The sequence below is a fragment of the Aestuariivita sp. genome (assembly GCF_021404545.1).
Taxonomy (GTDB): Bacteria; Pseudomonadota; Alphaproteobacteria; order Rhodobacterales; family Rhodobacteraceae; genus Aestuariivita.
In genome coordinates, this window is the sequence record NZ_JAAWWD010000002.1 from 168508 (window position 1) to 223232 (window position 54725).

The window sequence follows — 54725 nt, forward strand, 5'->3', positions numbered from 1 at the left end:
GATGAAGCGCCATCCTTCATAGCTGCCGCACTGGATGATGCGTGATCTTTCAGCGGTGGGCCATTGTCCGCATCATCGCGCGACCACGACGGACCATCATTGCGTGCAGGCGCATAGGAGGTCGGCGCCACATAGGGACGGCCTTGACGTTCACGCGTGCGGCGAAAATCGTTCTCAACTTCGCTGTAGCGGTCATCATCACGATGATCCGAAATGGGTGTTTGCGCTGACTGTTTCTGAGCACCGTTACCAAACATCATCCACGCAAGGCCAATACCGGTAAGCGCCAGCGGAATGGGGTTTGCCTTGACCTGATTCGAGATGGAGCGGCCCATATCGCCACCATGCTCACGGAACTGGTCCCCAATCTGACGCACAACTGTGTCGATTGAGAATTTGTCCTGAAGGTCCTCAAGATTCGAAGTCAGGTCAGACCGCTGTTCTTCGATTTCGCGTTCGATCTCTTTCGGGCTGCGTGTCTCATTTGTCATCGTAAGCTTCCTTTACGGCTGCGGCATCGCGCTGGACATTTTTCACGGTCCGCGTCGGTGCAAGGCTGGAGAGTTTGAGGTCGTTCACGCCCTTGTTGATCAAGACGAATGCAATAACGGCGAGACCAGCGCCAACGATCAGCGCGGACCAGCCAGCATCAAGCCCTGCCTCGGTCAGGGCCGCGACCAAGGCGGCCGCTAAGACATTCAAAGCGACCAGCGCAATGACGGCGGCACCTGCGATCAGACCGACCGCCACGCCGGCCTTGGTCACGTTCTCGCTGATTTCCGCACGGGCAAGATCGACTTCGTTGCGGACAAGACCGCTGACATTGGCCATGGCCTCCGTCAGCAGATCGCCGGCGCTCTTCTGCGTGTTGTTATCGCTCATGAGAAGTCTCCATGCCGCTCAGTGCCGGGGCTGCCGAGCACGATTTGCGAGTCTTGCGTGCCAGACGCTTTCGCGAACCGAGTGGCAGCAAACCCAATCAGGGCTGCACCACCAAGGAACACCAGCGGATTTTTGCGGGCGAAGGCGCTGACGTCCTGAACCATTTCACTCAGATCCTTGTTGCGCATTGCTTCAGACGCATCAGCGAGCCCTTCGGCGATCTGACCAAATGTGCGTTCCTGCGGTGAACCGCTGCGCATTTCCTCTGCAGCTGTGCGCAGTGCTGAGGCTACGCCGGACATCTCGTCAGCGACTGATGATTTTGCGGTCTCCGCCTGATCCTTTGCCGCGGACGCAGCATTTTGCGCGACATCACGGGCGGCGGTTTTCGCCTGCTCGGTCACGTCGCTGGCCTTTTGTTTGGCCTCAGCCGCGACTCGCGGGGTGGACTTCGGGTCGGGTGTATTTGCGTTCGACATGTCTCTCTCCACTTTAAATTCAGAATACGAAACTGATGACGGCCAAAACGACGACAATCAGTCCGATAAGATAAAAAACGTTATGCATTAGGGACTCCTCCTGAGGGACGTGACCGTTTCCAGCCCCGCTCCGATCAGCTTAGGTGGTTGTTAGTCTCCTCGTAGCCCGCAGACGCTAATCTGGTTTAGCATTTGCCCAATCGGACGCTCTTCCAGACACGCCGGCCCTGTTGTGAAAGTCAGTTCCGGATAGCGTGGAGGCTCACCTCGAAAGGATCGAACATGAGCATCGACACATTGGAAGACCTCTACCTCGAGCAACTCAAGGACATTTACAGCGCCAATAAACAGGCTTTGGACATAACGAAGGAAATGGCCGAGGTCGCAAGTGACACCGACCTTGCTGACGCTCTTCGCGCGGGTGCCGATGGGATTCAGGACGGCATCACCGCAATTGAAAAAATTTCAGAGAGCCACGACGAAAGCCCATCCGGCGAGCACTGCAAAGGCATGGAAGGCCTGGTCCAGGAAGCCCGCGCCCACGCCATTGAAGAGTCCTTCGGAGAAGACGCCACGAGGGATGCGATGATCATCACGCAATACCAACGGCTCACGCATTACGCGATTGCAGGATATGGCTGCCTTGCTGCCTTTGCGGACCGCCTGGAGCTCGACAATGACCTGTCTGCGCTGAAAACCTGTCTTGAAGCATCCTATGATGGCGACCGCACGATGACGGCGCTGGCGACGGGTGGGATCAACAAAAGCGCAGTGGCCTGACCGTTAGGCAGATCTGGCAAGATCTGCCGCGCCAGTGGTTTCCGCTCCGATCGCGGGCGGAAACCACGATGTATCCATATCGACAAAGGCGTTGACGAACTCACAGTGCTTTTCCCATTCGTCCCGCTTAAGTAGGCGCACATAGGGCCGCTTGATTTCCATGTCGCCGCTTTCGACAAAGCGGCGGAGCAGTTTGTTGACATAGATCGACGTAAGACCAACGGCCTGCCCGATCTCGACCTGGCTGAAGGGCACCTGAAACCGGTTGCCAAGACCAATGTTTGCGACCTCCAGCCGGGACCGAAGCTGCAACAGCCAGAACTTGAGTTTGCCAGCTGCATCCATCGATCCGAGGCTGCTGGCATGGTGGCGCAAAGCGATCTGATCCAGGCTGCCGATAGCCGTCAGCAACGCTCCCAATCGCGGATAGTCGGTGTAAAGCGGCGCCAGACCGACGCGTGGGAAAGGGCAGATCACCCCGTCGGTCTGCATCATCACGCGATGACTTGCATGGGATGATCCAATTTCTGCCAGACCCATTACCTCTCCTGGCAAGTACACGCGCAAAATCTGACTGCGCCCATCCGCACTGTCCGCCCGGACGACGGCCCACCCCGACTTCAGGACCATGATGCCCTCAGTCCGATCGCCAACACTCACAACCGGTCGCCCCTTTTTGCGCGGATGTTCGTCCTTTTCCATTTCTGCAATAAAGGCGCACTCGTGATCGGTAAGAGACACGAAACGGGAGAGGCGGCTGACAAGGCAGCTTTTGTATTCTTCTGACATAGGAGAAATTAGCACAGTTTAGGACGCTGCGTCTCGCTTAACTCGCGGCGATCTGCGATACGCTGCAACACGCCCCCATCACCTTCCAGAAAAGAGCGCCCATGGACCTTATTCGCATTATCCTATCCGTCATCATTCCGCCGCTTGGCGTGTTTCTGCAAGTGGGGTTGGGCAAGCATTTCTGGATCAATATCCTGCTGACGTTGCTTGGTTACATTCCCGGTCTCGTTCATGCGGTGTATATCGTTGCCCGCAAGTGAATGAAGAACGGGCCAGCGAGGTCGAAAAACTCGACCACCTCTCAACGTTGCTCGACAGCCGGTTCCGCATACCGGGCACGCCGATACGGTTTGGATGGGATTCACTTCTTGGGCTCATCCCCGGCGCAGGAGACCTCGCTTCGCTCGGGCCGTTGGCCTATCTCATCTACAAGGGCTATCGGCTCGGTGCGCGCAAGCGCACGATCCTACGCATGACAACAAATACCGGACTGGATTTCGTCGTGGGCGCAGTGCCCGTTCTTGGCGACGTCTTCGACCTCGTCTTCAAAGCGAACAACCGCAACTTCGCGCTGCTGCGCAAGGATCTGGCAGACGGAGTTTTAGAGAAGGAAGACATCGGATGATTGTCGATATCGACGTACGGCTCGGATATGATATCAGCCAATCCGTTGACCTAATCCTCCAGATCCGCGCACCGAGTTTTGCGGACCAGGACGTCCTATCCGAAGCGTTTGACGTTGGCTCACCGGAGCAGCTTGCAGATACGGCGGCCGAGGCGGGTTTCGGCAACCGGACGTTGCTTCGAACATCCGAAAACTTTGCATGTTCCTATGCTGCCAAGGTGGAGATCGACCGACCCACTTTGAATGTCTCGGCATTGAACAAGGTCCCGCCTCACCTGCTTCCCGGCGATGTTGTTCGCTACCTGATGCCGTCGCGCTACTGTCCGTCTGATGAACTCCAGAGTTTTGTTGCTGCGGAGTTTGGTCATTTGGACGCGGGCCAGCGGGTGGCTGCTATGCGCGACTGGATTTTCGAGCGCTTTGCCTATGTGCCAGGATCAAGCACTGCGCAGACGACAGCCATCGATACATTCGTCCAACGGCAAGGCGTCTGCCGGGATTTTGCCCATGTCCTCATCACACTCGCACGCGCCTCCGCTATCCCAGCCCGGTTTGCCAGCGTCTTCGCCCCGCATGTCACGCCGCAGGATTTTCATGCGGTCGCTGAGGTCTATCTCGACGGCACCTGGCATCTGATCGACGCCACCGGTATGGCTGAGGCATCACAGATCGTCCGGATCGGCGTCGGAATAGATGCCGCAGAGGTTGCATTCCTATCAAGCTTCGGTCCGATTTCTCTGATTGAGAAATCGGTCAATGTGTCGATTTCCGAAGCATAGGATTTGCTATGCGGCCTCGGGTTTCGAGACCATAGTGTCAGGAAGATACGCGCTGATCTCCTGGCCACGCCCTGCCGCATAGTCCATTGCGAGGCGCGGCCAATCGATCATGGCGGCCTGCGACCAGTCAACTCCGCTCTCAGCTCCCATCGGCATGCTGATAGTCGCGTTGCTACCGCTTGCACGTGAATAGTCTGCCGTGTGCTGCCCTTCCAGAAATCCATCAATGGTTTGGTGCCATCGCTTTCCGTTCATCGACAGCAAAAGCGATCGCAACTTCGGATCATACTCCGCCGTAAACAGTGTTCCGAAGCCCTCGCCGTAGCGATCCTGGCGCAATGGTTCTTTGAGAAAGTGCCGACCAAGATCGCGTGGGCCGGCTAGCAAGCCCTTCAGATGAGCCAGCCGCTCTACGGTCCGCGTGAAGCCAGGTCGGTCTGCGACCGTACCCTTGCTTTGGTGGTTGGTCGCGATGGCCCGGGGCATGATCATAGCGCCGCCTCCCGGAGCGAGTTCCACGCTTGCCGTTCGGCCTGCAGCATCCGCAAGGACCACGTTGTAGGCCATGTGGGAAGGTATGCGCTTCAATGCTGCAACAGCTTCTTCGACCGTTTCAGACGTTTCCAAGACATAGCGCAGGATCGTGGTGATGCCGAACCCCATGCCCGTCTCGGATCTGCCGCCGTAGGCCAGCGCCACGCTGAGCCCTGCATCGTTGATGCCATCCGAAAGGCCCCAGAGAAATTCAACCATGCCCATGACCGCGCGACCCGTCCATTCTGTGCGGAGCAACAGCCCTTCGTTCAACTCGGGCGAGAGGTCGTAGTTGCGCACCAGCCGAACGTCATGCCGGTCCGCGACGGCTGCGAGGGAACACCCACCCAAATAGGACGGCGGGCACCATGTGGAGAGGAACCGCGCGGCTCGGTTGGAGCCACCCGCAATCGTGACAAGCTTGTCATAGGTCGTGATCAACTCGGGCATGTGGTGCTTCAGCGCAGCTCGACAGTCGGCACGGGACGGACCGGCATCGCCGCCGCGTGCGACAAACCATGCCTCATAGACAGGCCAGGACCGTGCCCAACGGGCGGCCCATTTCGGGCCAGGCGTAGCCTCGGTCACCGCATCAAACGTCAGTTTCATATTGGTCATCTCAAGTATCCTTGTCTGTTCTACCGAAAAAGAAGCGGATCATTTCTGCGCTGGCATCGGGCCCGTTTGGATCGGTGTAGGACCCACCTGGCTGACCGCCTGACCACGCATGGCCCTGTCCCTCGACGGTCCAATGTTCGACCAACGCCGTGCCGTCCTCGTCGCTAGACATGTCTCTCGTGTAGGTCCGACCCGTTGCATTTCCGGTCGTCGATGTCTCGACGCTCTGGCCAGGACCCGCACTGCGCGCACGCCGCGCGATATTATGACCGTTCGAAGGATGGACGGTATGGTCGGCTGACCCGTGAAACAGAATAGTACGCACGCGCTGATCAGCTTGCACGGGTTCGGTTGCCTCAAGTGCATTGCCCGCCATTGCGGCGAACGCGGAAGGCACGTCCTTGGCAGATCCTGCTGGAAGGCCTGAGTGTGCGCCGACTGCAGCGAAGACATCTGGATAGGTCTCCCCAAGGATGACCGCCATGGCGGCGCCTGCCGAAAGGCCGGCAACGAACGTGTCGTCGCGCGTGACACCGTAATCGGCACAGATCTTCTGTGCCAAACCAGCGAGGATCGCAGGTTCCCCCCTGCCCCGACGTTGATCGCCCCGGCTGAACCAGTTCCAGCAGGATTGCGCGTTATCGCCCCGTGATTGCGCAGGATAGACCACCACAAACCCGTGACGGTCGGCCAAGGTGTTCATTCCTGTTCCATTGGCGAAGTCTTCAGGTGTCTGCGTGCAGCCATGCAGCATCATGACGACACCCGTCGCGCCCTCGGATGTGGAGGCGGGTACATAGAGGCGATAGCGGCGGCTGCCGGATGCGCATGCGAAGATATCGTCTGTAAAGATCGCACCGTCCGGAACGCTTGTCTCAGGCGAGGCAGAACGCATGGGTTGTCCGGACAACTTCGCCAACATGCTGTTGATCGAAGGCGGGTTTACTCCCCCTATTTGTGCGCTCTGCTCCACCGGGGAGGCGAGGCCATGCTGCGCAAGTGTACGTTGTACAAGATCATTGGCTGCCGACGCCCAAGCGGTATCGGCCGCCGGGCGCGTCGCGCCGGCGCTGAAGAGTTTCATGGTACTTCCTTTGCTATATGTGAGACGACCTACTTGATGCGGTCGCCAAGTGCCTTCTTGATCTCTGCGCTGGCTTGCAGAGCGCCAAGCACGGTGATCGACCCGATAGTTTGAAGCGCGAGTTCCGGCGTGACGCCGGGATCGATCCGCGCCAAACCCACAACCTTTACGTGAAGCATCTCGCCTGCATCCCGCAGTCCCTCCAGATCGGCAGCCGTGTAGTCGCGCAGCCCGAGCTCCATGGTATGGCGTTCAAGCGATTTGCTGACGACTGCACCGTGACTTTCCAACTGATTGCGGATCGCTGTGCGGATCAGATCGCTCCGATTGGAATAGAAGCCCTCCTGCACCAACAGGTCGATCCGACCCAAATCGACAAAGCCCAGGTTAATCGTGATTTTCTCGTTTTCCGGCTGTTTGGCGCGGAGCTGGGAAACATTGCTCATAATAATTCTCCATCTGCATGGATGGTATATGGATGTTTCTCTAGGTATTACAACTGAAACTTTGGGTGTCGCAGGGTAAGCGCAACGCAAAATCGGGCGTCAACCGCTTCAAAACGCTACGCCATTCAAGAATTCTTAAGCGACTACCTTGTGGCTTTCATCAAAAGAAAAAGCGCCTAAGGGCCTGCTAGCCTGCATCGCGGCGTATGTGAGATAGCCGGAAAAAGTCTATACATGCCGCCATGCTGAAACAATCACAGGATCAGCGGTTTTCGCGCAGTCGATGCGCCTACCCGTCAGAAAGCTGTGCATAGGAATAGGCCCGGCGTACATAGGCTCCAACCTCGTTATCCGGGTAATTTGTCGGATCCTGATAGATTGGAACACGAATACTTACTTCAGGTTCATTGGGGGCCTCTTCCGTCCCGCCCAGTTCGAGCAGAAGTTGGCGCATGGCCGCGTTTTCGCTGTCGACCAGTGCCAGAAACTCACTGATCCCGTTGGCGCAGGCCATCTTTGCAAGAACCCCTAGCAACAGCGTGCCGATCCCTCGGTTATGAAAGGCGTCTACGACCGTAACCGCGATCTCGGCCGAGTGGCTCTCTGCACTTGTGCGCACATAGCGTGCAATACCGACAGGCTGCGGCATGTCATCGCGCATACAGAGCGCCCCGACGGCTGCATGATCGACTGTGTTGAGGGCTGAGAAGAGGTCGACCTCAGCGTCTGACAGTCGACTTTTTGAAGCCATGAACCGGAAGAAGCGCGACCTCTTTGAAAGTCGGTCAAACCCCAGTTCGATGAGGTCACCATCATCGGGAACAACATCGCGCACGGTGACCTGAAGGCCTTCCTTGACCTTAGTGTCGAATGGTCGAAATGATCTGTAAGTCATTCGATCCCTCACAGCCAAAGGCCTAACAGTATTATGCACACTATCCGTGTATTAAATCCGTGATCTACGCATCGTATTTGAGAGGGCTCTATCATCACTGCGTGCAAGAAAACAGCCGTGTCTGTGATGCTGACTTTACCAGCCACCCTATTAAGGCAAAAAGAGAAATAGCTGAAAGTTGGTGATGGCCCCTGAGGGGCGGCATATCATGGCGTTGTTCACGCGCCGCAATTCTCATCAGAGAAAAGGATATGCCACATGAGAGAAGATACCATCACCACCTTGCCTGATCCAAACGGATTTTCCGCTGACCCGCTGACGGATTTGATCCGCTCAGGTGCTCGTAAGTTGATTGAGCAAGCGCTTGAAGCAGAACTGGGCGCGCTGCTCGCGCAGTTTTCCAACGAGACAACCGATGAAGGACACGCACGGATCGTTCGACACGGCCACCTGCCTGAACGCGAGGTCATGACCGGCGTTGGTCCCGTTGCCGTGAAGGTTCCACGCGTGCGGGATCGCGGGCAGCAGGCCGAGAAAGTGCGGTTCACCTCGTCGATCTTGCCGCCATACTTACGCAAGGCCAAATCCGTCGAGGAATTGTTGCCCTGGCTCTATTTGAAAGGCATTTCAACAGGTGACTTCCAAGAAGCGCTGGCCGCGCTGCTTGGGCCGAATGCGGCAGGCCTGTCATCCACCACCATCTCGCGGCTCAAAGCGGACTGGTGGGCGGATTATGAGCGCTGGCAGAAGCGTGATCTCGGCGCCCGGCGCATCGTGTATGTCTGGGCGGACGGTGTGTATTTCCAGCCGAGAATGGAAGAAAAACAATGCGTTCTGGTGCTGATCGGCGCGGATGAGTGGGGCCGCAAGGAAATCCTCGGCCTGAGCGATGGCTACCGCGAAAGCACTCAAAGCTGGCGTGAGTTACTCCTCGATCTTAAACGGCACGGTCTAAACCATCCGCCAGATCTGGCCGTTGGCGATGGTGCGCTTGGCTTCTGGGCAGCCCTGCGCGAAGTGTTTGGCGACACCTGTGAACAGCACTGCTGGTTCCATAAGACGGGCAATGTGTTGAATGCGATGCCAAAGTCGATCCAGGCCAAAGCCAAGGGTCACCTACACGACATTTGGCAGGCTGAGACGAAGGCCGATGCCAACGCCGCCTTCGACTTCTTCGTCGAGACCTACGGCGTGAAATACGAGAAGGCGGTGGCCAAGCTGGTCAAGGATCGAGACGTACTGCTGGCGTTCTATGACTTCCCGGCAGAACACTGGAAGCACATCCGGACCACCAACCCCATCGAAAGCACCTTCGCCACGGTCCGCCATCGAACCGGCAAAACCAAAGGCTGCCTGAGCCGCAAAACCGGCCTCGCCATGGCGTTCAAACTGATGATGTCGGCGCAGGGAAAATGGCGAAAGCTCGATGGCTCAAACCGTATGCCAGAAATCATTCAGGGCATTGCCTTCATCGACGGGATCAAGCAACTTCAACCAGCCGCCTGATCTCGCCATCACCAAGTTTCGGGCATAGCTCAGGCAAAAATCCTTTACGATGCTGCGGCCTTAGACGCCATTCTTCCGATGTTGTTGATGCTATCGACATGACACGACGACAGTTCTTCAAAAAGCAGTTTGAAATCCATCGTCTCACTGAGGGTGACAGCTCAAAACCCAACAATTCTTGTCCGAGTTTAAGATATGAGCTGAGATGACGATACCCCCAACGGGCAACATGTGCGACAATCAGAGGAATCCGCCGATTATCCACCCATCTGGCGATCGCGTTTCAACTATTCGCGACGAACTCTTGAAGTTCATCGCTTTGCCTAGGAGAAAGTTTAATGAGCCGCCTTATTTACATTATTGGTCTTGTTGTCGTTGTGATCGCCGTGCTGTCGTTCTTTGGGTTGCGGTAGAGCATTGCGCTCTTGGTCAAAGGTCACGGCTCTCAGCTGTGTTTGGGCGTTGGTCTATACACCGGTTATTGCGGATCAAGTCGGGAACGTTGACGTCGACTGGCTCGGAAATGACATCGTCATCGAGGCCTTCGCTGACCCCAAAGTTGATGGTGTGACATGCCACGTTGCCTATTTTGAGCGTGGTCTCATCGATAGGTTGCAAAAGGGCGACTGGTTTGAAGACCCCTCAAATTCGTCAATCGCGTGCCGTCAAACTGGAGCCATTTCCATTGGTGACATCGACCGTAGCGATGAAGGAGAAAACGTTTTCTCAGAAAGCCGTTCCATTGTCTGGAAGTCAGTACAGGTCAAGCGGATTTTCGATGAGGCGAACCAGACCTTGATTTACATATCTCATGCCCGAGATGTGCAGAATGGATCAGCCAAGATGTCAATTTCCACAGTACCGCTCTTTCAAGGGAACTGATCATTCCTAGCAATGAGCACCGACAGAAGATGATATTCTTCAGGTCCAAGAGGAACTATGGATGTCCTCTCAGTCAAAAAAGAGAAGCATGCCGCATCGGTTTTGGCCGATCTGAACCCGAATGGCGAGAAAGTTTCCGACCACCAGAACGACAGGGCGGGCAATTCAGTCCTTTCTGAAATTAACGAGGATCAAAGTGTTAAAAAGACGGGCTCCGATTAGGCCGTCGCAGCCTCATCGCTCGATAACTTCATCGTTAAGTTTGCATCGCACCGAAAAGGGCCATGCACCACCAGCATCGCGCAAATTGCCGGTCGACATGGGTGACGCACGCATTCTGTATTCGAGCGCGAGAGGGCCCAAAGCATGCCTGTCGCCCACAATTTATCAACTATGGAGTTCAACTGTGACCACCTCATAATGCCCACCGAAAGCCTTGACCGTCATTGCATCTGGGGCGGAGGCAACAATCTTTGTCAACGTTGGGACGCCACGCGATATCAAGCTCAATCACGACGGAGGTCAATCTCCGCGGAACCTTGAGGATGACGGGCCTTCTGGAAACCGGCCAACCGGATCGTCTGACCAAGAGACGGATGAAGCTTCCTTCGCCAAGCTACTCGCGCGATCTCTTTACGCAAAGGCTTACAAGGGAAAGTTCGACCATCTCGTTATTGTTGCAGATCCCGACACACTCGGCGACATTCGACCCGTCCTCCATCAAGAGGTCACTCTGAAGATCACTTTTGAGTTTGCGAAAGCTCTGATCAATTCCACCACAGATGACATCGCACGCAGCCTTTCAGCGGGTTGAACTCTCAACAAAACCCAACTTGCTGCCGCTCATTTCTGAGCGGCAGCAGCACCTTTACCAAACCCTAATTGTAACAGAGGACGGTATTAGCCTTGATAGGCCGGTTGGGCCTCCAGGGCTTCCTGCGTGCTATCGATATACACACGCACGTCACCGTCTTTCTGCATGATCGTCAGTTCTTCCATGGTCACAGCGACTTCTTTTTCGCCAAGACCCAAGAAACCACCAACATCAATAACAGCACGATCGATTTTGCCAGCATCCGTCAGAAGCAGGCTGCCGATTTCACCAATATCTTCGTCGTTGCTGCCATAGACACGGGCGCCAGTAAGGGTCTCAGATGTCAGTTGCTCCGTTTCAACACGCTCATAGCCTTCACGTTCGATTACCGGCGCCGCCAGCATCTGACGATCGGAGTGCGCCATCGCATCGACGTTCGACACATAGTCTGGCGCATCTTTAACGCCAGCGGCACTGGCTTTGACGACGATGAAATACTCGTCTGCTTCTTCGCCATCAGAAACAAAGGTCAGTTCTGACAAATCAACCGCGACGGACTTTTCACCCAATCCCAGGAAGCCGCCAACGCCGACGATTACAGATGTAATCTCTCCAGAGCGCGACAAGACGATTTCATTGATCTCGCCGATATCGTCCCATTCCTTTTCTCCGTCAGCAGCCAGAGGCTCACTTGCGATTTCAGCTTCGGACGCATAGACACGCGCGCCGATCAGCTCAGATGCGTTCAGGTTCTGAGTGGCGTCGAACTTGAAATCCATGAATGCAGCCGTGTGACCATCGGCGTATGCTGATGTTGCCAGCAACAAAGCCGTTGCAGCAGAGGCGAGAAGCCCTGTTGTGAAGCGTGTGTTTTGAGTTCTCGATGTGAGAGACATATTTGATTTCCTTATATTTTTGCAATGCTACGGATACAAACAATCCTCACGCACGCCTGCGCGATGTCGCACGGGGCGCGTTTTGATCATCCGCCGGTCAGTAACGACAGTTAGGCAGATATCGGTCTGCAAAAACCTCATCGACCTGTAGCAAAGATATCAGTCTAAATCGGGAAGGTGCGGCGGCAATCACTAATCTCGAACAAGTTCTGGGGCATTGGCAAGCGGGTATCGGCACATTTTGCCGTACTGGTGCGGTAAGCGTTCCGATCCAGACATTTGTTGGAGTTCACGAGATGGACGCAGCGGTCAGACCGTCGAGCCAACTGTCCAATTTGGCAAAGAACAAAACAAAGTCAGCATCAACTTCATCCACCGCAACAATCCTCGCCCACATGCTCCAGTTCGTACGGAACGCCGGCACATCAGTAGAGGCGAGATCGGTACGATGGGCGAAGCCCAACAGGTTGATCCGCGTTCGCATGAAGCGATGCCTTAAACTCGATTAGTCTTTCAAGGAATTACGCGCAGCGTGATGCCTGCCGCCGGCACATCAATTTTCTTCGGTTTGCGCAATCGGGAGAGGTTCCTTGAATGTCAGAGTCCGGTATGGGAACGGGATTTCGATATTTGCATCATCAAGCGCCCGTTTCACTGTGGCGACAACCTCATCCCGCGAAGCGCGGACCTCCACCGGTTTGGAACCACACCACCACGTCACCTCGAAGTTAATGGACGAGGACGCGAATTCCTGAGCAAATATCTGGATCGGTTTGTCGCCTTGCAGAACACTTTCACAGGTTGCAACGGCCTCGCTGATCACCTCCCGGGCCTCATCCACATCGACGTCGTAGGCAACGCCACAGATGACAGTCATGCGTCGGGATGACTGATGGGTGCGGATGGTGACCGGATTCTTGAAAAGGATTGAATTTGGTACGATGACCAACTGCCCGTCAGTTTGTTGAATGTGGCTTTCGCGAATGGCAATGTGCTCAACCTCGCCTTCGATACCTTCACATTCAATGAAGTCACCAATACGCATTTCTCTGCGAAACAGGATGATGATGCCAGCAAGGAAGTTCTCAAAAACGTCTTTGAAGGCAAATCCAATCGCGACTGACCCAATCCCAAGACCCGCGAGTATGCTCGACGGAGTGAGACCCGGAAAGACGATGACTGCAGCGATCATCAACCCGAGAATCCAGACGAGCATTGATGACAAAAGCGAAAATAACTCCTTGAGGCTTGGCCGGAGCTTGGTGCGCGCAAGCACGCGGTCAACCAAAAAGCCGATCAACTTGTTCAGACCTATCGTGAAAAGCAAAACGAACAGGGCAACCGCGATCTGCGGTAGCAATTCGATCGAGCCGCGCGCGATCTCACGCAGCTGCGTCATCAAAATCTTGATTGGTTCCACCGGATCTTTCCTTTACCTGATGACTAAGCGCGTCAACGAGCTAAGACCTGATACTTTCAGAGAACAAATCCTCAGGTACTGACGCGGCGCTAATCCCGGCAACACGTAACGCAGCGTTCCCACGTTCCGTCATGTCGGTGATGAATGCGAACTGGTTTCGTGGCTCAAACGGATAGGCCTTGAGCTTGTAGACCGTGCAAAAGGCCGTGTTTTCCGCCACCACAATCACATCGCGATCCAGATTCAGATAAGGACTCGTTTTACCGACAGTCTCCAAGAGCACCACCACGTCACCTACGTCCTGATTGTGCGCGATATTGAACGTTGCCACACACATCAACGTGCCAAAACCATCATTGGCGTTCAGGACATTCTCCGTCCAAATTCGATCATGAGAAATCGTCACGACGTTGTCGTCGGGCGTCCGGATTTGCACTGCGCGCATCCCGATTGTGATGACTTCACCATAGTCGTTCCCGATCTTGATCCAGTCCCCTAGCCGATAGGGCTTTTCAAACAAGGCGACAAAGCCCGCGATGACACTGCTCGCAAGGTCTTTGACAGCAAAGCCTACCGCCACACTCAAAGCTCCGGCGATGAAGACAAAGTTCTGCAAGGTGATGTTAAAGATCAGTGGTACGATCCAAACAAAAAGAAACAGCAGTGCAAGAACCCGCAAGACTGGCACAGAGTTCAACGTGAGATGCCGCAGTTTGGCCGGTAAAAATTCACTGACCCAGGGCAAGAGCTTTTGCGTCGCTTTGATGAAAGCCCAGACCAACAATATGCTTACCGCAATCTCAGCAATCACCCAACCATTGATGTCATTGAATAAATTCGAAATTCTCTGTGCGCGCTCTTCCATAGGACTCGCTATAGCCGATCCAAATTGAAGCCGGCCGCACCCAGTTCACTTCGGATTTCTGGATAATTCCTGATGGCACAAGAAACGCTGCCGTCGTGTATATCAACGAACCCGTTTTGCTGCAGCGCCGACCAAACGCCTTTCACTGTTGGACTGGGGAGCAGCTTATCAAACTCTTCAATCTTTCGGGGTCCGTGGATCAATAGCGACTGGAGGGCAAACAAATGAGCATCGTTGGCGGGGGTGGGCAGCGAACAAGCTGCGGGAAACTGGACCCAAAGTTGGCTTTCAGATGTCTTTTCGTCCGCATCTGCGGCTTCGGCGATGCCTTGCAGAAACATTTCGACAGCGACCCAAGGGTGACCGAGACTCACTTCCGCGAGTTTCTTCAAGAATGGGTCAACTAGATTGCCGTCGTCATCGCGCTTGAGGATTGGTGCTCCCGTTGCAACTGATTTGACGACCGCATTGCTCTCGAGCGCCCTTTCGAAAACAGATGCCAGCGCATCGGCATCGAATGCCGGGAAGGTTTCGCCCTCACCTAACATGAACTGCAGCTCATCGAACTGCCAAAGGAACCGCCGCGCCCAACTACTGCAACCTACAAGGACACGGCCTTGATACGCGGACAATGCTTCGAAGAAGTCAAAGAGCGGTGTCAGTTGATCGACATGGCGCCCAAAAAACACTTCGATGCTCGGAACAACAAAACATGCTACGTCGAACTTCTCTCGCAGTTGCTTCAACTCTGACAGAACCGGAAAGTCATGCCGTTTAGCCCAATCTGAGAGGATGTCAGTCCCCATCGGCGGATGAACCAGAAGGCGCTTTGTCCGGCTGTTCGTACCCTTCGTGGCCCATCCTAGATATGTGGCGCTGAGTGCATCAAGCAAAACTGTTTCCAAGACAGTCCTGAGCGCCCTTTCCAACATTTCATCTGATCTTTTTTTCAACTCACCAGTGTCAATTGCGGCGGCGTTCTTTGCGGTACCGAACCCCATCTTGAACTTTTCGAGGAGGTGCCCGATGGTTTGCTCTGCTTCACTACGCGGCCACTTATAGTCCCCAAGCGGAATGAGTGACCTGACATGCTCAGGCATTTCGATTGGGTTCGATGAGGTCATGGCACCAAGGAATCCGCCGTTTGCTTTTTCATCCCGAAACAGTGCACGAGAACCCACCTACATGCTAGCGTGATCGGCACCTGTGGACGGGGTGCCCCTTGGTTATGTCAATCGAAGTAGTCTGCTTCGGTGTCTGATCTCAGCAAGAACAACATAAAAAGGAATGCCCGTCTGCCTGACACAAACCTTTCAAAGAACCCAAGCTCGAATGAATTGGCAGACACACGCACGGCCTGAGCCGAAGATCGCACAATGCTTGCAAATGAGCGGACATTTGCAGGTTGGTGCGGACAGGCATGGCCTGCATCTCCCTCGCCTTGGGTCTAACAGCCGCCTTCAAAGACACAAACTACCCCATTGTCGCTAAGTGGATCGCCGAGGCGTTTATCGAAGTTGCCATCCTGATTTTTTGGTCGACTGTTACCGAGTGCAGGAAACCCACAAACGTATGACAGATCCTGACGTGGAGGCTCAATCGCATCAGCGCATGACGACACTGGCAAGCACCCTGACACTCGAAGCAGTCGCGACCCGGGTGATCCTTTGTCTGCTTTAGGCACTAAGTCTTTTCTGCATCTACCAACTCATGGCGGACTTGCCCCCAAGCCATGAGGGTAAAGATCACGGTACCACCAACGACGTTGCCTGCCAGAACCGGTAAGAAGAAGCCAAAGACTGCGTCATAGAAACCAAGATCTCCACGAACGGCCAAAAAGGCCATTTCGACAGAACCCGCGACAATATGGGTGAAGTCGCCTGCCGCTATCAGCCATGTGAAAATCAATATTACAAAGAACGACGCGTTCTCGGCTTGCGGCAACATCCAAACAATCGCGGCAATGAGTATTCCGGCTGGGATCGCTCGCATAAAGCTTTCTCCTACTGACATCCCAACAGCGTGTTCAGACAGGGAAACTAAAGCGGGTATTAGTTCTGCCGGTATGGCTGACGTGTGGGCGAAGACGGTTGCGATCGCGAATGCGCCGACGACATTTGCAGACAGGACAACGAACCAAAGCTGACATACATCGCCTAACAGTCTTCGTGATGGTGCCACCATTAGTGGAAGCACAGTCGTTATGGTATTTTCTGTGAACAGTTGCATTCGGCCAAGTATGACAAGCAGAAACCCAAGACTATAGCCAAGGTTTTCGATGAGATAGCTGCTTGGAGCGTCAGGAAGATGTGTTCGAAAAATTGCTTCTCCCAAAACGGAAAAACTGATCATAATGCCAGCAGCTATACCGGACCAAACTAGTGATCGAAGGGGGCGTTCAAGTTCCTCTTCACCATCACGCCGGATGACTTCGTAGATCAGACGCGGTGACAGTTTGGTTGCATCTTGCAACGATTGCTCATCCAAAGCTGCCTGCTCGGCCTCATCAATAATACTGTTTGTTTTGGTCATCTTGCTGCAGGCTTTCTAAGAACAAGACCACACCATGAAGTGCAAAACGCCATCTCTAGATTTGGAATTCGGTCAGGTGCTCTGGGTTAAACTCGGACATTTCAATCAGAGCCTTGATATCATTCAATCGCACATAGTCTTTGCTGACGGAAACAAGGCCAGCATCTCGCAGCGACTTCAGCGAACGGTTTGTGTGTACTAAGCTCATTCCAAGGGTATCCGCAAGGTCTTGCTGGGTCATTGGAATTTCAACCCAGTTCCCGTTGTCATTCTCGATAAGCGCAAAGCGATGCCAGAGCTCCAGAAAGAGATGGGCCAATCGTTGACGCGCCGAAAGCCGCCCCAGCCGGATCGCCTGATCACCGAGGATCGCAAACTCGCGCGCAGTACACCAACTCAGGCCCGCAGCAATTATGGGAAACTTTTGAGAGATTTCAATCACGCGGCGCGGATCCACTGCAGCTAGTTTCAGCGGGGTCAGTGCAGACGCACTGTAAGTAGCTGTTGCGCGGAAATTTACATGCAGCCCAAGGATATCCCCTGGCAAAGCGTAGCTGAGAATTTGACGCCTGCCATTCGACAACAAACTATAGCGAACAGCCCAGCCCTCTATCACGATGAATGTTGTTCTGAGATCTGCATCTTCAACGATGAAGTCTTGGCCTCTATCAGCGTTTACAGTGTTGTTTTGAAGGCCCTCAAGAAAATCTATTTCCTCCTCCGACAACAAACACAAGGCCCCAAGCTTCCGCACAAGCGGGCTTGAAGAAGTTGCAGGCTTCAAATCCGTCGATATTCCAATGCTCAATCTCGGTGTTCCCCTTATGTACTCAAGCGAGACGCCTAAAGTTAACATATGTTATACTGATCGCCGGGTTCGTACATGGATTTTATTGGCTGTTAGATGTGCGAAACCTGAGAAAAGTTGAGGCTTTTCGGAAATGACCGACCGTCTGACTAAGTCAGTTAACATAGTTAACAGAACGGCTTGTCTTTGTGTGGTTCACACAAACCATGAAAAATTCGCAGAATCTTGATCTGGGGCGACCTGGATACTCCCCTTTTGAGCAGTACCACTCCTCAGGTTGGCTGTTTGGCCAAGCCTTATGATCGGTAGCAATGCTCCTGCAACCCGCTTGCAAAGATTCGTCCAGCTCGAGGAGTGCGAAAAGCATTTATTGGACTCCTTTGATCGATCCAGTGTGCGGCGCCCAAAAGGGTATCAACTTGCTCGCGTTGGCGATCTGGCAGACAAGGTCTGGGTTCTTCAGTCGGGATGGGCAGCTCTACGATCCAACTGCAAACAACATGGCAATCAGATACTACGTCTGTTTCTACCAGGCGACTTTATCGGCCTCGCGGAGTTTGGGACGAAACACGCCCCTCATCAGATCATGATGTTGACAGATGGCACGTTGACCGAGATTCCACGCAAAGCGTTCCATCGCGAAATCGTCCAACTTCCCCGTCTATCTTTGCTTCTGTTTGCGCTGAGCAGCTTAAGCCTGACCGCCTTTCACTATCAGGTGACGCGCTTGAACACGATGAGTGCGCAAGACAATCTCAAGTTTTTTCTGCTTCAATTGATATCGAGACTACAGTCCGGGCAAAGCGATCTTGGAAATCGCTTCGAGGTTCCAATGACCCAAGTTGAGATCGGACAGGCAATAGGCCTCACATCGATCTATGTAAACAAGCTGCTACGGAGATTCATAGACGAGGGTCAGCTTGAGATTGAGAGACCATACTTTCGGCTCAAAACCCGCGAAAGATGGGAATGCGAGACGGCCTTTGTTGATGCCTTCGCCGAAATCGACACATCGTGGTTTGCTACCGAGTTCTCCAGACCGATACAACAGAACGCGTCGCCGAGGGCAAACGGCCGCGTTTACAATCGGACCGATCCATCAACATGTCAGCCCGAAGGCGCCGCCAGAGCTATTCTGGTTTAGTATTTGGGCATTTGGTCGTGCACTCGGTCTGGCTTTGAGAAGGCATGCGGCCCACTGTGACCGTGCCAACCTGCGAGCCGGAACTTTAGGAAGCACAGCGCCTCACCATAGACGTAGTGTCTGCCTTGTTTACCTCGGCTAGGACCTGGCCTTGCAGTCTGAAAATGAGTTTCAGACGCTACAAACCGAAAGGAAATGCGATGAATTGGGATCAAGTCGAAGGCAAATGGAAAGAGATGACTGGCAACGTCAAAGCCAAATGGGGCGAGTTGACAGACGACGAAATCGCTGAGGTCAACGGCGACCGTGAAGCGCTTGAAGGTAAGATCCAGGCTAAGTACGGAAAGACCAAGGAAGAGGCCAAAGAGGAAGTAGATGACTTCCTGAGCTCAAACTAAGCCCATCTGCACCATCCCAAATCCCCTTGTCGAGTTGGGATGGTGCTCAAAACCATCTTTTCAAAATACGGACCATCAAGGGCATCAAAAATGAACAGCACAGATACTTCGCGGGACCAAGGCATCGACATGGATCAAGACAAACCAATCGATCTCAAGGGGTCTAAACAGCACCACAGGCTGAAGAACAAAAGAGGCGAACACGGCGATCGCGAGCACACTGACGGTGATGCCATCCAATCTGCAGAAATTAAGGATGCGGTTGCTGATGGTGATGGCGACACAGCAATCGGCGCGGCGCTGAAGTCCGTTTCAAAGAAGTAGCCCTGGGCAGCCTCAAAGTAGAAGTGTCCAAGATTCCGCCTCGAAAGCGGCCTCGCAATCGAACGAAATGAACGGCGCAATATGATCGATCCAAACCCTGCCCTCGCCATTATTGGTCTCGGTCCGCGCGGACACTATGCTTTGGAATGCTATATTCTAGAACGCGAAAAGTCCGGGCCCGACCAAAACCTGAACATCCTTCTCTTTGAAGAGACCGACCAATTGGGGAATGGACCAGTCTGGGATACTTCACAGCCAGAAAGTAACTGGAGCAACGTCAACGGTCGCATCCTTGAGCTGCCAAAACGTCCCAAGATCAATGTTGGCAGTGCCGTGATCGAGGGCTTTCCCAGCTATCACGACTGGGCAAAAAACAACCCGGCCACGCACTCAGCGGATATTGCTGACTACTATCCCCCACGCAGCTTGGTCGGTGTCTATCTTTACGAAAGGTTTGCTGCCCTTCTTCGTCCCCTCGTTGAGTCCGATATTGCGAAACTGGTCCAAGAACGCGCCGACGCGGTAGCGCTTACTGAGACAGGGGCCTGTGTAACAACCCGTTCTGGAGTACAGTTCTTTGCCGATCAGGTCCTCTTGGCGGTCGGGCATCAACCTACGCGCCAGGACCCGCAGATCGAGGGTTGGCAGGCCGAGATCGAAACGAGAGATGCGCTTTGCCTGTTTGACGAACCCTATCCGGTTGGTCCGATCGTCGATGCGGCCGAAACGAGTACGGAGACTGCCGTCGCCATCAGAGGATACGGGCTTGCCGCGATCGATGTCGTCCGTGCGATTGCCGATGCACATGGTTCGTTCTCACTGCGAGACGAAAAGTTGCGCGAGCTGAAGTTCACGCCAACGAAAGAGGTTGCCCCGACCATCATTCCGTTCTCCCTTGATGGTCTGCCTATGGGTCCGAAACCCATTAGCGAACAGCTGGACCGGCAATTCGCGCCGTCAGAAAAAGTCTTGGAGGCCCTTGGCCGCGAACTGAGTGATCCAGAATTACAGGCGCGTGCAAAAGGAAAAGCGTTTCTACTAGATGCGATCACACCCGTCATCATCGGCGTCTTTCGAGGACTTGAATATAAGCGAGACGACACGCCGTCGGACAACGACGCCCTGCATCATCTAGTTAAAGCCTGGATCGAGGATCCGGCGCAGGGCCATAAGTGTTTTCTGGACACTGGTCAGCCACCGATCGATTTGTTGAAAAATCTCGTCCAGATGGCCAACGGAAGCGCGCCGGTCAGTTTAGACTATTGCATCGGTCAGGTCTGGCGGCACTGTCACCCTACCATCTACAGGTCGCTTTCTCATAGCGCGCTCAGCGACGAAGTCCTGGCGGATATCATTTCTACGGACGAAAGCATGAAGCGCTATGCGTTCGGACCGCCGATGGAGAGCCTCCAGCACCTTATTGCCCTCTACGAAGCAGGCATGCTGGATCTGGAGTATCTCGCCGACCCGGGCATCACTGTCACCGACCGCGGGTGGGTGTTGACCAGCGGCGAAGACCACACCACGGCGCAGGTCATGGTCAACGCGGTTCTGGACGCGCCAAAAATTGCCGATGTCCGATCTCCACTGATCGAAGGTCTGTTGCAGGATGGTCTTGTCGCGCCTGTCCACGATGAACTTGGCGTGGCAACGACAGCAGATGGTTACGTCATCTCACAGAATGAAAGTGTTCTGCCCATTGCGGTGCTGGGCCGGTTAGCAAAAGGCACCATCATAGGTGTGGACGCCATTCTCGAATGCTTTGGTGATAGGCCTCGTGCCTGGGCAAGTAGCGCTGCGAAACGCGCGGCCATAAATCCAATAGAGGCTCTGTGATTTCGGTAATGTCGTTTTGAGGACGTGCGACGTCAGTCTAGGTCGGGTCGGTCATCGGCACCGCGATGCTCCATCACACGGCTGACGGCGAGCAAGCCTGCTGCCAACGCCGCACAGATAATTGAAAACAGACCGTATCCCATGCCCGCTGCCAGTCCAATCGCGCCCGCGACCCAGAGACTTGCAGCAGTCACCATTCCGCCGACGCGCTTGTCGCCCTGAATAATTGCACCGGCACCCAGAAAACCGAGGCCCCCAATCAATCCTTGAATGACACGCGTCGGGTCCGCAGATAGCCCAGCGGCCGTCATGTCTTGCGCCATCTCGACGGAGACAATCGTGAATATCGCCGCGCCTAGCGATACCATCATGTACGTCCGTATGCCAATGCGGCGGTGTCGCACTTCACGGTCTATACCAAGAATTGCGCCGGCAACGAGCGCAAACACCAGTCGCATGAACCAGTCCGCCTGCTCGAATTGAAATCCGATATTGCTTAACCATTCTGGCATTATTCACCCGCTCTCTCGTATTCCCGGCCGCGTTAGGTCGCAACCTTCCAACCGTTGTATCGTATTCCGCGGGCAAAGCTCGCCACGTTCAAGAAAGCGCCAGTGCATTCGCTGAACAACTATGCGGTCTTGCAAGGGCTTTGCAAAGCTAAGAGGTGAACATCAAAATTGTTCTTGTCGCGCGCGGTGCACCCAACGCCTGGCAACCTTTGGCCATACCTGACCAACGACATCGGACGCACTTGCGACTCACCTTTATGTTCCCGTATTGTTCTTGTCTTGTCAGGAGTCCAAAATGCACGATCACTCACGAGGAAAGGCGAACGGTGTAGAGCGGCTCTACCTCGACTTCGACAGCTTCTTCGCGACGGCCGAGCAGCATTTTAACCCAGCCCTGCGAGGCCGCTCGGTTGGTGTGGTGCCCTTGGATTCCCCGAACACAGGGTGCATCGCGATCAGTAAAGAGGCCAAGGCACTTGGTCTGAAGTCAAACGTCTCAATCAGGGACGCGAGAGTGGCAATACCCGATATGATATTCGTCGTCGCCCGACACGACGTTTACGTCCGATTGCACGACCGCATTCAACATGTGATCAACAGCTGCTTACCCGTCTCATATGTTCGGTCTATTGATGAGTTGGTGTGCGCCCTGCTGCCAAGTGAGGCGACACAGGGTGTTCATCTGGCCAACCGTATCAAGAGGGAGCTGAGCCGCAACTTTAGCGAGGTCTTGACCTGCTCCATTGGCATGGCTCCGACCGAGCTATTGGCGAAAATCGGCGCTGAGATGAACAAGCCCGATGGTTTCTGCCTGATCACAGCGGCCGAGTTACCGGCGAAGCTGAACCATCTACCCCTGCAGAAACTTCCGGGGATATCGACAGGTATTCAGCAGCGGTTGGAAAACTGCGGCATCAGGGACTTTGAGGCGTTATGGCGCATTGCGCCGAAACAAGCCCGGGCAATCTGGGGGAATGTGGAAGGAGAGCGGTTCTGGAACGGGTTGCATGGGTACCACAGTGAGCGACCAGCGACGAAAAAAAGGATGTTCGGACACAGTCGAATGTTGCCACCGGACTTGCGCAACAAAGAGAAAATAGCCCTTTGCGCCCGACAGCTTTGCTTCAGTGCCGCCCGCCGCCTTCGACGCACGGAATTTGTCGCAACGAAACTGACGCTTGGGTTTCGCGGAGGTGGATATCGCAGTGCGTCCGGCTCACGCACGGACGATCTGCGCTGGCATCAGGAACTATGCGTCGCACCCTCCCGAGATGACCGAACATTCCAGAAGGCACTGGCCGAAGGTTTGATGAATGCCACACGTCAGAGAACATTCAAGCCGCGATCCGTCAGCGTCGTGTTGCACGGGCTACTGGATCCAGAAGAGATGACAGGCGATCTCTTCGATCTTGAAGCATCCAATGCTGGCCCTCCCAAATCAACATGCGACCGCAGACGCTGGGAACAGGTGAGCGACGTATTGGACCGGTTGCGTTCGGAATTTGGCCCCGACGCCATTTCACTGGGACCAAAAGCGACTGTCCCGGGCGGGTATCTTGGCGCGAAGATCGCGTTTGGGCGCATACCGGAGCGTGCAGACTTCAATAGCGCCCCAGTCCCGGACGAAGCCACACATTTCTGTTCGTTTTAAATGCCGTCTGGCGAGCTTAGTTTACACCAATAGGCTTCGAGTTAACGCGTACCGGCCGCATAGACTAAGACGTGAGCTGGCTAGGACGGTTGCAAAGATCGCTAAGGTCGCACTCATGGAACGCAAGTGAATTCAAAACGTTCTATTGGGGATTTCTCTCTGAAAGTTGGCAATGTGACACTCGACACCCGCGGTGATACGCAACCATTTGACGACAAGACCCTGACAGTGGTCTGGTTTAAGCGTGATCTTCGAATGAATGATCACGCTGCATTGGCTAATGCTGCGCAAAATGGACGCGTTCTCCCTGTCTACGTCGCCGAACCGGAGCATTGGGCCCTTCCCGACACGAGCTATCGCCAATGGGAATTCATACGGGGCGCAGTTGAGAGCCTGAAGAAAGACATTGCCGAGCACGGCGGCAGGCTTTGCGTTATGTTGGGGTCGGTTCAAGAGGCGTTGGACAGCATTCTAGCGACGCACGGCAGGTTTCGGCTTGTCGCTCACACGGAAACTGGGAACGCTTGGACGTTTGAGCGCGACAAGGCCGTCAGAGGCTGGTGCCGCGACCACGGCATCGTCTTTGACGAGTTTCAACAATATGGCGTCTGGCGCGGACGGTCGCTGGATCGAAACAAATGGGCAAAGAGCTGGGACAAGATGATGTCCGAACCGCTCTTGCCTGTGCCATCGCAAATCTCATGGATAGCCCAGGGCAGCGATCAGGTACCAACAGCCGCCGATCTTGGATTGGACCGTGACGGCATAGTTGATCTACAGGCACCGGGCCGTCCCGCTGCGCTGCAGACGTTGAACTCATTTCTATATGATCGCGGCGAGCCCTATCAAAAGGCGATGTCGAGCCCGGAGACAGGGGAGACTGTCTGTTCGAGACTGTCGGCTCACCTTGTCGCAGGAAGCCTCTCTATGCGCGAGGTCTACCGGGCAACGCTGGCACGGCAGGAAGAAGTCGCCAGCCTTCCGAAGTCAGAACGCGGAACCTGGCCAAGTGCGATGAAATCCTTCATCGGGCGGCTGCACTGGCACTGCCATTTCATGCAAAAGCTGGAAGCGGAGCCGGAGATTGAATGGCTTCCCATGGCACGTCTCTACGAGGGCCTACGCCCCATACCAAATGACGATGCGTTGTTGAATGCCTTCGCAACTGGGCAGACCGGCTACCCTTTCGTTGATGCTTGCATGCGCTATCTCAAAGCCACGGGCTGGATCAATTTCCGTATGCGCGCAATGCTCATGTCATTTGCATCGTACAACCTCTGGCTTCCTTGGCAGCAGTCCGGAGAAGTCCTCGCCCGGTTGTTTACCGATTATGAGCCCGGCATTCATTGGCCGCAGAGCCAGATGCAGGCAGGCGAAACGGGTATCAACGCCGTGCGTGTCTATTCACCGGTCAAGCAAGGGTATGATCAGGACCCAACCGGCGATTTCACGCGCCATTGGGTGCCCGAGCTTGCGAGCCTTGAGGGCAAGGCGCTGCAGGAACCCTGGACGCTGGACCAGCCACCTGCCGCTTATCCAAAGCCCGTCGTGGATCATCAGGAAACAGCGCGTGAAGCAAAAAAGCGGATCTATGCGCTCCGTCGAACCGATGAAGCTCGGCAGGAATCCGAAGCGGTGTTTAAGAAGCACGGAAGCCGCAAACCGCGTGAGCTTCGACAACCGCGCAAGAAAGCGAAGGCTGCCAAAAATGCATAAATGGTCACCCGACATCGCCGATCGCATCCGCCCGCTCAATGCCGCGCCGCTCCAGAAGTCAGACGAAACCGCCTATGTGCTCTGTTGGCTGCAACAGACGCTGCGTGCGTGGGACAATCCGGCACTGGATGCTGCGATCGAGCTTGGCAACGCGCTAAGCCTCCCTGTGCTCGTCTATCACGGGGTCCGCGAAGACTACCCCTACGCGTCCGACCGGCTTCATGCGTTCTTGCTTAGTGCCAGTCGCGATCTGCAGCAGGGGTGTGAGCTGCGCGGATTGCGGTGCGTCAACTACGTTGAGCGGAAAGGGCGGCGTGAGAAGGGTCTGGTTTACCGTCTGGCTGAACGTGCTGCCGCGGTTCTGACCGACGACCACCCTGTCTTTGTCGCACGTGAACAGGCCGATCGTTTTGCGAAGCGCTCGAAAGTTCCAGTGGTCGCTGTTGATACCGCGCGGCTCGTCCCAACTCGTGACTTGCCCGATGGACTAACGACCACGCCGGCGTTCCGCAAAGCGAGTGGCACTTTACGTACCAGATACGAGGAGCATGCGCGAGATTTTGAACCGTCGGTTCCGCGGTTCGATGGCCACCTTAGTTTCGAAGATGAAGCCTTGGGAAGCAAGTCTGATGCCGAATTGTCGGAGATCATCGCGAGTTGTGCGATTGACCACTCGTTACCCCCCTGCCCCGAATTTCCGCCAACGGCCGCGGCCGCAGATGCGACGCTAAACGAATTTGTCGATACCGCGCTGAAGTCTTATCCCTATCGACGCAATATGCTCTGTCTGCATACCGACTATGGTTTGCACTCCCGCTGCATCGACCACACTTGAAGAGTGCGGCACTGAAACCGCGCAACCGAAAGAAAATTTATGAACTCCCACATGACCTTCGCAACTGCGAGACAGGTTGATGCTGAACGTTATATTCTTATGGCCCGAGAGATGCGCAGCAAATGCATCGCTCAGATACTAAGCGGCGGCGCGCAGAAGCTTCGCGCCATGTTCTCTCCGAGAATTGCGGCCCAAACGTCCGCCTCTTAAAAGCTGGCTGGATATACCGGTGGCACGAGCGGCTATCGACTATCCCGGAGCAACCAATCCCTAAGACCTTGTCCTGTGGAGTTGCACCTCCACACAGCCGAAAAGGCTAAAAACATGACGTTCCAGAACTTAACACTTTCACACCCATCGCACCGCATTTTGGAGGCATTCCGGCAATTTCGCGCAGAACTTGCGGGACATCGTCGAAACCGCGCTGTGTACAATCGTACTTTCACTGAGCTTTCAGCCATGTCCGACCGAGAATTGGTCGATATAGGTTTAAGCCGCGGGGATATTGAACAAATTGCTCAAGAAGCTGCCACTATGAGTTAGTACCGACACTTCGATTGTGACGCTTCGATTCCCGGGCTTGCTTTGCCAGTCAATGGCAGAAGGACAGTACACTGATGAAAAATATCAAGAACGGTGCCAATCATACTAAGAAGCGGCGCAAAGCTAAGACGGAACGCAAGCGCATCAACCTCGCCCTGCAGGGCGGTGGAGCCCACGGTGCCTTCACATGGGGGGTGCTAGATCGCATTCTGGACGATGGACGGCTGGAAATTGATGCGATTTCCGGCACTTCAGCTGGCGCGATGAATGCCGTGGTATTGGCAGATGGCTTTACGAGCAGCGGTGCCGACGGTGCACGCGCAAAGCTCGAGGGTTTTTGGCGCTCAATGTCCGATGCCGCAAAGAACAGTCCAGTAAAACGCGCGCCAATCGACGTATTGATGGGAAACTGGAGCCTTGAGCGATCCTTGGGTTACCATGCGATGGATGCTATGACGCGGCTGTTTTCGCCCTATCAGCTCAACCCTCTTAATATGAATCCTTTGCGGGATGTGTTGGAAGACTGCGTCGATTTCTCCTGCGTACACAACTGCAACAGTATCAAGCTCTACGTGTCTGCAACCAACGTCGAAACCGGCAAGGTTAAGGTCTTTGATAGCCGTCATCTGACCTCTGACATGGTGATGGCTTCAGCTTGTCTGCCGAACGCCTTTCAGGCAGTGGTGATTGACGGTGTGCCTTACTGGGATGGCGGATACATGGGCAATCCCGCGCTTTTCCCTTTCCATTCCGGTAGCGACTGCGGCGATATCGCGGTCATCCAGATCAACCCCGTGGAGCGTAAGGGTGTGCCCCGCACACCGCAGGAGATCCAGAACAGGCTCAACGAGATCGCATTCAACTCAAGCCTCCTAAAGGAACTCCGGGCGATTGATTTCGTCGCGCGTCTGATCGACGAGGGCAAGCTGGATGAGACGCAGTATCGCCGCGAGCGAATCCATATAATCGAAAACCAGAATGCCCTTATCCCGCTCGGAGCGTCATCCAAGATGAACACGGAGTGGGAATTTCTGATCCACCTGCGCGATCTGGGGCGCGAGACGGCGACCCGGTGGATGGAGCTGCATTTCGATGATGTCGGCGAGCGTTCCACGGTCGATTTGCGCGCTATGTTCATGGATATTGGTTCGCAACACCAGGGGTGACCCGAAACTAGGCACGGGACAGTTTGGCTCTTAAGTTTCCAACGGTTCTCTCGCGGGCAGATTGTCCGGCCTGACGGACCGCATTAGGCTGCGGTTCACTCCCTAGTGTACCTTACGTTGCGCTAGGAAGGATTTCGTTGGAGACGAAGTATTAGGTGTACGTGGAAGACGAAGACGTCCGTGGACAATATTACTGTTGAGACAATCCCGCGACCTGATCATTAGATGTAGATTTTTGTTGGGCTGCAAATGAATGACAGCTTTTCCCGCCGCGCAGCAGCACTGTGAGTTTGGCATTTGCGGCAATCTTGCGCTGCGAGCGCACGCAGCATGAGTTTTGTCACGTCTGCTCTGGGCTTATTCTGTTGAAAAAGACTTCCTCGATTGGGCGCTAAGTTGCTGATTCAATTCATTCCATAGGGAGGGATTGGCGATGATGGGACCGAGGCAGGAAGCACAAGCGGCGTTGTTCTATGAGTTCTCACTGGAAGATCATGTCCCGCAAGATCACCTGCTGCGCTCCATCGATCGGTTCGTCGATCTCGGCGGCATTCGGGCGCATCTCGCGGACTTCTATAGCCACATTGGTCGTCCCTCCATCGATCCTGAACTGCTGATCCGCATGCTGCTGGTTGGGTATTGTTTTGGCATCAGGTCCGAGCGGCGGTTGTGCGAAGAGGTGCATCTGAACCTTGCCTACCGCTGGTTCTGTCGTCTTGATCTGAACGACCGGGTGCCCGATCATTCCACCTTCTCGAAGAACCGGCACGGACGGTTTCGGGAGAGCGAAGTGCTGCGCCATCTGTTCGAGACGACGGTGGAGCGGTGCATCGAAGAAGGCTTGGTCAGCGGCCAGCGCATGGCCATTGACGCCAGCCTGATCGAAGCTGATGCCAACAAACAGAACTCCACTCCGAAGGAAGAATGGGATGCTGCGGGCATCGATCCGGCCGAAGCGCCCCGTGCTGTGCGCGAGTATCTCGACACGTTAGACGAGGCTGCGTTTGGCGCAGCCAGCGAGGTTCAGCCGAAGTTTACCTCGCATTCTGATCCGGCAAGCCAGTGGACTGCTGCGCGCAAAGGGCCTGCGTTCTTTAGCTATTCCGACAACTATCTGATCGACACAGACCACGGCGTCATTGTCGACGTGGAAGCCACCCGATCAATCCGCCAAGCCGAAGTTGGATCGACCAAGACCATGCTGAGGCGCGCGAAGGCCAGGTTCGATCTGCATCCCGAGCGCCTGATCGCAGACACAGCCTATGGCACCGGGCCATTGCTAGGCTGGCTGGTCGACCGCAAGATCGCGCCGCACATTCCGGTCTTTGACAAGTCCGGTCGCAACGATGGCACCTGGACCCGCGCCGACTTCGAATGGGATGCGGAGAACGATCAATACATCTGCCCCGAAGGTCACGCCCTGAAGCAATTCCGCCGCAACTATTCCGATCCGAACAGAGGGCCGACTGGCCAAGGCACAGCGCGCTATCGCGCCTTGAAGGAGGTCTGCCAGGCCTGTCCATCCAAAGCCAAATGCTGCCCGAATGCCGATGCCCGCAAGATCACCCGCGAGAAACACGAAGACGCCCGTCAGGTTGCCCGCGACATCGCCAAAACCCGCCAGTACAACATCTCGATGAAGCTCCGGAAGAAGGTCGAGATGCTCTTCGCCCACCTCAAACGCATTCTCGGGCTGGGACGTCTCCGATTACGCGGTCCATGCGGCGCAAACGACGAATTCCTCCTCGCCGCCACCACCCAGAACCTCCGCAAACTGGCCAAGATATTTCTTGCACCGCAGCAAACGCGCAAAGCCTGAAAGGAAAGGCACTCGCGCGCTTATTCCACTGCCATTTTCTGCGCCAGCAACACGTTTTTTTTCCACAGTAATGGGATGTACCGGCTGCTTCACCCAGCAGGTTAGGCTGGAGCAGCTCATTCAGGAAGCCGTGGTCACTGTCCCGCGTGCGCTTATCGCCGAAACGATTGACCTTGTCGCCGTCCTGTCGGGGCGCGGCCCCGCACGCCGCCTCTCTGAACTGGCGCACGTCGAAGGCCTCGAATCCACCGGTGACTATCGTCTGTCCCCAGCAACCGACACCAGCAAAGGATCCCCTTGATGTTCGTTCATGGAAAAACCATTCGCCGGGCATTCGACGCCCTTTGCATTTCCGCCTTGGTCTCGCTGACATTGGCCTCCCCCGCGCGGGCGGCAGGCTCCTCGATGCCCTGGGAGGCGCCGCTGCAGGCGATCCTCGAGTCCATCGAAGGTCCGGTCGCCAAGATCATCGCGGTAATGATCATCATCATTACCGGCCTGACCCTCGCCTTCGGCGACAGCTCCGGTGGTGCGCGGCGGCTGATCCAGATCGTCTTCGGCATCTCCATCGCCTTCGCCGCGTCGAGCTTCTTCCTGTCATTCTTCTCCTTTGGCGGCGGGGCAGTGATCTGATGCTCGATCCTGACGCCATCCCCGGCTTTGTCATCCCCGTCCACCGGGCTCTGACCGAACCGATCCTGCTTGCCGGTGCGCCGCGGTCCATCGCGATCCTCAACGGCACGCTTGCCGCCGCCATCGGGCTTGGGCTGCAACTCTGGCTGGTCGGTCTGCTGATCTGGATTACTGGCCATCTGGCGGCTGTCTGGGCAGCCAAACGCGATCCGCTTTTCGTCGATGTAGTGCGCCGCCATCTGCGTATTCCCGGCCATCTCGGGGTGTAAGCCATGATGAACCTCGCCGAATACCGTCCCAAATGCTCCCATCTGGCCGATTTCCTGCCTTGGGCGGCGCTTGTCGGCGTGGGCGTTGTCCTGAACAAGGACGGCTCCTTACAGCGCACAGCGCGGTTCCGTGGTCCCGATCTCGACAGTGCAGTTCCTGCGGAACTGGTCGCCATCGCGGGCCGGATCAACAACGCGTTGCGGCGGCTCGGCTCTGGCTGGGCAGTCTTCGTCGAGGCGCAGCGCGTCCCGGCCCTCTCCTATCCGGACAGCCAGTTCCCCGATGCGGCGTCGGCCTTGGTCGAGGCAGAGCGCAAAGCACAGTTCGAAGAGGAAGGCACGCATTTCGAGTCGCGGTATTTCCTGACGTTGCTGTATCTGCCGCCCGCTGAAGAAGCGGCCCGCGCCGAGCGTTTCCTCTATGAAGGACGCGATCCTGAGAGCGGAGCCAACGCGCGCGAAACGCTGGCAGGCTTTCTGGAACCCGGCACCGGCTATCAGCCGGGCAATGCACAGATGTTCCAGAACTGAGGTAAGCGATTATGGGCGCGTTCTTCCTCAGGCTTGGCATTGGCGTTCTCGCCTTCATGGCGGTCCTCGGCGCATTGCTGGAGATCTCACGTGAAGACGGGGGCGACGTCCGATCTGCGCCCAACGTCACGGACAGATCTGATCCTCTGACGGCAGAACTGCGCCGATGTCAGTCGCTTGGGGATGCCGCTTTGGACGATCAAGACTGCGCCGCCACCTGGACCGAGACCCGCCGCCGTTTCCTGACCCCATCACCATCCTCACACCCGGAGGAGTGAACCAATGGGTGGCACCGGCGTCATCGACCGCTTCCTTGAGGTCTTCACCAGCTACATCGACAGCGGGTTCGGTCTGCTGGGCGGCGAGGTTGCCTTCCTCGCCACGACACTGATCGTCATCGATGTCACGCTGGCCGCCCTCTTCTGGGCCTGGGGCGCGGATGATGATATTCTCGCGCGGCTCATCAAGAAGACCCTCTTTGTGGGTGCCTTCGCCTACATCATCTCGAACTGGAACGCGCTGGCCCGCATCGTTTTTGAGAGCTTCGCCGGGCTCGGTCTGCAGGCCAGTGGCACCGGGTTCAGTGCCACCGATCTGATGCGCCCCGGGCGCGTGGCCCAGGTTGGCCTCGATGCTGGACGTCCGATCCTGGCCTCGATCTCTGATCTGATGGGCTATGTCAGCTTCTTCGAGAATTTCATTCAAATCATTGTGCTGCTGTTCGCATGGGCCATGGTGCTGCTCGCCTTCTTCATCCTCTCGGTCCAGCTCTTCATCACCCTGATAGAGTTCAAGCTGACGACACTTGCTGGTTTCGTGCTGATCCCCTTCGGCCTTTTCGGCAAAACTGCGTTTCTCGCCGAACGTGTGCTCGGCAATGTGGTCTCCTCCGGCGTCAAGGTGCTGGTGCTCGCCGTGATCATCGGCATCGGGTCGAGCCTTTTCGGTGAGTTCACGTCCGGGTTTGGGGGAGATCAGCCCAATATCGAAGAGGCCATGGCCATCGTGCTGGCCGCCCTTTCGCTTCTTGGCCTCGGCATCTTTGGCCCCGGCATCGCCAACGGGCTGATCTCCGGCGGGCCTCAGCTCAGCATGGGCGCAGCCGTTGGTACCGGGCTCGTCGCCGGAGGTGTCACCGCCGTCGGGATGGCCGGAACGGGTATGGCAGCAAGCGCCGCAGGGCGCGGTGTGCTCGCCGGTGCCCGCGGCGGGGCCGCAACGGTCGGTGGGGCTTCCGCAGCGTACAGCCTCGGATCCGCCGGACGAACCGGAGCCGCCGGGGTCGCCTCTGGGATCGGTGGTATCGCGCGAGCCGGTGCCGGTGTCGCCACCAGTCCCTTACGCCGCGCCGCGTCAGCCTTGAGCGACAGCGCGCAGGGTGGCGCACGAGCGGCTGTTGCGACCAGCGGCGGGGCAATCACCGGCGGCGGTAGTCCTGATGCTCCGACACCTTCCTCCAACCCGCCCGCTTGGGCCGCACGCATGGGTCGCGCGCAAACGCTTCACCATGGTGCGACCGCCGCCACCCATGCCCTGCGCTCAGGCGACAGCCCCGGCGGTGGCACCTCTGTCAGCCTTTCGGAAAGGGATCCCTGATGTTCAAACGCCCCTCGCTCACCTACGGCAAGACCCCGGAACCCGAGACCCCCTATCAGAAGGCGGCACAGGTCTGGGACGACCGCATCGGCTCCGCCCGCGTGCAAGCCAAGAACTGGCGGCTGATGGCCTTCGGGTCACTGTTTTTGTCAGCAGGACTGGCCTTCGGCCTCGTCTGGCAATCCACGCAAGGCACGGTCGTGCCCTGGGTCGTGGAGGTCGATCAGCTGGGCGAGGCCCGCAGCATCACCCCAGCCAGTGCCGACTACGAGGTAACCGATCCGCAGATCGCCTATCACCTTGCGCAATTCATCGAACGGGTCCGCGCGATCCCAGCTGACCCCATCGTTGTGCGTCAGAATTGGCTGCGCGCTTATGAGTTCACCACCGATCGCGGCGCTATGGCTCTCAATGACTATGCCCGGTCCAACGATCCCTTCGCGCAGGTCGGCGAGGTCCAGATCTCAGTCGATGTCTCCAGCGTCATTCGCGCCTCACCCGACAGTTTCCGCATCGCCTGGACAGAGCGGCGCTATCAGGACGGCAGCCTCGCCGCGACCGAGCGCTGGACAGCGATCCTGACCATTTCGGTCCAGCCACCGCGCAGCGCCGAACGACTCCGGCAGAACCCCCTCGGCATCTACGTTCACGCCATCAACTGGTCACGGGAGCTTCAGCAATGAGACGAATACACAGCACTATCCCCATCACACTGACCGCTCTTTTGCTGAGCGCCTGCGCAACCTACACCCCGCCCGAAATCGACTATGACAGCGATGTTCCGTCCTTGCCCGCGCCGCCGCCCCCCGTGGTCGAAGAACCGCTGCGAGCGATCCACACACCGCCGCCCTGGACCCCGTCGCGCGGCGGCGACGCGGATGCGGCCACCGCAGCGGCCCGCGTCATCAATGCCAATGCGGCCGCCCGGGTAGAGCCCCGCCGCGAGGGCTACTACAATGCGATCCAGGTCTTCCCCTACAGCGAAGGCGCGCTCTACCAGATCTATGCCGCTCCAGGTCAGATCACCAACATCGCGCTCGAACCCGGCGAGCAATTGACTGGCGCGGGGCCGATTGCTGCTGGCGACACGACGCGCTGGATCATCGGTGACACCGAAAGCGGCAACGGACGCACGGTCCGCGTGCATATCCTTGTCAAACCGACCCGGCCCGACATCTCCACTAATCTTGTCATCAACACGGACCGGCGGACGTATCTGCTGGAACTGCGCGCCAACGAGACCTCCTACATGGCCTCCGTCGCGTGGTCATACCCGCCGGGGCGCGCCCAACCGCGGCCACCGGCGATCCAGCAACCCACGATCCCTCCGGCCAGCCATCGTAACTATCGCTATGGGCTGCAAGTTGAAGAGAACACGCCACCTTGGCGGCCGGACAGCGTGTTCGACGACGGTCGCCGCGTCTATGTCGTCTTCCCGCGCGGGATCGTGCAGGGCGAGATGCCGCCCCTCTTCGTGCTCGGGGCCGATGGGAGCGCGGAATTGGTAAACACCCGCGTCTTCCGCAACGTCCTGATCGTGGATCGGCTCTTTGCTGCCGCTGAATTGCGCCTTGGGAGTGACGATCAACAGGTGGTCAGGATCGTGCGCACCGATGGGAGGCCGCGCCCATGACCACGTCGTCACCAAATCCCAGCGCAGCGCCGCCTACCAACTCCACTGATCCCTTCCGGCTGCGGCCCGATCCACCCCGCGTCGTGCGCCTCTCCCGCAAGGTCCTCGGCGGTCTCGCGGTCATCACAGCGGTCGGTATCGGCGGTGCGTTGATCTTCGCCTTGCAGGACCGCCCGGCCCGCGATCGCCCTGGCGAACTCTTCACCACGGAAAACCGCCCCGCAGCCGACGAGCTGCGCCGCCTGCCTTCCGATTACAGCGGCATTCCGCAACTCGGACCCGCCCTGCCCGGAGACCTCGGACGCCCGATCCTGCGCACACAGGACGCGGGTCAACCCGTCCCTGCTTCGCCCATGCCAGGTCCTGACCCAGCCGAGCAGCGTCGGGTCGCGGAAGAGGAAGCCGCCCGCACAAGTGAAGTGTTCTTTGCAATACAATCACCGACCGCTCCATCGGGTTTCGCTGCACCCAGTACCGCACCTGCGAGCAGCTTCCCGGCCCCGCAACCCGACGGCAGAGCACAGACAGATCAAGGCCGCCAACTCGCCTTCCTCAATGCCCCTGTCGACCGTCGCATCGTTGCCCCGGATCGTGTCACGCCGCCCGCCTCGCCTTACGTCCTTCAGGCCGGGTCCATCATTCCCGCCGCCCTCGTCACTGGCATTCGCTCTGACTTGCCGGGCCTGATCGTGGCTCAAGTGACCCAGAACGTCTATGACAGCCCTTCGGGGCGCTATCTCCTGCTGCCGCAAGGGTCCCGCCTCATCGGCGAATATGACAATGGCGTCGGTTTCGGCCAACGCCGCATCCTGCTCGTCTGGACCCGGATCATCCTGCCCGATGGCCATTCCATTGTTCTGGAACGGCAACCTGGAGCGGATATCACAGGCTATGCAGGTCTCGAGGACGGTGTCGATCACCATTGGGGCGGTGTATTGAGGGCGGCGCTTCTTTCTACAGTGCTCAACATCGGTGCCGAACTGGGGACTGATGATGACGATCCCATCGCCACTGCCATCCGCGACGGCGCACAAGACACCATCGGTGATGCAGGCCGCGAGATCGTGCGTCGTCAGATTGATATTCCGCCAACCTTAACAATTCGGCCGGGATTTCTGGTGCGCGTGATTGTGACCCGTGATCTGATCCTTGAACCACAGGGAGGACACTGATGACCAAATTGAAACTGGACGCGTTGCCGGACGACAAACCGGTCAGACTGACCGTGGAACTGCCAGCGCCCGTCCATCGTGATCTCGTCGCCTATGCAAAGGTGCTGGAACGACAAACCAGCCAAACCATCAAGGATCCGGCAAAACTGATCGCTCCGATGCTTGAACGCTTCATGGCAACGGATCGAGGCTTCGCGAAGCTGCGACGACAAGGAACAAGTGGTAGCTCACCGCCTGGAAAGGGCTAATAGAGCAAACGACATCTTGCGTATTCACGTCATCGACAAGTCAACAGGCATCGGATTGTGCAGCAGCATGGCATTGCAGTTCGAAGCATCGGCATCGGCATCGGCATCGGCATCGGCATCGGCATCGGCATCGGATGGTGACGATCAATCTGGCTGAATGACAGTCTCATTGCAGTTCGCGTATCTTTTTCCGTTGCCGAGCTTGCCCTTCGGCCAATTATTTTTTGGCAACTTCAGTTCATCCTGCGCTCCAGTCTCGCAACTCGATGAATCGTGTTGCTTACCGATAGTTCCCGAACGTAGGGTGCACGAGAACAAGACGAAAAATCCAATGATTTCAAAAGCTGCCCCGTTTGACGGGCTCTTTGACGGTAAATGCGAATGGAAAAATATATTTGTCTATTAATATCCAATTCTTAGAAGACCAGTTGATAATCGAATGGGAATGATCGGGCCCGCCAGGTGCAACCGCGCGCTGCAGAACTTGCACGCCGGGGGAGGGAGATGACGGTCTCCCTCACCGGCACCCTGACTTGCGGCCCCCAGGACGCCGTGACCGTGCGCGCCGCCCTGCCCGAGCATATCCGGCTGAGCCGGGCCGAGCCGGGCTGTCTGCATTTCGACGTGACCGAGACCGCGTCGGGCGTCTTTGCCGTCTCGGAAGAGTTCACCGATCAGGCCGCGTTCGAGGCGCATCAGGCCCGCACCCGCGCCAGCGACTGGTGGGCCAAGACCGGCCATATTCCGCGCGATTTTCAGGTCACACGCGCGTGAGCGTCGCCGCACCTGCGCCGCAGATCCTCAAGGCAGGGCTGTGGATGACCGGCGCCATTGTCGCCTTTTCGTCGATGGCGGTCGCGGGGCGCGCGGTCAGCGATCAACACGACACGTTCGAGATCATGATGTATCGCAGTTTTGTGGGCCTGATCGTCGTGTTGGTCGTGGTCACTCTGACCCGGCGCTGGGAAGAGATCACGCGGCGCTCGATGGGCACCCACCTGGTCCGCAATGCCGCCCATTTTACCGGCCAGAACTTGTGGTTCTATGCCGTCACCCTGATCCCGCTGGCGCAGGTTTTTGCATTGGAGTTCACCACGCCGCTCTGGGTGATTGTCCTGTCGCCGCTGGTTCTGGGCGAACGGCTGACAGCGCTGCGCGCTCTGGCCGCCCTGATCGGCTTTGTCGGGATCCTGATCGTTGCGCGCCCCTCGCCCGAAACCATCAGTATCGGGGTGATCACTGCCGCCAGCTCGGCGATTTTCTTTGCAACCACGATCATGTTCACCCGCAAGCTGACCCGGACCGAGACCGTGGCCTGCATTCTTTTCTGGCTCACGATGATGCAAGCGGTCATGGGATTTGTCGCCTCAGGCTATGACGGCGATATTGCCTTGCCCACCGCGCACACCGCGCCTTGGCTGGTCATGATCGGGCTGGCGGGGCTCTTGGCGCATTACTGCATCACCAATGCGCTGTCGATTGCGCCTGCAACCGTTGTGGTGCCCTTTGATTTTGCCCGTCTGCCCGCCATCGCCGTGGTTGGGGTGCTGCTTTATGACGAAGCGCTGGATATCTGGGTGATGGTCGGCGCGGTGGTGATCTTTGCCGCGATCTATCTCAATATCTGGACCGAAACGCGCAAGAAACGGATCGCCTGAGGACATCGAACCCGCCAGTCTCGCCTTATGATCCAACAACAATCCCTCTCGTCGCGGGCCTGGGCCGAGATGATCCTTCTGGGTATTATCTGGGGCGCGTCTTTCTTTTCGATCCGCATTGCGCTGAACGAGGTGCCGTTCGTCACTTCGGTCCTGCACCGCACCGGATGGGCGATGCTGGTGCTTTGGGCCGTGGTGCTGATAGCCCGCCTGCCGGTGCCGCGCGATCCCCGGATCTGGGGGGCGTTCGTGGTCATGGGGCTTTTGAACAACGTCATCCCCTTTGCGCTGATGGCCTGGGCGCAGTTGCATGTCGAGACCGGGCTGACCTCGATCCTGAATGCGGCCACGGCGATTTTCGGGGTTGTCGTGGCCGCGTTGATCTTTGCCGATGAGCGCATCACGCCGCGCCGCGCCATCGGCGTGATCCTGGGCTTTTTCGGTGTGGCCACGGCGATCGGGCTGGAGAGCTTTCGCACGTTCGATCTGCGCTCGATGGCGCAACTGGCGATCCTGGCGGGCACGATCTCCTATGCGTTTGCGTCCAGCTGGGCACGGTTGCGGCTGTCGGGCCTGGCCCCGCAGGTTGCCGCGGCGGGGATGCTCACCGGCTCGACCCTGATCATGGGGCCTGTCGCGCTGATCGTGGACGGGCCTGTGTCCTTCGATCTCGAACCGGTGACATGGGCCGCCATCGGATATTACGCGATCCTTGGAACGGCGGGGGCCTATCTGCTCTATTACCGCGTGCTGGCGATGGCGGGCAGCGGCAATCTGATGCTGGTGACGCTGCTGATCCCGCCGGTAGCGATCCTGCTGGGGGCCGCGTTTCTGGGCGAAGCCCTGCACCCGTCCGCCTTTCTGGGGTTCGGTATTCTGGCGCTGGGGCTCGTGATCCTCGATGGGCGCGCGCTGAACGCGCTGATTGACCGGCGCAAAAAGGCCCATTAGACCGGCGCGACACCAACCCTTCGGGAGCCGGACCGGATGATCTATGCCACTGCCGCTGACTGGCGCACCGCCGCGCATAAGCGCGTCCTGTTCTTCGGGATGTCGGGCTTGGGCAAGACGTATCTGTCGAACATGCTGCGCGATGCGGGCAGCTGGTTTCACTATTCCATCGATTACCGCATCGGCACCCGGTACATGGGCGAATACATCACCGACAACGCCAAGGCCGAGGCGATGAAGATCCCCTTCCTGCGCGATCTTCTGCTGTCGGATTCGATCTATATCGGATCGAACCTGACCTTCGACAATCTCACGCCGGTCTCGACCTATCTGGGCAAGCCCGGGAATGCCGCAAAGGGCGGTCTGCCGATGGAGGAATACCGCCGCCGGCAAGAACAGTTCAAACGCGCCGAGATCCAGGCGCTTCTGGATACCGGGCATTTCATCCGCCGCGCCGGGATGCTTTATGGCTATCCGCATTTCATCTGCGACACCGGCGGGTCGATCTGCGAATGGGTGGATGCGGAGGATCCGAACGATCCGATCCTGACCGAGCTGGCCAAGCACACGCTGCTGATCTGGATCGAAGGGTCGCAGGCCCATACCCAGGAGCTGATCCGCCGGTTCGACAAGGCGCCCAAGCCGATGGCCTATCAGCCTGAGTTCCTGGCCGCCTGCTGGCAGGAATACCTGAATGAAAAGAAGTGCGTGGAAGACGACGTTGATCCTGACGCCTTCATCCGCTGGACCTATGCCCGCGCGCTGGCACACCGCCAGCCGCGTTATCGGGCGATGTCGGACTGGGGGGTGCGGATCCGGGCCGAAGCGCTGGAGGCGTGCCGGGATGAGGCCGCTTTCGTGGACGTGATCGCCGATGCCCTTGAGGCGCGCCGCTAAACACCGTATCTCAACCTTTCGCCGATACGGGACCAAGACAGATGCCGATCAAACTGCCCTCTGACCTGCCTGCCTTTGACGTGCTCACCCGTGAGGGGGTGCAAGTCATGTCCGAGGATCTGGCCCAGCATCAGGATATCCGCCCGCTGCGCATCGGGCTTTTGAACCTGATGCCCAAGAAGATCCAGACCGAGAACCAGTTCGCCCGGCTGATCGGCGCGGGCCCCTTGCAGATCGAGCTGAGCCTGATCCGCATGTCCGAACACCAGACCCGTAACACCGCCGCCGAGCATATGGCGGAATTCTATCGCCCCTTTCAGGAGGTCAAGGACCAGAAATTCGACGGGCTGGTGATCACCGGCGCGCCGATCGAACATCTGCCCTTTGAGGAGGTCACCTATTGGGATGAGCTGACGCAAGTGATGGACTGGACCCAAACCAACGTGCAATCGACCTTTGGCGTGTGCTGGGGCGGCATGGCGATGCTGCACCATTTCCACGATGTGCCGAAGCATATACTCAGCCAGAAACTCTTTGGCTGTTACCGCCACACCAACCTCGCCCCCGCCTCGCCTTACCTGCGGGGGTTCTCGGATGACTGCGTGGTGCCGGTCTCGCGCTGGACCGAGATGCGCGCGCCGGAGGTCGAGGCCGCGGGCCTGCCGATTCTTCTGGGTTCCGACATCGCGGGGCCGTGCCTGATCGAGGATCCGGATCACAGGGCGCTCTACATCCTGAACCATTTCGAATATGACAGCGGCACATTGCGCGAGGAATACCTGCGCGATCTGGCCTCCGCCCAGGTGGATGGGGCCGAGATCCAGCTGCCGGTGAACTATTTTCCCGATAACGATCCCGATCAGACGCCGCAAAACCGCTGGCGCAGCCATGCGCATCTTCTATATGGCAACTGGATCAACGAATTGTATCAATCCACACCTTATGACATGACTAAGATTGGCGCGTAAAATCCTTACCACGAGTGTTGTCCTTCTGGCCGTCTTCTCGGCCATCGTCTCGTTCCGGGCAGCCCGGCACGAGACCCGGGCAGAGGCCGCCTACCCGCCTCTGGGCCAGCTTCTGGATGTGGACGGGGTGCAGGTGCATGCGGTGGTAATGGGCCCCGATGACGGCAGTGTGCCCGATCTGGTGCTGCTGCACGGGGCGAGCGGAAATGTCCGCGATCTGACGTTTTCGCTGGCCCCGCGTCTGGCCGACCGCTACCGCGTGATCGTGCTGGATCGGCCTGGGCTGGGCTATACCGACCGGATCAATACCACCGGGGCCACCCTGACCCAGCAGGCCGATCTTCTGTCACGCGCCGCAACCCGGCTGGGGGCCGAAAAACCCATCGTGATGGGGCAAAGCTATGGCGGGGCGGTGGCGCTGGCCTGGGCCGTGCATTTCCCCGATCGGCTGTCGGCGCTGGTCCCGGTCTCGGCCCCGTCGATCCCCTGGTCCACGCCGCTCGACCCGTTTTATCGTGTCACATCAAGCTGGTGGGGCAAGCGGCTGGTGGTGCCGATGATCACCGCCTTTGTCCCCGACAGCCGCATTGACCGGACGCTGGAGAGTATCTTTGCGCCGCAATCCGTGCCGGAGGGATATGGCTCTTACGTCGGTGCCGGACTGACTCTCAGACGGCACACCCTGCGCGCGAATGCAGATCAGCGCGCCAATATCCTGGATGAGATCACAGCGCTTGAGCCGCTCTATCCGCGCGTGGACGTCCCGACCGAACTGGTGCATGGCGATGCGGACACCACGGTCGGCCTCTCTATCCATTCCGAAAAACTGGTGATCCGCATCCCCGGCGCCACGCTGACCCGATTGGACGGGATTGGCCATATGCCGCAGCACGTGGCGCAAGACGCGGTGGTGGCCGCGATTGACCGGGCCGCGGCACGTGCGGGTTTGCGTTAATCCGATTAACATCCCATATTGACGGCAAGAGAACCAATAAGGCCCGGGCAGATGGAGCTTCCTTTTGACGGCGCGATCAGCGCCTATTTCAACGACGCCGCACCGGCCGAGGTCCGAAACGCCATTCGCCGCGCCGAGAAGGGAGATATCCTGGATCCCTCCTATCCCCATTCCGAACGGCTGGCGCGCAAGGTCTATGAGGCCGAGCTGCATACCCTCCAGGTCGAGCTGGTCAAGCTTCAGGCCTGGGCCCGCGACAGCGGCGCGCGGATCGCCATGATATTCGAGGGCCGCGACGCGGCTGGAAAAGGCGGCACAATCAAACGGTTCCGGGAAAATCTTAATCCGCGCGGCGCGCGCACGGTTGCGCTCTCGAAACCGTCCGATACGGAGGCGACGCAGTGGTATTTCCAGCGCTATGTCGATCATCTGCCCTCGGCCGGACAAATGGTGCTCTATGACAGATCCTGGTACAATCGCGGGGTCGTGGAGAAGGTGTTTGGATTTTGCACCGATGACCAGCGCACGCATTTTTTTACCCAGGTGAACCCGTTTGAAGAGATGTTGGTGGACGAAGGCATTCATGTCTTCAAATTCTGGCTCAATGTCGGGCGCGCTGAACAGTTGCGCCGCTTTCTCAAACGCGAAGCCGACCCGTTGAAACAGTGGAAACTCAGCTGGATCGACGTCGAAGGGCTCAAGAGATGGGATGACTACACCGCCGCCATTTCCGAAACCCTGACCCGCACCCATACCAAGGATGCGCCCTGGACGGTCATCCGCTCAGACGACAAGCGCCGCGCCCGCCTTCAGGCGATCCGTGCGGTGCTGCGGACCATTGATTACACCCGCAAGAACCCCAAGAACGTCGGCTCCCCCGATCCAAGCATCTGCGGAGGCCCCGACATCTGGCATGCCTAAACGCGGGTATCATCACGGCAATCTGCGCCAGGCCCTGATCGATGCGGCCCTTGAGCTGATCACCGCAAAAGGGCCCACCGGCTTTACCCTGTCGGAGGCGGCCAAGCAGGCGGGTGTCACCCCGGCTGCGGTGTATCGCCATTTTGAGGGGCGTGAGGATCTGATCGCCGAGGCCGCGCGCCAGGGCTATGAGATCTTTGGCGATCTGATGAATTTCGCCTATGAGAGCGGTCAGCCCTCGGCTCTGGCCGCGTTCGAGGCGACGGGCCGGGCCTATCTGGCCTTTGCCCGCAAGTATCCCGGCCATTACATCGCGATGTTTGAAAGCGGCATCTCGGTCAACCGAAATCCCGATCTGGCCGCCGTGGCCACCCGGGCGCGCGGCGTGCTGGAAAAAGCCGCCGCCGAACTGTCCGAACACATACCGCCCGACAAGCGCCCGCCGGCCTCGATGTTCTCGGCCCATATCTGGGCGCTCAGCCACGGGGTGGTCGAGCTCTTTGCCCGCAACTCTCCCGGCGCGCAATCGCCTTTCCCCCCCGAGGATCTGCTGGAGAGCGGGATCGGTATCTATCTGCGGGGTCTGGGGTTGATTGCCCCCGACAGGTGATTTGCCTCTAGCCCGATTTACGCGTTGAGAGCAGCAACGAGGTTTCGCTGGTGGCAACCCCATCGAATTTGCGGATACGGGACAGGGCCTGATCCAGCGCTTCCAGCGTCTCGGTCCCCAGCTCGACAATCAGATCCCAGCGCCCGTTGGTCGAATGGATCGCGCGCACCTCGCTCAGGCCCTGCAACTGGCGGACAATCCGGTCGGTGCCGCGCCCTTCGATCCCGATCATCATCAGCCCGCGCACCGGATCGCGCAGCGTGTCCTCGCGCAGAACGACCGTAAAGCCCAGCACATCGCCGCGTTGCTTTAGCCGGTCGATCCGGGTGCGCACGGTGGCACGCGACAGGCCCAGACGCTGTGCCAGCTCCGACAGGGACGCGCGCGCGTCATGCCGCAGGGCAGAAATCAGGCGTTCATCCGTCTTGTCCATTCCGGCCTCTCATTTTGCTCTATCATAGCGCATTTCGTGCGAAATGTAGCCTTTAGGATAACTCGTTTTGACTGGATAGTCTCGTCAGAATGGAACCCAAAGGAGGCTTCGATGGCCGACATTATCCTGATTGGCGCGCCGGTGGACAGTGGCAAACGCCGCCCCGGCTGCCTGATGGGGCCAGACGCCTATCGCACCGCGGGCCTGCCCCGGGCGCTGCGCGATCTTGGCCACCGGGTCGAGGACATGGGCAATCTGACGCCCGCGACCCACGGGCCCGATACCGCAGGTGAACGTCTTTTCGCGCTGAACGAGACCATCGGCTGGACCCACCGCCTTGTGCGCGCGGGCCATGAGGCTGCGGCACGGGGCATCCCGGTCTTTCTGGGCGGCGATCACAGCCTGTCAATCGGCTCGGTCGCCGGGGTCGCGCGCCATGCGGCCGAGATCGGGCGCCCGCAATTCGTGCTGTGGCTCGATGCGCATTCCGATTTCCACACCCCAGAAACAACCGAGAGCGGCAACCTGCATGGCACGCCGGTCGCCTATGTCACCGGCCAGCCCGGATTTGCGGGGTTTCCCGACCGGGTTGCGCCGATCGCGCAGGAAAACGTCTGCATGATCGGCCTCCGCTCGGTCGATGCGGCCGAACGCAAGCTGCTGGAGGCGACAGCCATACACCGCCACGACATGCGCGAGATTGACGAGACCGGGATCGGGCGCCCGCTGACCGCCTTTCTGGATCGGGTCCGCGCGGCGAACGGATGCCTGCATGTAAGCCTCGATGTGGATTTCCTGGATCCGGGCATCGCGCCCGCCGTGGGCACCACCGTTCCGGGCGGGGCCACCATGCGCGAGGGGCATCTGGTGATGGAGATGTTGCACGATAGCGGGCTTGTGACCTCGATGGACCTGGTGGAGCTGAACCCGTTTCTGGATGAACGCGGACGCACAGCGCAGGTGATGGTCGATCTCTGCGCCTCGGCGCTGGGGCGCCGCGTCTTCGATCGCCCGACCCGGGCCTATGCGTGATGGAGGCATCGATGACAAACCCGTCCGACAAGGCGCTGGTGCCTTTCGTGTCTGTCGATCACATGATGCAATTGATCCACCGCATCGGTGTGGGCAAGATGCTGCAGGGTCTGGCCAGCTATATCGAGGCGGATTTCAAGCGCTGGGAGCTGTTTGACAAGACCCCGCGCATCGCGTCCCATTCCGCCGAAGGGGTGATCGAGCTGATGCCAACCTCGGACGGAGAGGTGTATGGCTTCAAATATGTCAACGGTCATCCGAAAAACACCCGCGACGGGCTGCAAACGGTCACGGCCTTTGGCCTGCTGGCGGATGTGGGCACCGGCTATCCGGTTCTTCTGAGCGAGATGACCATGCTGACCGCGATGCGGACGGCGGCCACCTCGGGTCTGGTGGCACGGTATCTGGCGCCAAAGGGGGCGCAGACCATGGCGATGATCGGCAATGGGGCGCAGTCGGAATTCCAGAGCCTTGCGATGCAGGCGATCTGCGGGATCCGCACGGTGCGGCTGTGGGATATCGACGCGGGCGCGACCGAGAAATGCGCGCGCAATCTGGCCGAGTCCGGCCTGGACGTGGTGCGGTGCACCAGCGCAGAAGAGGCGATGGAAGGCGCACAGATCATCACCACCTGTACCGCCGACAAGGCCTGCGCCACGATCCTGACCGGCAACATGATCGGCCCAGGTGTGCATATCAACGCCATCGGCGGCGACTGTCCGGGCAAGACCGAGCTTGCCGCCGATATCCTGCACCGGTCGGAGATATTCGTGGAATACCCGCCGCAGACACGCATCGAAGGCGATATTCAGCAGCTTGACCCCGATCACCCGGTGACCGAGCTGTGGCAGGTGATGACTGGCGCCGCGCCCGGTCGCCGTTCCGCCGATCAGATCACGCTCTTTGACAGTGTCGGCTTTGCGATCGAGGATTTCAGCGCCCTGCGCTATGTCCGCGATCAACTGACGGGTACGGGCCTTTATCACGAGCTGGATCTTCTGGCCGACCCGGACGAGCCGCGCGACCTTTACGGGATGCTTCAGCGCGCGCGCGCGTGATCCGATTGAGCGCCTGCGGCGCACATCCTTGATCCGGGCGAGGCGATGCCTCGCGCGCCCGGGCCTCTCTGCCTGGGTCAGCCGCGTCTGCGGCGGCCCCGGCGTTCGCGTTGCGGGCCATCGCTGTCGTCGCCGGTCCCGTCGGAGGCCGAAGAGAATGCGCCAAGCTTGGCGGTGATCTCTTCCAAGGCGGGGCGGTCCCCGCGCGGGCAGGTGTCCAGAGCTTCGCGCATCTTGCGCAGATGGTCAGGCATGGTGCCGCAGCACCCGCCGACGATCCGTGCCCCGCTGTCGCGCGCCATCACGGCGTAATCGGCCATCAGCTCCGGCGTGCCATCATAATGGATATGCCCGTCCACATATTTGGGAATACCGGCATTGCCCTTGGCCACGATGGGCCGTTCAGTGCCTTGTGCCGCGAACCCCAGGACCGTGCGCAACAGGTCTGACGATCCGGTTCCGCAATTGGCCCCGAAGGCCAGCGGCGGATTGGGCAGCTCTTCGACCATCGTGGCCATGTCGGCCGAGGTCATCCCCATCATCGTCCGGCCCGCGGTGTCAAAGCTCATCGTGCCGACCCATGCCATATCGGCCAGGCCAAAGGCTTCGGCGGCGGCGCGGTACTCTTCAGGGGCCGAAATCGTTTCAAGCCAGGCGACATCGGCGCCGCCCTCTTTGAGACCGTCGGCCTGTTCGTGAAACATCTCAACGGCGAGCGCATGACTGAGCGTACCTACCGGCTCCATGATATCGCCCGTTGGCCCGACAGACCCCGCGACCACCACAGTCCGTCCGGCCTTGTCGGCAATCTCACGCCCCAGCTCGGCGCCGACGCGGTTCAGCTCGCGCACCCGGCCCTGCGCGTCATGCAGTTTCAGGCGCGAGGCATTGCCACCGAAGGTGTTGGTCAGAAAGAGATCGCTTCCGGCATCGACAGCGCCAGAATACAGCGCCCGGATCTTGGCCGGTTCGTCGATATTCCACAATTCCGGCGCATCGCCCGACATCAATCCCATATTGAACAGGTTGGTGCCCGTGGCCCCGTCGGCCAGGATCACATCGTGGCTTGCCAGCATGCGGGACAGGACGTTTGTCATGGTTTTTCCTCTGAAACGGTCTGACCGAGGGGCCGACCAGGTTGGTGTTGCTTGACAACTCCGCCCTGCGGGCGCAATTGCGAAATACTAATCCAGATTATGAGGCCTGGTTCATAATCCGACGGGTGTTTGCCTTTCCAGAAAGGCGAGGCGCCATAGCACCGCGCACCAAGCTCAATAGAGATGTCCCGTTAGCAGACCGTATACGAATCTTGTCAAGCGTGGATCACGCCCCTCTAGTCCTTGGCCCGGGCCGCCATGATCCACAGCCCCGCCAGACCCAGCGCCGCAAGGGCGTTCCAGCTTGCCATCGACAGGCCCAGCATCTCCCACGGGACCTCGTCGCACCGCACCAGGGGCGCGGCCATGATCTGATCGAAAAGCGCGTCGGCATCCAGGCTCCCGATATCGCCGCTCGTACAGCTTGAGGGCCCCTCCCACCAGCCGCGTTCGACGCCGGTGTGATAGGCCCCGATCCCCGCCGTGCCAAGCGCGGCGAGCGCCCCCAAAGCGGGCCAGAGCCGTCCGCCCAGCAGAAGCGCGGCAACGCCCAAAAGAACAGCCGCCCCATGCGGCCAGCGCTGCCACAGACAAAGCGCGCAGGGCGCCATTCCGCCCAAATGCTGAAATGCAAACGCCGCCAGCAACAGAGCCGCCGACCCACCAGCGGCCATACCAATCCACACTGTCCGGGTCACAGAAACCTCACCGCGTAAAATCCGCCGATCAAGAGCAAGACGAACAGGGTGAACATAAGGCCCAGACGCCGCTCAATGAAGTCCCGGATCGGCGCACCGAATGTCCACAAGAGCCATGCCACGATAAAGAACCGAAAGCCGCGCGCCAGGATCGAGGTCGCGATGAACGTCGCCAGCGGCATACCGGTCCAGCCCGACATGATCGTGATGACCTTATAGGGAAAGGGCGTGATCCCCGCCGTCAGCACTGCCCAGAACCCGAAATCGTTGAACCGGGTGTTGAACGCCTCCATCGCGTCGGCCTTGCCAAGCGCTGCGAGAATCGGCTGGCCGAGCCCCTCATAGGCAAAGGCCCCGATGGCATAGCCCATCATGCCGCCCAGAACCGACGCGACAAGCGCCACAAACGCGATCAGCCAGGCCCGCGAGGGGCGCGCCAGGATCATCGGGATCATCAGCACATCGGGCGGGATCGGAAAGACCGAGCTTTCGATGAACGCGATGCCCGCCAGCACCCACAGCGCACGCGGATGATCCGCCATCGCGATGGTCCAGTCATACAGTCTGCGGATCATGCCCCTGCCCTTTGTCGTTCAGGCGGGGTCAACCACGCGCCCGGTCAGGCGTCAAGCTCGGCATCCCAGTAAAGGAAATCCATCCAACTGCCGTGGAGATAGTTGGGCGGGAACTTGCGCCCCATATTGCGCAGCTCTTCGGCACCGGGCTGGCGCGGTGGTTTGCGCAGCGCCAGACCCGACCGGCGCAGCGACTTGGAGCCCTTGCGCAGATTGCACGGCGCACAGGCCGCGACCACGTTCTGCCAGCTTGTCACCCCACCGGAGGCACGCGGCACCACATGGTCAAAGGTCAGCTCGCCCTTGGCACCGCAATACTGACAACGGAATTCGTCCCTCAGAAATAAATTAAAGCGCGTGAAGGCCACGCGCTTTTGAGGTTTGACATAGTCTTTCAGAACCACCACCGAGGGTATCTTGATCCGGGTGCTTGGACTTCTGACAACCTCCTCATACTCGGCGACGATATCGACCCGGTCGAGCCAGGCCGCCTTGATCGCGTCCTGCCAACTCCATAGCGACAGCGGATAATAGGATAACGGGCGATAATCGGCATTCAGCACCAGCGCGGGATGCTGCTTCAACGCGCCAGGTTCGCGTACAAATTCCGTCCTGAAGTCGCCGTCCATCGTCGAGTCCATCCTCGCCTTGTCTGCCGGTCAATTTTGGCACCAAGGCGGGGTACCCCGCCCCAGCTTATGAGTGACTATATATCGTAGCCGCGATGCGGCAAGCCCCATTATGTATATGGTTCAGGCTGGGGATAAAATGATTCCGTGTCAGATGCATGACGCCTTTGCCAAGGCTTGCGGCAGCGCGGCATTTGCGGCACCAAATGGGGCATGACCCGGCTGATCGCGCTGAACAAACCCCATAACGTGCTATCGCAGTTCACCGACCGCGGCAGCGACGGCTCCGCACGCCGGACGCTGTCGGATTTCGTCGATGTGCCCGGGGTCTATCCGGCGGGTCGTCTGGACCGCGACAGCGAGGGGCTGTTGCTTTTGACCGATGATGGAACGTTGCAGGCGCGGATTTCAGACCCCCGGCACAAACTGCCCAAAACCTATTTCGCGCAGGTCGAAGGGATGCCGGATGCCACCGCCATCGACCAATTGTGCAAGGGCGTCACGCTCAAGGACGGGCGCACCCGCCCTGCCCGGGCACGGATCGTTGCCGAACCGGATTGGCTTTGGCCACGCTCACCGCCCATTCGGATGCGCAAATCCATCCCCGACACCTGGATCGAATTGACAATAACCGAAGGTCGCAACCGGCAGGTGCGCCGGATGACGGCTGCGGTGGGCCACCCAACATTGCGGTTGATCCGCTGGCAGATTGGCCCCTGGACGCTGGCCGGGATCAGGCCGGGCCTCTGGCAGGAGGCGCCGCTGCACACCATCAGACGCTGATTTTCCTTCAGAGGCTCAGCTTGTCGCGCATAAAGGCCAGCGCCACGCTCAACCCGTCCGGCGCGATGCCGTGGCCGGTGCCCTTCATGATATGGGCATAGACCTCCTCAAAACCCGCCTGTTGCAGCGCTTCGGCGGCTTCGGGCAGGGATTGCGGCGGCACCAGATCGTCGGCATCGCCGTGCACCAACAGCACCGGCATGCGCGACACCACCTCATCGGCCAGCAGATCCGGCTCCAGCAAGCGCCCCGAAAAAGCGACGATGCCGGCCACCGGGTCTTCGCGCCGCGGCGCCACATGCAGGCTCATCATCGTGCCTTGCGAAAACCCGAAAAGCACCACCTGTTCGGGCAGCACATCCTCATCCACCATCAGCGCGTCGAGAAACGCGTTCAGATCGTCGATGGCCGCGCGCATGCCGCGCTCGGCCGCCTCTTCGGAGGAGCCGTCGATCCAGGGGATCGGGAACCACTGATAGCCGCTCGGCATGTCGGGGATCGTCTCCGGCGCGTCTGGGGCCACGAAGAGCGTGTCGGGCAGATGCTCCCCCAAGGGATCGGCCAACCCCAGCAAATCCGCGCCATTCGCGCCATAGCCATGCAGAAACACAACAATCGACCGCGTCGAGCCCGAAATCGGCCCCTTGCGCTCTGCCCTGAGTACCCGTGTCATCTGATCCCTTCCCTGTCCTTTGCCACGCGGTAATAGGCCCACAAAAGCCGGGCGGCAACCGACCTCCATGGCCTCCAGTCCTCGGCCATGGCGCGCAGGTCGCGGTCGCGCGGACGCTCAGGCAGATCAAACAGGAGACGCGCGGCTTCCTGCAAGGCCAGATCGCCCGGGGCGAACACATCGGCACGGCCAAGGCTGAACATTGCATAGATTTCGGCCGTCCAGACACCGATGCCGGGCACCTCGGTCAGGGTCGCGATCACGTCCGGCGTAGGCATCTCGCGCAACGCCCGGTAGTTGATGCGCGCAGAACAAAGCGCGCGGGCGTAGCGGATTTTCTGCCTGCTCAGACCAACCGCGCGCAGATCCTCGTCGCTGGCCCACATGATTTTGCGCGGCCCGATCAACCCGGCGTCCTTCATCCGGCCCCAGATCGCTGTCGCAGACGCCACGCTGACCTGCTGGCTGACGATTGCGCTGAGCAGTTGCGCGAACCCGTCCGGTTTGAGGCGCAACGGCAACGGGCCGGTCTGCACCAGGGCGGCGGCCATCCGGTCGTCGCGCGCGGCCAGCCATGCGGCTCCTTCGGCGACGCAATCGGGCCCTTGGATAATGCGCCCTATCGACATGTCCGCTGAACCCAGGCCAAGGCATCTGCCACATGATCCACGCAGGGCGCTCCGGTCGCGGGGGGCCGCTGCAACAGGATCACCGGCAAACCCAAGCGCCGCGCGGCAGCGAGCTTGGTGCGGCTGGGCTGCCCGCCGGAGTTTTTGCACACCAGGACGCTGATCCCCAGCTCGCGGAATGTGCGGAGCTCGTCCGAGACCGAAAATGGCCCAGATCCAGGAACATAGGTGACATTCTTAAAGTCCGGTGGCGCCGGGGTCGCCGTAAGCCGCCGAACAAAGACATGGATGCCCTGCAACGCCGTGAACGGCCCGATCAGCGGACGCCCGATGGTGGCAAACACCCGTGCGCCGGTGCGTATCCGCGCCGCCGCAGCCGCCTCATCGGGCACTTCGGTCCAATGGTCCCCCGGTTCAGCCACCCAGGCCGGCCGGTCGATCTGCAGATATGGCACGCCCATCTCATGGCAGATTGCCCAGCTGCGCGCCGAGATCTGCGCGGCAAAGGGATGGGTCGCGTCCAGTACCGCCGTCACGCCCTCCTGGCGCAAAAACGCCCGGAACCCTACCTCTCCGCCAAAGCCCCCATGACGGGTGACGACCGGCAATGGGCCAGACCAGTGCGCGGCATCGGCCAGTGAGGCCGTGACGCGCAATGACCCCTGCGCCAGCGACGCGGCAACCGCGCGCCCCTCGCCAGACCCGGCCAGAAGCAACAGATGGGGCGGAGTACTCATCCGCCGGACTGTTACGCGGCGCGCTGTCACACGCAAGCGGGTTGTACAGGGCGATGTTCGGGTTTACTCCGTTCACATGACAATGATCGACGATAGCAAAGCCAAACGCAACGTGGCCGTACTGGTGGCGGCTCAGGCCTTTCTTGGCAGTCAGATCACGATGATCTTTGTGATTGGCGGGCTGGCAGGCCAGCAGCTCAGCCCGATCGCCTGTCTGGCCACCCTGCCGATTTCGCTGATCGTATTCGGGTCGATGACCACCGCGCCCTGGCTCAGCCAGCTGATGCAGAAATGGGGCCGTCGGACGGGCTTTTTCGTGGGCGCGCTCGGCGGTCTGGCGGGGGCTGCGGTGTCGGCCTATGCGCTGACGCTGGAGAGTTTCTGGCTTTTTGTCGCGGGCAGTTACCTGACCGGTATCTATATGTCGGCGCAGGGATTTTACCGGTTTGCCGCCGCCGATACGGCATCTGACGCGTTCCGGCCGAAGGCGATTTCCTATGTGATGGCGGGCGGGCTTTTGTCGGCGATCATCGGCCCGCAGCTGGTCTCGGTCATCTCGGGCAATTCGGCCGACGCCACGGTGATGCGGTTCTTCCCTGTCTATCTGGCGGCGATGGGTCTGAACGTCGTTGGCATGATGTTGTTTTTCTTTCTGGATATCCCCAAACCCCCCAAACCCGTCGCAGGTGATCCGTCGGGGCGGTCGCGCTGGGAGCTGCTGACCACACCACGCATCGGCGTGGCGGTGATCTGTGCGATGGTGTCCTATGCGCTGATGAACCTGGTGATGACATCGACGCCGCTGGCGGTTGTCGGCTGCGGGTTTGGCGTGACCGATGCGTCGAACGTGGTCACCGCCCATGTGCTGGCGATGTTCGGTCCGTCGTTTTTCACCGGTCATCTGATCGCGCGCTTCGGGGCTGAGCGGATCGTGGGCACCGGGCTTGCCATTCTGGGCGCCGCTGGCGTCGTGGCGCTGAACGGTGTGGATCTGGGCAATTTCTTTATCGCATTGATCCTGTTGGGGGTCGGCTGGAATTTCGGCTTTATCGGCGCCACGAGCATGCTGGCGAGCTCGCATGACCCGCATGAGCGGGGGCGTGTTCAAGGCATGAACGACCTGATCGTCTTTGGCGGCGTGACGGTTGCCTCGCTGGCTTCGGGGGGATTGATGAACTGTTCGGGCAGTACGGCGGTCGAGGGCTGGACGGCGGTCAATCTCGCCATGGTGCCGCTGTTGACGCTGGCGGGTGGATCGCTGATCTGGTTGATGATGCGTCCGAAATCGGCAGAGGCCTGAGCCCGGCGGCACAGCGCGGAATTTTTTTCCGTATTTTGAAAGAGAAGAAAGTCCTACCAGCGCCCGGTGGTCGCCCGCGCGATCAGGCTCAGACGTTTGCGCGCAGGGCTTTGTCCGAGGCGGCCTTCCGCCACGGCAGAGGGGTCCGCGCGCGCCTGGCGCAGGATTGGCCCGGCTTCCCATGCCGCCAGAAGCGCCGGGCGGGCCATGGGTGAAACCGCGGATCGGTCTGCGCGGGCGCGGCCGAGCCGTTCCAGTCCCGTCCCGGCAAGGGATCGCACGCCCTTTGCCGTGCCATCCAAGAGCGGAATGCGCCCGCGCGCTTCCAGTTCGGGGATCGCGCGCAGCCAGTTGGCCAGCCCCTGCGCATAGGCCAGATCGCGGATCGTCCGCTCTTGCGCGGGGCCCAGTGAGGTTACGGCGGCCCAAAGCAGCGTCCCGGCTGTCTGATCGAGATAGGCCTCGAAATTGGCGGCATCCTCGAACGGGTTCTTGTATATATCCCAGCGCCTTGCGGCGACAGTTTCATCCAGTTTTCTGGCCGTTTGCGCATCAATCGCCTCGGCCAGAGGGGTCGTCACTTCGTGCCTGCGCACCGGCTGGCCGCTCGCAATCTCCTCCAGCGCATCGCGCCACCATTGCAGGCGCATCTCGGCGATGATGCTTTCTTGGGTCAGCCAGGGCGCGCGCGCCACTTCGAGATTGAAGGCATAGAGTGGAAACAGGACCGCCCGCGCGGCGGGCGGCGCGGCCATGGTCGCCAGAAACCGATCCGGATCGCCCCGCTCCACAAGGGCTGCGCAGGCGGCGACGGTCATTCCGGCACGGCCACGACTTGGAGATAGCCATATTCATTGCCATGGGCGTGCCAGAGATCGATCTCGGATTGTTCCGCGTCGAGCGCCGCTGTCAGCTCGGCATCCGGCTCCGTGCCGCGCAATCGGTCGATGCGCGCCTGCACCGGTTGATAATAGGTCGCCCAGGCCGCCTGCGGCAAATAGCGATGGGCCAACACGGTAAATCCCGCCGCCCGGGTATCGGCCAGCACACCGTTCTGGTCCTGCATCGCCTCATACTGCGCCCAATGGGCCAGTGCCGCATCGCTGCGTGGCTGGCCGGTCCAGCAAAGCTCTGAATAAATCACGGCGCACTCGTCGGTCAGGTGATCGCGCCAGCCCTGAAGACCCGCGCGCACCCCCAGAAAATAGAGCGCCCCGGCCGTCCAGATCAGATCGAAGCGGCCGTCGGGCCGCGCCATGTCATCGGTACCCGCCCGCACCCTGGGATCGTCAGCATGGCGCGCCCGGACCCGATCGATGAAAGGCGCGTGGGTGTCGAGCGCAAGGATCCGCGCCTGGGGCCGATGTGCCAGAAGCCCCGGAATATCAGCTCCCGGACCGCAGCCTGCGTCCAGGATGCGCGGGGCCCGCGGCAGTGTCAGGTGCGACAGTGCCCAGTTCAGGCTTTCGTCATCGCCCGGACCTTCGCGGGGCAAATCGCTGTGGATCACAAAGAAAGCCGTCATGTCATGTCCCGGATCAGTTTCCAGCGGATGGCGTCCAGCAGGGCCTCGAAGGATGCATCCACGATATTGGCACTGACCCCCACGGTGGACCAGCGCCGCCCCTGGCCGTCTTCGCTGTCGATGATAACGCGGGTCACCGCCTCGGTCCCGCCTTGAGTGATGCGTACCTTGAAATCCACCAGCCGCATGTCGTCGATCCGGTCGGAATAGCGGCCCAGATCCTTGGCCAGCGCCTTGGCCAGCGCGTTCACCGGGCCACGATCGCTGCCCGCTTGATCGAGCGATTCGCTGACCGAGAGCTTTTTCTCGCCATCGACCTTCACCACCACCACCGCCTCCGACAGGCTGACCATGCGGTTGTACTTGTTCTTGCGCCTTTCGACCGTGACCTTATAGCGTTTGACCTCGAAGAACTCCGGCAAGCTGCCCAGGTCATCGCGCGCCAGGAGCTCGAACGAGGCCTGCGCGGTATCGTAGGAATAGCCCTTGTCCTCGCGCGTTTTGATCCGGTCGAGAATGCGCCCCAGCGCCGGATCGCCCGGAGCGACATCCAGCCCCGCATCGGCCAGACGTTTGCGCAGGTTCGACTGCCCGGCCTGGTTCGACATTGGAATGATGCGCGCATTGCCGACGGTTTCGGGCGCGATATGCTCATAGGTGGCAGGGTTTTTGAGGATCGCGCTGGCATGCAGCCCGGCTTTGTGGGCAAAGGCCGAGGCGCCGACATAGGGCGCCTGCTTCATCGGCACCCGGTTGAGGATGTCGTCCAGCATCCGGCTGATCCGGGTCAGCCCGGCGAGCGCATCATGTGTGACGCCGGTTTCGAACCGGTCTTTATAGGGCGCCTTGAGCAGCAGGGTCGGGATGATCGAGGTCAGATTGGCATTGCCACACCGTTCGCCAAGCCCGTTGAGCGTCCCCTGGATCTGCCGCGCA

General features: G+C 58.8%; 66 protein-coding genes and 2 pseudogenes (2 of these 68 only partly in view). 41 read left to right on the plus strand and 27 right to left on the minus strand.

Translation table 11 applies throughout. The features are described 5' to 3' along the window. The 3 genes in view from HEP69_RS02025 to HEP69_RS02035 are tightly spaced (each overlapping or abutting the next) and all read right to left on the minus strand, a layout consistent with a single transcriptional unit that may run on beyond the window. Window positions 1-491: the 5' portion of a DUF3618 domain-containing protein gene (locus tag HEP69_RS02025; RefSeq protein WP_290556842.1), read on the minus strand. Its footprint begins 661 nt before the window's first position; 491 of the gene's 1152 nt are visible here — the first part of the coding sequence; its start codon is at window positions 489-491; its stop codon lies off the left edge, out of view. Continuing rightward, complete coding sequence (locus HEP69_RS02030) at window positions 481-882, minus strand: phage holin family protein (protein WP_290556843.1); 402 nt, start codon at window positions 880-882, stop codon at window positions 481-483. The genes HEP69_RS02025 and HEP69_RS02030 overlap by 11 nt, the downstream gene beginning before the upstream one ends. Further along, a complete protein-coding gene (locus HEP69_RS02035; RefSeq protein WP_290556844.1) occupies window positions 879-1361 on the minus strand; it encodes a hypothetical protein in 483 nt (160 codons plus the stop codon). The genes HEP69_RS02030 and HEP69_RS02035 overlap by 4 nt, the downstream gene beginning before the upstream one ends. A 282-nt stretch (window positions 1362-1643) precedes the next feature. Here HEP69_RS02035 and HEP69_RS02040 point away from each other — a divergent pair, with 282 nt between their 5' ends. After that, window positions 1644-2141 (plus strand): ferritin-like domain-containing protein, encoded by a 498-nt coding sequence (locus HEP69_RS02040; protein WP_290556845.1) that lies wholly within the window; start codon window positions 1644-1646, stop codon window positions 2139-2141. 3 nt (window positions 2142-2144) lie between these two features. Here HEP69_RS02040 and HEP69_RS02045 read toward each other — a convergent pair whose 3' ends face one another. Further along, window positions 2145-2930, minus strand: coding sequence for a Crp/Fnr family transcriptional regulator (locus tag HEP69_RS02045; protein ID WP_366111292.1), 786 nt, complete (start codon window positions 2928-2930; stop codon window positions 2145-2147). A gap of 101 nt (window positions 2931-3031) precedes the next feature. Between HEP69_RS02045 and HEP69_RS02050 the strand changes: the two genes are divergently transcribed. Genes HEP69_RS02050 through HEP69_RS02060 form a run of 3 tightly spaced genes read left to right on the plus strand, consistent with a single transcriptional unit; the run spans window position 3032 to window position 4334 of the window. Next, on the plus strand, window positions 3032-3190 hold the full coding sequence (locus HEP69_RS02050) for a YqaE/Pmp3 family membrane protein (RefSeq protein WP_290556847.1): 159 nt from the start codon (window positions 3032-3034) through the stop codon (window positions 3188-3190). Continuing rightward, window positions 3187-3555, plus strand: coding sequence for a DUF4112 domain-containing protein (locus tag HEP69_RS02055; protein ID WP_290556848.1), 369 nt, complete (start codon window positions 3187-3189; stop codon window positions 3553-3555). The genes HEP69_RS02050 and HEP69_RS02055 overlap by 4 nt, the downstream gene beginning before the upstream one ends. Next, window positions 3552-4334, plus strand: coding sequence for a transglutaminase family protein (locus HEP69_RS02060; protein ID WP_290556849.1), 783 nt, complete (start codon window positions 3552-3554; stop codon window positions 4332-4334). The genes HEP69_RS02055 and HEP69_RS02060 overlap by 4 nt, the downstream gene beginning before the upstream one ends. 6 nt (window positions 4335-4340) lie before the next feature. Here the strand turns inward: HEP69_RS02060 and HEP69_RS02065 are convergent, their stop codons facing one another. The 4 genes from HEP69_RS02065 to HEP69_RS02080 form a co-directional block, all read right to left on the minus strand. After that, window positions 4341-5486, minus strand: coding sequence for a C45 family peptidase (locus HEP69_RS02065; RefSeq protein ID WP_290556850.1), 1146 nt, complete (start codon window positions 5484-5486; stop codon window positions 4341-4343). 1 nt (window position 5487) lies between these two features. Continuing rightward, window positions 5488-6570: a PHB depolymerase family esterase gene (locus HEP69_RS02070; RefSeq protein ID WP_290556851.1), complete on the minus strand. Its 1083-nt coding sequence runs from the start codon at window positions 6568-6570 to the stop codon at window positions 5488-5490. 29 nt (window positions 6571-6599) lie between these two features. Next, window positions 6600-7016, minus strand: coding sequence for a CopG family transcriptional regulator (locus HEP69_RS02075; protein WP_290556852.1), 417 nt, complete (start codon window positions 7014-7016; stop codon window positions 6600-6602). A 289-nt stretch (window positions 7017-7305) separates the two neighbouring features. Beyond that, window positions 7306-7911 (minus strand): GNAT family N-acetyltransferase, encoded by a 606-nt coding sequence (locus HEP69_RS02080; protein ID WP_290556853.1) that lies wholly within the window; start codon window positions 7909-7911, stop codon window positions 7306-7308. Between the two features lie 258 nt (window positions 7912-8169). Between HEP69_RS02080 and HEP69_RS02085 the strand changes: the two genes are divergently transcribed. The 4 genes from HEP69_RS02085 to HEP69_RS02100 all read left to right on the plus strand — a co-directional run bounded on the left by HEP69_RS02085 (window position 8170) and on the right by HEP69_RS02100 (window position 11113). Next, window positions 8170-9417 carry an IS256 family transposase gene (locus tag HEP69_RS02085; protein WP_290556854.1) on the plus strand — a complete coding sequence of 416 codons (1248 nt, stop codon included), beginning with the start codon at window positions 8170-8172 and terminating at the stop codon, window positions 9415-9417. A 462-nt stretch (window positions 9418-9879) separates the two neighbouring features. After that, window positions 9880-10299, plus strand: coding sequence for a CreA family protein (locus HEP69_RS02090; protein WP_290556855.1), 420 nt, complete (start codon window positions 9880-9882; stop codon window positions 10297-10299). A 57-nt stretch (window positions 10300-10356) separates the two neighbouring features. Next, on the plus strand, window positions 10357-10521 hold the full coding sequence (locus HEP69_RS02095) for a hypothetical protein (RefSeq protein ID WP_290556856.1): 165 nt from the start codon (window positions 10357-10359) through the stop codon (window positions 10519-10521). A gap of 214 nt (window positions 10522-10735) precedes the next feature. Continuing rightward, window positions 10736-11113 carry a host attachment protein gene (locus HEP69_RS02100; RefSeq protein ID WP_290556857.1) on the plus strand — a complete coding sequence of 126 codons (378 nt, stop codon included), beginning with the start codon at window positions 10736-10738 and terminating at the stop codon, window positions 11111-11113. 86 nt (window positions 11114-11199) lie between these two features. Here HEP69_RS02100 and HEP69_RS02105 read toward each other — a convergent pair whose 3' ends face one another. The 7 genes from HEP69_RS02105 to HEP69_RS02135 all read right to left on the minus strand — a co-directional run bounded on the left by HEP69_RS02105 (window position 11200) and on the right by HEP69_RS02135 (window position 17634). Beyond that, window positions 11200-12009: a PRC-barrel domain-containing protein gene (locus HEP69_RS02105; RefSeq protein ID WP_290556858.1), complete on the minus strand. Its 810-nt coding sequence runs from the start codon at window positions 12007-12009 to the stop codon at window positions 11200-11202. A 289-nt stretch (window positions 12010-12298) separates the two neighbouring features. Beyond that, window positions 12299-12493 (minus strand): hypothetical protein, encoded by a 195-nt coding sequence (locus tag HEP69_RS02110; RefSeq protein ID WP_290556859.1) that lies wholly within the window; start codon window positions 12491-12493, stop codon window positions 12299-12301. 69 nt (window positions 12494-12562) lie between these two features. Continuing rightward, window positions 12563-13429 carry a mechanosensitive ion channel family protein gene (locus HEP69_RS02115; RefSeq protein WP_290556860.1) on the minus strand — a complete coding sequence of 289 codons (867 nt, stop codon included), beginning with the start codon at window positions 13427-13429 and terminating at the stop codon, window positions 12563-12565. A 40-nt stretch (window positions 13430-13469) separates the two neighbouring features. After that, on the minus strand, window positions 13470-14294 hold the full coding sequence (locus HEP69_RS02120) for a mechanosensitive ion channel domain-containing protein (protein WP_290556861.1): 825 nt from the start codon (window positions 14292-14294) through the stop codon (window positions 13470-13472). 8 nt (window positions 14295-14302) lie between these two features. Beyond that, the gene (locus HEP69_RS02125; RefSeq protein ID WP_290556862.1) at window positions 14303-15418 is read right to left on the minus strand and encodes a hypothetical protein; all 1116 of its coding nucleotides are present in this window, start codon (window positions 15416-15418) and stop codon (window positions 14303-14305) included. A 559-nt stretch (window positions 15419-15977) separates the two neighbouring features. Continuing rightward, the gene (locus HEP69_RS02130; protein WP_290556863.1) at window positions 15978-16826 is read right to left on the minus strand and encodes a formate/nitrite transporter family protein; all 849 of its coding nucleotides are present in this window, start codon (window positions 16824-16826) and stop codon (window positions 15978-15980) included. Window positions 16827-16881: 55 nt separating this feature from the next. Next, window positions 16882-17634, minus strand: coding sequence for a Crp/Fnr family transcriptional regulator (locus tag HEP69_RS02135; protein WP_290556864.1), 753 nt, complete (start codon window positions 17632-17634; stop codon window positions 16882-16884). Window positions 17635-17932: 298 nt separating this feature from the next. Here HEP69_RS02135 and HEP69_RS02140 point away from each other — a divergent pair, with 298 nt between their 5' ends. From HEP69_RS02140 to HEP69_RS02155, 4 genes are all read left to right on the plus strand, one after another. Then, window positions 17933-18778, plus strand: coding sequence for a Crp/Fnr family transcriptional regulator (locus HEP69_RS02140; RefSeq protein WP_290556865.1), 846 nt, complete (start codon window positions 17933-17935; stop codon window positions 18776-18778). A gap of 200 nt (window positions 18779-18978) precedes the next feature. Next, window positions 18979-19176 carry a CsbD family protein gene (locus HEP69_RS02145; protein WP_290556866.1) on the plus strand — a complete coding sequence of 66 codons (198 nt, stop codon included), beginning with the start codon at window positions 18979-18981 and terminating at the stop codon, window positions 19174-19176. A gap of 90 nt (window positions 19177-19266) precedes the next feature. Further along, a complete protein-coding gene (locus tag HEP69_RS02150) occupies window positions 19267-19500 on the plus strand; it encodes a hypothetical protein (RefSeq protein ID WP_290556867.1) in 234 nt (77 codons plus the stop codon). A gap of 81 nt (window positions 19501-19581) precedes the next feature. Then, entirely contained in the window at window positions 19582-21336 is a 1755-nt protein-coding gene (locus tag HEP69_RS02155) for an FAD/NAD(P)-binding domain-containing protein (protein WP_290556868.1), read from the plus strand. 32 nt (window positions 21337-21368) lie between these two features. Here HEP69_RS02155 and HEP69_RS02160 read toward each other — a convergent pair whose 3' ends face one another. After that, window positions 21369-21848: an MgtC/SapB family protein gene (locus HEP69_RS02160; RefSeq protein WP_290556869.1), complete on the minus strand. Its 480-nt coding sequence runs from the start codon at window positions 21846-21848 to the stop codon at window positions 21369-21371. 295 nt (window positions 21849-22143) lie between these two features. Here HEP69_RS02160 and HEP69_RS02165 point away from each other — a divergent pair, with 295 nt between their 5' ends. The 25 genes and pseudogenes from HEP69_RS02165 (at window position 22144) to HEP69_RS02280 (ending at window position 42620) form a co-directional block, all read left to right on the plus strand. Next, window positions 22144-23499, plus strand: coding sequence for a type VI secretion protein ImpB (locus HEP69_RS02165; RefSeq protein WP_290556870.1), 1356 nt, complete (start codon window positions 22144-22146; stop codon window positions 23497-23499). 174 nt (window positions 23500-23673) lie between these two features. Further along, complete coding sequence (locus HEP69_RS02170) at window positions 23674-25215, plus strand: FAD-binding domain-containing protein (protein WP_290556871.1); 1542 nt, start codon at window positions 23674-23676, stop codon at window positions 25213-25215. Further along, window positions 25208-26050: a deoxyribodipyrimidine photo-lyase gene (locus HEP69_RS02175; RefSeq protein WP_290556872.1), complete on the plus strand. Its 843-nt coding sequence runs from the start codon at window positions 25208-25210 to the stop codon at window positions 26048-26050. Before HEP69_RS02170 ends, HEP69_RS02175 begins: the two co-directional genes overlap by 8 nt. Window positions 26051-26101: 51 nt before the next feature. Continuing rightward, on the plus strand, window positions 26102-26260 hold the full coding sequence (locus HEP69_RS23685; RefSeq protein ID WP_366111293.1) for an RSP_7527 family protein: 159 nt from the start codon (window positions 26102-26104) through the stop codon (window positions 26258-26260). Window positions 26261-26374: 114 nt separating this feature from the next. Further along, complete coding sequence (locus HEP69_RS02180; protein WP_290556873.1) at window positions 26375-26593, plus strand: DUF1127 domain-containing protein; 219 nt, start codon at window positions 26375-26377, stop codon at window positions 26591-26593. Window positions 26594-26667: 74 nt separating this feature from the next. Further along, the gene (locus HEP69_RS02185) at window positions 26668-27759 is read left to right on the plus strand and encodes a patatin-like phospholipase family protein (RefSeq protein ID WP_290556874.1); all 1092 of its coding nucleotides are present in this window, start codon (window positions 26668-26670) and stop codon (window positions 27757-27759) included. Window positions 27760-28192: 433 nt separating this feature from the next. Next, entirely contained in the window at window positions 28193-29578 is a 1386-nt protein-coding gene (locus HEP69_RS02190) for an IS1182 family transposase (RefSeq protein ID WP_290556919.1), read from the plus strand. Between the two features lie 103 nt (window positions 29579-29681). Continuing rightward, a pseudogene (locus HEP69_RS02195) lies at window positions 29682-29879 on the plus strand (P-type conjugative transfer ATPase TrbB); the annotation flags it as partial. Next, entirely contained in the window at window positions 29879-30211 is a 333-nt protein-coding gene (locus HEP69_RS02200) for a TrbC/VirB2 family protein (RefSeq protein WP_290556875.1), read from the plus strand. The pseudogene HEP69_RS02195 and the gene HEP69_RS02200, both read left to right, overlap by 1 nt. Then, entirely contained in the window at window positions 30211-30480 is a 270-nt protein-coding gene (locus tag HEP69_RS02205) for a VirB3 family type IV secretion system protein (protein WP_290556876.1), read from the plus strand. The genes HEP69_RS02200 and HEP69_RS02205 overlap by 1 nt, the downstream gene beginning before the upstream one ends. A 3-nt stretch (window positions 30481-30483) precedes the next feature. Beyond that, a pseudogene (locus HEP69_RS02210) lies at window positions 30484-30963 on the plus strand (conjugal transfer protein TrbE); the annotation flags it as partial. A gap of 59 nt (window positions 30964-31022) precedes the next feature. Further along, window positions 31023-31289 (plus strand): putative entry exclusion protein TrbK-alt, encoded by a 267-nt coding sequence (gene trbK-alt, locus HEP69_RS02215; protein ID WP_290556877.1) that lies wholly within the window; start codon window positions 31023-31025, stop codon window positions 31287-31289. 4 nt (window positions 31290-31293) lie between these two features. Continuing rightward, window positions 31294-32607: a P-type conjugative transfer protein TrbL gene (gene trbL / locus HEP69_RS02220; RefSeq protein ID WP_290556878.1), complete on the plus strand. Its 1314-nt coding sequence runs from the start codon at window positions 31294-31296 to the stop codon at window positions 32605-32607. Next, a complete protein-coding gene (gene trbF, locus HEP69_RS02225; protein WP_290556879.1) occupies window positions 32607-33290 on the plus strand; it encodes a conjugal transfer protein TrbF in 684 nt (227 codons plus the stop codon). The genes trbL and trbF overlap by 1 nt, the downstream gene beginning before the upstream one ends. Continuing rightward, window positions 33287-34240 (plus strand): P-type conjugative transfer protein TrbG, encoded by a 954-nt coding sequence (trbG, locus tag HEP69_RS02230; RefSeq protein ID WP_290556880.1) that lies wholly within the window; start codon window positions 33287-33289, stop codon window positions 34238-34240. The genes trbF and trbG overlap by 4 nt, the downstream gene beginning before the upstream one ends. Next, on the plus strand, window positions 34237-35412 hold the full coding sequence (locus HEP69_RS02235; protein WP_290556881.1) for a TrbI/VirB10 family protein: 1176 nt from the start codon (window positions 34237-34239) through the stop codon (window positions 35410-35412). The genes trbG and HEP69_RS02235 overlap by 4 nt, the downstream gene beginning before the upstream one ends. Then, window positions 35412-35660, plus strand: a complete 249-nt coding sequence (locus tag HEP69_RS02240) for a DUF2274 domain-containing protein (RefSeq protein ID WP_290556882.1) — start codon at window positions 35412-35414, stop codon at window positions 35658-35660. Before HEP69_RS02235 ends, HEP69_RS02240 begins: the two co-directional genes overlap by 1 nt. A gap of 504 nt (window positions 35661-36164) precedes the next feature. After that, window positions 36165-36434 (plus strand): putative quinol monooxygenase, encoded by a 270-nt coding sequence (locus tag HEP69_RS02245; RefSeq protein ID WP_290556883.1) that lies wholly within the window; start codon window positions 36165-36167, stop codon window positions 36432-36434. A gap of 44 nt (window positions 36435-36478) precedes the next feature. Beyond that, complete coding sequence (locus tag HEP69_RS02250; protein WP_290556920.1) at window positions 36479-37318, plus strand: DMT family transporter; 840 nt, start codon at window positions 36479-36481, stop codon at window positions 37316-37318. A 27-nt stretch (window positions 37319-37345) separates the two neighbouring features. Beyond that, entirely contained in the window at window positions 37346-38269 is a 924-nt protein-coding gene (locus HEP69_RS02255) for a DMT family transporter (RefSeq protein WP_290556884.1), read from the plus strand. Window positions 38270-38305: 36 nt separating this feature from the next. Continuing rightward, window positions 38306-39166: an ATPase gene (locus tag HEP69_RS02260; protein WP_290556885.1), complete on the plus strand. Its 861-nt coding sequence runs from the start codon at window positions 38306-38308 to the stop codon at window positions 39164-39166. Between the two features lie 41 nt (window positions 39167-39207). After that, window positions 39208-40134 (plus strand): homoserine O-succinyltransferase, encoded by a 927-nt coding sequence (metA, locus tag HEP69_RS02265; RefSeq protein WP_290556886.1) that lies wholly within the window; start codon window positions 39208-39210, stop codon window positions 40132-40134. Next, window positions 40124-41089, plus strand: a complete 966-nt coding sequence (locus tag HEP69_RS02270) for an alpha/beta hydrolase (RefSeq protein ID WP_290556887.1) — start codon at window positions 40124-40126, stop codon at window positions 41087-41089. The genes metA and HEP69_RS02270 overlap by 11 nt, the downstream gene beginning before the upstream one ends. Before the next feature lie 51 nt (window positions 41090-41140). Next, window positions 41141-42010, plus strand: a complete 870-nt coding sequence (ppk2, locus tag HEP69_RS02275; RefSeq protein WP_290556888.1) for a polyphosphate kinase 2 — start codon at window positions 41141-41143, stop codon at window positions 42008-42010. Beyond that, window positions 42003-42620: a TetR/AcrR family transcriptional regulator gene (locus tag HEP69_RS02280; RefSeq protein ID WP_290556889.1), complete on the plus strand. Its 618-nt coding sequence runs from the start codon at window positions 42003-42005 to the stop codon at window positions 42618-42620. The genes ppk2 and HEP69_RS02280 overlap by 8 nt, the downstream gene beginning before the upstream one ends. Before the next feature lie 7 nt (window positions 42621-42627). Here HEP69_RS02280 and HEP69_RS02285 read toward each other — a convergent pair whose 3' ends face one another. Continuing rightward, window positions 42628-43053: an Lrp/AsnC family transcriptional regulator gene (locus HEP69_RS02285; protein ID WP_290556890.1), complete on the minus strand. Its 426-nt coding sequence runs from the start codon at window positions 43051-43053 to the stop codon at window positions 42628-42630. Window positions 43054-43164: 111 nt separating this feature from the next. Here HEP69_RS02285 and rocF point away from each other — a divergent pair, with 111 nt between their 5' ends. Together rocF and HEP69_RS02295 are read left to right on the plus strand one after the other, a co-directional pair. After that, window positions 43165-44085, plus strand: coding sequence for an arginase (gene rocF / locus HEP69_RS02290; RefSeq protein ID WP_290556891.1), 921 nt, complete (start codon window positions 43165-43167; stop codon window positions 44083-44085). Between the two features lie 11 nt (window positions 44086-44096). Next, window positions 44097-45143 (plus strand): ornithine cyclodeaminase, encoded by a 1047-nt coding sequence (locus tag HEP69_RS02295; protein WP_290556892.1) that lies wholly within the window; start codon window positions 44097-44099, stop codon window positions 45141-45143. Window positions 45144-45220: 77 nt separating this feature from the next. Here HEP69_RS02295 and bmt read toward each other — a convergent pair whose 3' ends face one another. From bmt to HEP69_RS02315, 4 genes are all read right to left on the minus strand, one after another. After that, window positions 45221-46240: a betaine--homocysteine S-methyltransferase gene (gene bmt / locus HEP69_RS02300; protein WP_290556893.1), complete on the minus strand. Its 1020-nt coding sequence runs from the start codon at window positions 46238-46240 to the stop codon at window positions 45221-45223. A 236-nt stretch (window positions 46241-46476) separates the two neighbouring features. Continuing rightward, window positions 46477-46938 (minus strand): disulfide bond formation protein B, encoded by a 462-nt coding sequence (locus tag HEP69_RS02305; protein ID WP_290556894.1) that lies wholly within the window; start codon window positions 46936-46938, stop codon window positions 46477-46479. Beyond that, window positions 46935-47513, minus strand: coding sequence for a YqaA family protein (locus tag HEP69_RS02310; protein WP_290556895.1), 579 nt, complete (start codon window positions 47511-47513; stop codon window positions 46935-46937). The genes HEP69_RS02305 and HEP69_RS02310 overlap by 4 nt, the downstream gene beginning before the upstream one ends. Window positions 47514-47557: 44 nt before the next feature. Then, window positions 47558-48142, minus strand: coding sequence for an HNH endonuclease (locus HEP69_RS02315; RefSeq protein WP_290556896.1), 585 nt, complete (start codon window positions 48140-48142; stop codon window positions 47558-47560). A 213-nt stretch (window positions 48143-48355) separates the two neighbouring features. Between HEP69_RS02315 and HEP69_RS02320 the strand changes: the two genes are divergently transcribed. After that, window positions 48356-48925: a pseudouridine synthase gene (locus HEP69_RS02320; protein ID WP_290556897.1), complete on the plus strand. Its 570-nt coding sequence runs from the start codon at window positions 48356-48358 to the stop codon at window positions 48923-48925. Between the two features lie 7 nt (window positions 48926-48932). On the opposite strand, the gene HEP69_RS02325 is transcribed toward HEP69_RS02320, so the two are convergent. The 3 genes from HEP69_RS02325 to cobK are packed head-to-tail and all read right to left on the minus strand — an operon-like array spanning window position 48933 to window position 50964. After that, complete coding sequence (locus HEP69_RS02325) at window positions 48933-49598, minus strand: alpha/beta fold hydrolase (protein ID WP_290556898.1); 666 nt, start codon at window positions 49596-49598, stop codon at window positions 48933-48935. After that, the gene (locus HEP69_RS02330) at window positions 49595-50227 is read right to left on the minus strand and encodes a DNA-3-methyladenine glycosylase 2 family protein (RefSeq protein ID WP_290556899.1); all 633 of its coding nucleotides are present in this window, start codon (window positions 50225-50227) and stop codon (window positions 49595-49597) included. Before HEP69_RS02330 ends, HEP69_RS02325 begins: the two co-directional genes overlap by 4 nt. Continuing rightward, the gene (cobK, locus tag HEP69_RS02335; protein WP_290556900.1) at window positions 50218-50964 is read right to left on the minus strand and encodes a precorrin-6A reductase; all 747 of its coding nucleotides are present in this window, start codon (window positions 50962-50964) and stop codon (window positions 50218-50220) included. Before cobK ends, HEP69_RS02330 begins: the two co-directional genes overlap by 10 nt. Window positions 50965-51040: 76 nt before the next feature. On the opposite strand from cobK, the gene HEP69_RS02340 reads away from it, so the two are divergent. Then, a complete protein-coding gene (locus HEP69_RS02340; protein ID WP_290556901.1) occupies window positions 51041-52264 on the plus strand; it encodes an MFS transporter in 1224 nt (407 codons plus the stop codon). Between the two features lie 53 nt (window positions 52265-52317). Here the strand turns inward: HEP69_RS02340 and HEP69_RS02345 are convergent, their stop codons facing one another. The 3 genes in view from HEP69_RS02345 to cimA are tightly spaced (each overlapping or abutting the next) and all read right to left on the minus strand, a layout consistent with a single transcriptional unit that may run on beyond the window. Next, entirely contained in the window at window positions 52318-53082 is a 765-nt protein-coding gene (locus tag HEP69_RS02345; protein ID WP_290556902.1) for a squalene/phytoene synthase family protein, read from the minus strand. Next, window positions 53079-53789, minus strand: coding sequence for a class I SAM-dependent methyltransferase (locus HEP69_RS02350; protein ID WP_290556903.1), 711 nt, complete (start codon window positions 53787-53789; stop codon window positions 53079-53081). Before HEP69_RS02350 ends, HEP69_RS02345 begins: the two co-directional genes overlap by 4 nt. Continuing rightward, window positions 53786-54725 carry the 3' portion of a citramalate synthase gene (gene cimA, locus HEP69_RS02355; RefSeq protein ID WP_290556904.1) on the minus strand. The gene runs 674 nt beyond the window's last position, so 940 of the gene's 1614 nt are visible here — the last part of the coding sequence; its start codon lies off the right edge, out of view; it ends in the stop codon at window positions 53786-53788. Before cimA ends, HEP69_RS02350 begins: the two co-directional genes overlap by 4 nt.

Bases quoted from the DNA above. Each gene is read 5' to 3' on its own strand.
- HEP69_RS02030 (WP_290556843.1), bottom strand. From the start codon at position 882: ATGAGCGATAACAACACGCAGAAGAGCGCCGGCGATCTGCTGACGGAG.
- HEP69_RS02035 (WP_290556844.1), bottom strand. From the start codon at position 1,361: ATGTCGAACGCAAATACACCCGACCCGAAGTCCACCCCGCGAGTCGCG.
- HEP69_RS02040 (WP_290556845.1), top strand. From the start codon at position 1,644: ATGAGCATCGACACATTGGAAGACCTCTACCTCGAGCAACTCAAGGAC.
- HEP69_RS02045 (WP_366111292.1), bottom strand. From the start codon at position 2,930: ATGTCAGAAGAATACAAAAGCTGCCTTGTCAGCCGCCTCTCCCGTTTC.
- HEP69_RS02050 (WP_290556847.1), top strand. From the start codon at position 3,032: ATGGACCTTATTCGCATTATCCTATCCGTCATCATTCCGCCGCTTGGC.
- HEP69_RS02060 (WP_290556849.1), top strand. From the start codon at position 3,552: ATGATTGTCGATATCGACGTACGGCTCGGATATGATATCAGCCAATCC.
- HEP69_RS02065 (WP_290556850.1), bottom strand. From the start codon at position 5,486: ATGACCAATATGAAACTGACGTTTGATGCGGTGACCGAGGCTACGCCT.
- HEP69_RS02070 (WP_290556851.1), bottom strand. From the start codon at position 6,570: ATGAAACTCTTCAGCGCCGGCGCGACGCGCCCGGCGGCCGATACCGCT.
- HEP69_RS02075 (WP_290556852.1), bottom strand. From the start codon at position 7,016: ATGAGCAATGTTTCCCAGCTCCGCGCCAAACAGCCGGAAAACGAGAAA.
- HEP69_RS02080 (WP_290556853.1), bottom strand. From the start codon at position 7,911: ATGACTTACAGATCATTTCGACCATTCGACACTAAGGTCAAGGAAGGC.
- HEP69_RS02085 (WP_290556854.1), top strand. From the start codon at position 8,170: ATGAGAGAAGATACCATCACCACCTTGCCTGATCCAAACGGATTTTCC.
- HEP69_RS02095 (WP_290556856.1), top strand. From the start codon at position 10,357: ATGGATGTCCTCTCAGTCAAAAAAGAGAAGCATGCCGCATCGGTTTTG.
- HEP69_RS02105 (WP_290556858.1), bottom strand. From the start codon at position 12,009: ATGTCTCTCACATCGAGAACTCAAAACACACGCTTCACAACAGGGCTT.
- HEP69_RS02110 (WP_290556859.1), bottom strand. From the start codon at position 12,493: ATGCGAACGCGGATCAACCTGTTGGGCTTCGCCCATCGTACCGATCTC.
- HEP69_RS02120 (WP_290556861.1), bottom strand. From the start codon at position 14,294: ATGGAAGAGCGCGCACAGAGAATTTCGAATTTATTCAATGACATCAAT.
- HEP69_RS02125 (WP_290556862.1), bottom strand. From the start codon at position 15,418: ATGACCTCATCGAACCCAATCGAAATGCCTGAGCATGTCAGGTCACTC.
- HEP69_RS02130 (WP_290556863.1), bottom strand. From the start codon at position 16,826: ATGACCAAAACAAACAGTATTATTGATGAGGCCGAGCAGGCAGCTTTG.
- HEP69_RS02140 (WP_290556865.1), top strand. From the start codon at position 17,933: ATGATCGGTAGCAATGCTCCTGCAACCCGCTTGCAAAGATTCGTCCAG.
- HEP69_RS02145 (WP_290556866.1), top strand. From the start codon at position 18,979: ATGAATTGGGATCAAGTCGAAGGCAAATGGAAAGAGATGACTGGCAAC.
- HEP69_RS02150 (WP_290556867.1), top strand. From the start codon at position 19,267: ATGAACAGCACAGATACTTCGCGGGACCAAGGCATCGACATGGATCAA.
- HEP69_RS02155 (WP_290556868.1), top strand. From the start codon at position 19,582: ATGATCGATCCAAACCCTGCCCTCGCCATTATTGGTCTCGGTCCGCGC.
- HEP69_RS02160 (WP_290556869.1), bottom strand. From the start codon at position 21,848: ATGCCAGAATGGTTAAGCAATATCGGATTTCAATTCGAGCAGGCGGAC.
- HEP69_RS02165 (WP_290556870.1), top strand. From the start codon at position 22,144: ATGCACGATCACTCACGAGGAAAGGCGAACGGTGTAGAGCGGCTCTAC.
- HEP69_RS02175 (WP_290556872.1), top strand. From the start codon at position 25,208: ATGCATAAATGGTCACCCGACATCGCCGATCGCATCCGCCCGCTCAAT.
- HEP69_RS23685 (WP_366111293.1), top strand. From the start codon at position 26,102: ATGACCTTCGCAACTGCGAGACAGGTTGATGCTGAACGTTATATTCTT.
- HEP69_RS02180 (WP_290556873.1), top strand. From the start codon at position 26,375: ATGACGTTCCAGAACTTAACACTTTCACACCCATCGCACCGCATTTTG.
- HEP69_RS02185 (WP_290556874.1), top strand. From the start codon at position 26,668: ATGAAAAATATCAAGAACGGTGCCAATCATACTAAGAAGCGGCGCAAA.
- HEP69_RS02190 (WP_290556919.1), top strand. From the start codon at position 28,193: ATGATGGGACCGAGGCAGGAAGCACAAGCGGCGTTGTTCTATGAGTTC.
- HEP69_RS02200 (WP_290556875.1), top strand. From the start codon at position 29,879: ATGTTCGTTCATGGAAAAACCATTCGCCGGGCATTCGACGCCCTTTGC.
- HEP69_RS02205 (WP_290556876.1), top strand. From the start codon at position 30,211: ATGCTCGATCCTGACGCCATCCCCGGCTTTGTCATCCCCGTCCACCGG.
- trbK-alt (WP_290556877.1), top strand. From the start codon at position 31,023: ATGGGCGCGTTCTTCCTCAGGCTTGGCATTGGCGTTCTCGCCTTCATG.
- trbL (WP_290556878.1), top strand. From the start codon at position 31,294: ATGGGTGGCACCGGCGTCATCGACCGCTTCCTTGAGGTCTTCACCAGC.
- trbF (WP_290556879.1), top strand. From the start codon at position 32,607: ATGTTCAAACGCCCCTCGCTCACCTACGGCAAGACCCCGGAACCCGAG.
- trbG (WP_290556880.1), top strand. From the start codon at position 33,287: ATGAGACGAATACACAGCACTATCCCCATCACACTGACCGCTCTTTTG.
- HEP69_RS02235 (WP_290556881.1), top strand. From the start codon at position 34,237: ATGACCACGTCGTCACCAAATCCCAGCGCAGCGCCGCCTACCAACTCC.
- HEP69_RS02240 (WP_290556882.1), top strand. From the start codon at position 35,412: ATGACCAAATTGAAACTGGACGCGTTGCCGGACGACAAACCGGTCAGA.
- HEP69_RS02245 (WP_290556883.1), top strand. From the start codon at position 36,165: ATGACGGTCTCCCTCACCGGCACCCTGACTTGCGGCCCCCAGGACGCC.
- HEP69_RS02250 (WP_290556920.1), top strand. From the start codon at position 36,479: ATGACCGGCGCCATTGTCGCCTTTTCGTCGATGGCGGTCGCGGGGCGC.
- HEP69_RS02255 (WP_290556884.1), top strand. From the start codon at position 37,346: ATGATCCAACAACAATCCCTCTCGTCGCGGGCCTGGGCCGAGATGATC.
- HEP69_RS02260 (WP_290556885.1), top strand. From the start codon at position 38,306: ATGATCTATGCCACTGCCGCTGACTGGCGCACCGCCGCGCATAAGCGC.
- metA (WP_290556886.1), top strand. From the start codon at position 39,208: ATGCCGATCAAACTGCCCTCTGACCTGCCTGCCTTTGACGTGCTCACC.
- ppk2 (WP_290556888.1), top strand. From the start codon at position 41,141: ATGGAGCTTCCTTTTGACGGCGCGATCAGCGCCTATTTCAACGACGCC.
- HEP69_RS02280 (WP_290556889.1), top strand. From the start codon at position 42,003: ATGCCTAAACGCGGGTATCATCACGGCAATCTGCGCCAGGCCCTGATC.
- HEP69_RS02285 (WP_290556890.1), bottom strand. From the start codon at position 43,053: ATGGACAAGACGGATGAACGCCTGATTTCTGCCCTGCGGCATGACGCG.
- rocF (WP_290556891.1), top strand. From the start codon at position 43,165: ATGGCCGACATTATCCTGATTGGCGCGCCGGTGGACAGTGGCAAACGC.
- HEP69_RS02295 (WP_290556892.1), top strand. From the start codon at position 44,097: ATGACAAACCCGTCCGACAAGGCGCTGGTGCCTTTCGTGTCTGTCGAT.
- bmt (WP_290556893.1), bottom strand. From the start codon at position 46,240: ATGACAAACGTCCTGTCCCGCATGCTGGCAAGCCACGATGTGATCCTG.
- HEP69_RS02310 (WP_290556895.1), bottom strand. From the start codon at position 47,513: ATGATCCGCAGACTGTATGACTGGACCATCGCGATGGCGGATCATCCG.
- HEP69_RS02315 (WP_290556896.1), bottom strand. From the start codon at position 48,142: ATGGACGGCGACTTCAGGACGGAATTTGTACGCGAACCTGGCGCGTTG.
- HEP69_RS02320 (WP_290556897.1), top strand. From the start codon at position 48,356: ATGACCCGGCTGATCGCGCTGAACAAACCCCATAACGTGCTATCGCAG.
- HEP69_RS02325 (WP_290556898.1), bottom strand. From the start codon at position 49,598: ATGACACGGGTACTCAGGGCAGAGCGCAAGGGGCCGATTTCGGGCTCG.
- HEP69_RS02330 (WP_290556899.1), bottom strand. From the start codon at position 50,227: ATGTCGATAGGGCGCATTATCCAAGGGCCCGATTGCGTCGCCGAAGGA.
- cobK (WP_290556900.1), bottom strand. From the start codon at position 50,964: ATGAGTACTCCGCCCCATCTGTTGCTTCTGGCCGGGTCTGGCGAGGGG.
- HEP69_RS02340 (WP_290556901.1), top strand. From the start codon at position 51,041: ATGACAATGATCGACGATAGCAAAGCCAAACGCAACGTGGCCGTACTG.
- HEP69_RS02345 (WP_290556902.1), bottom strand. From the start codon at position 53,082: ATGACCGTCGCCGCCTGCGCAGCCCTTGTGGAGCGGGGCGATCCGGAT.
- HEP69_RS02350 (WP_290556903.1), bottom strand. From the start codon at position 53,789: ATGACGGCTTTCTTTGTGATCCACAGCGATTTGCCCCGCGAAGGTCCG.